The organism is Halopseudomonas pelagia CL-AP6 (assembly GCF_000410875.1).
GTDB classification, from domain to species: domain Bacteria; phylum Pseudomonadota; class Gammaproteobacteria; order Pseudomonadales; family Pseudomonadaceae; genus Halopseudomonas; species Halopseudomonas pelagia.
This window is the reverse complement of record NZ_AROI01000009.1, coordinates 1-57671: the sequence shown is the minus strand read 5'-3', so window position 1 is coordinate 57671 and position 57671 is coordinate 1. Positions and strand designations below refer to the sequence as shown.

The following is a 57671-nucleotide window of genomic DNA, read 5'->3' as shown; positions in this document are numbered from 1 at the left end:
GATCCCAACCCAACAACTGGCTGGCCAATGACAGCTCCACCCCGTTGATAACCGCTTTGTCGATATTCTGCGCACGCAAACCACCGCCCTGGTTGAAGTAGGCGATCAGGTCATCGATCTCATTTCGGTAGAGCGCCACCGCCCAACTACCCCAGCGCTGTTCACCATCCAGGCCCAGTTCCAGACTGCGCGAGGTTTCTTCGCTGATATCTGGGTTACCGAAGGTGGGGTGATACAACTGGTTGAAAGTTGGCGCCTTGAATGCAGTGCCGGCACTGGCACTGGCACGCAGACTATCGCTGATGCTGTAGCCATAACCGATACTGCCGGTGTTGTAGCTACCATGCTGCTCGTTGTCATCGTGCCGGGCACTGATTTGCAGCTCATGGCGGCCGAGCTGTGCAAGATATTGGGCGTAAGCGCCGTGGTTGTCGCGGCTGTCTTCGGCGAAGTGGGTAGTGCCGTTGACCGAGTCCTGCAACAGGTCGTAACCCAGTGTCAGAACCTGCCCGGGCTTGAGCTGTACGTCGTTCTGCCAACTGAAGCTGTCGCGGCGGGTATCGATACGGGTATTGAACACATTGCCATTGAAGGTATCGAGCTTGTCTTCGCTGCGCCCCGCCTGCAGGGTGACCAGCCAGGGGTCGGTCGGGGCGAAGCGCGCGCGCAGACCGTGGGTGCGTAGCAGATTGTCGGCGTTGGCTTTAAAGCCCGAGTCGTAATCATTGTGCGAGCGCACCTCGATAACGTGACCGTCCAGCTCCACACCATTGTCGAAGCGATACCCGGCCGTCATATTGGCTGACCATTCGCGATAACCGTCGTTATCCGACTCTGGCGAAGGCGCACCGGGACGCGCATCAATTCCGCGGGTGCCCATGCTGGTCACACCCAGGTTGTACCAGGCGTTGCCCAGCCCGCCAGAGACCCCGGCGCTGCCGGCGTGATAATTGCGGCTGCCGGCGGTCGCCGATGCCCAGGGCTTGGCGCCCTGACGCTCACCGCGCCGGGTGAATATCTGAATCACGCCGCCGATGGCTTCGGAGCCATACAGGCTTGAGCGCGGGCCGCGCACTACTTCGATGCGTTCGATCTGTTCGACCGGCAGATTCTGCAAGGCCACGTCGCCGGTGGTCGCCGAGCCCAGGCGTACACCGTCGATCAACACCAGCACATGATTACTGCTGGTACCGCGAATACCCAGCGCCTCGTTCTTGCCGTGACCGCCGCTATTGGTGATATTGATTCCCGGAACCCGGCGTAACAGTTGAGCCACGCTGGTCGCCTGCAGCCTTTCGATATCCGCCCGCTCAATCACACTGACCGAGGCAATACCCTGGCTAGCGGACAGCGACGAGCGCGTGGCGGTGACCACCTGTTCATTTAAGTTAACTGGATTGGCAAAGCAAAACGAGGACAGGCCCATGCAGGCCAGCGCCATAGAGGCGGGAAAAGAACTATTCATGCGGCTTCTGGCTCCGTCGTACCTACCCGTACGACACTGCTGACTGATAGCAGTCGGCGGAGCAAAAAAGGCAAACGGATCCAACGCAGCAGGAGACCGCACACCCACAAAGCCCGCCGCTCTGCTGTGAACTGCGTCAGGCCGGTCTCCGGGCTTGCGAGCGGATCCATTGATCCCGTCACCGCACCTTCCCATGCCGTTGGCACAGTGGTGTATGGCGGTGACGTGCCAGCCGATTCACATCGACTGACGCTCGCTTACCGTTGCGGGGGCAGCGCCGGAATTGTCTGCAATTGGCAGACGCACCGGCTTCCCAGTTTCACCCGCTGATTACGCATCAGCGGGCACCTGAAGCGGAGTGAAGATTAGTGATTTTGTAACAAAGCGTCAACGCAAACTTGCCCTGTACTTGCCATCTAGTCACCGCCCTAGGCCGATACAGCCACCTCTACCTTGCGTTGTTTTTCGTAGAGGAAACGCAGCACCGCCTGGCGATACTGGTTGTAACGGGGATCATCGGCCAGGGCGATACGGTCACGCGGTCGTTCCAATTCGATATCAAGAATCTCGCCAATCGTCGCCGAAGGGCCGTTGGTCATCATCACGATACGATCTGACAGCAGCACCGCCTCGTCCACATCGTGGGTGATCATGATCACGGTGTTCTTCAGATCATTCTGGATGCGCATCACCTCATCCTGCAGATGCGCCCGCGTCAACGCGTCCAACGCGCCAAAGGGCTCATCCAGCAGCAGTACCTTGGGCTCCATAGCCAGTGCCCGGGCGATGCCGACACGCTGCTTCATACCGCCCGAGATTTCACTCGGCAGTTTGTCCAGTGCGTGGCTCATGTGCACCATATTCAGATTGTGCCGCACCCATTCGTCCTTCTCCTTGGCATTCTTGCTGCGCCAGACCTTGTTCACCGCGATCGCGACATTCTGGTATACCGTCAGCCAGGGCAGCAGCGAATGATTCTGGAACACCATACTGCGGTCCGGGCCCGGATCACTGACTTCCTTGCCATCCAGAATCACCGCACCAGAGGTGGAATCCATCAAGCCAGCGACGATATTCAGCACCGTCGACTTGCCACAACCAGAATGACCGATGATGGAAATGTACTCACCCCGCGCCACGCTCAGGTTGATATCCACCAGCACCTCGCTGGACATCTTGCCAGTGGTGAAGGTCTTGGAGACTTTCTCGATATTCAGATAACGGCTCATATGCTGCTCCTTAACTGGCAGAGGTGCCACGAGTAACCAGACGACCGACCCAGGCCACCAGGCGATCGAGGAAAAAGCCCACCACACCGACGTAGATCAAAGCCAGGATGATGTCGCTGATCAGTGACGCATTCCACGCATCCCAGATAAAGAAACCAATGCCCACACCGCCAATCAGCATTTCTGCAGCGACGATGGCCAACCAGGACAGGCCGACGCCGATACGCAAACCAGAGAAAATATAAGGCGCGGCAGCGGGCAACATAATCTTGACGAAATACTCGACGCCGTTGAGCCGCAACACCCGCGCCACGTTGCGATAGTCCTCGGGAATATTGCGCACACCCACCGAGGTGTTGATGATGATCGGCCAGATAGCGGTGATGAAGATGACAAAGATCGCCGAGGGATTGCTGTCCTGAAAACCGGCTAGTGACAGCGGCAGCCAGGCCAGCGGCGGCACAGTACGCAGCACCTGGAATACCGGATCCAGCCCGCGCATGGCCCAGGTCGACTGCCCTACCAGCACGCCTAGGCTGATACCCACCACCACCGCGAGCAGATAGCCGTAAGCGACCCGTTCAAGGCTAGCGAGAATCTGCCAGGCCATGCCCACATCATTGCCGCCATTGTCATAGAACGGATTAATGATCAGCTCCCAGGTATCGGTCACCACCTGCGTGGGCGGCGGCAGCGCACTGCCTTCCATCGAGCAGAGCAGCTGCCAGATGATCAGCAGCACGGCAGTGAAGATCAGCGGCGGCAACACCTCCCGCACGAAGACTCCAGCGTACTGCTGCAGCCAGGCCGGTAGTTCAACGTTATGCCGCGGATCCGGTTTCAACTCCAGCGCGCTAGCGGCGTCGATCTTTACATTGGCATTCATGCGCATGTCCCTCATTGAATCTGACGTCATTTTCAGCTCATGGCCTTGATGGCCAGGCTATCCAGATAGGCTTTGGGGTTTTCCGGGTCAAAGGTCTTGCCGTCGAAGAAAGTTTCGATACCGCGGGAGGTCGAGGTCGGAATCTGCGCCGCCGGAACGCCCAGGCTGGTCGCCGCAGCGCGCCAGAGATCCTCACGGTTGACCTGGTCGACCAGGGCGTCCATGTCCAGATCCTGGGGCAGATAACCCCAGCGGATATCTTCGGTAATGAACCACTTGTCATGGCTCTTGTAGGGATAAGAGGCGTGGTCTTTCCAGTAGCGCATCTGCTGGTCGCTGTTCTCGACTACCTTGCCGTTACCGTAGTCGAAGTTACCTTTCATGCGTTCAACCACATCGTCGAAGGGCGCGTTGATCCAGCGACGCTTGGAACAGATTTTCGCCACCTCTTCACGGTTGGCCGGATCCTCGCAAAACATCTGCGCTTCCATGACCGCCTTGAGCAAGGCCTGAGCTGCATTGGGGTTGGCGTCAACCCAGTCAGCGCGCATGCCCAGCGCCTTCTCCGGATGGTTGTGCCATAGCTCACTGGTGGTCAGCGCGGTATAGCCAATTTTCTGGTTGATCAACTGCTCGTTCCAGGGCTCGCAGACGCAGAAGGTATCCATGCTGCCAACCTTCATATTGGCGACCATCTGCGCTGGCGGGACGACAATGGTGGAAATATCGCTGTTCGGATCGATGCCACCAGCCGCCAACCAATAACGCATCCACAGATCGTGCGTGCCACCTGGGAAAGTCATTGCCGCACTGACTGACTTGCCGGTGGCTTTCTTGGCCTCCAGAGCAGCCTTGAATGGGGTGCTGTCTACACCCAGTTTCAGCTCTGCATACTCCTGGCCTACCGATATGCACTGCCCGCCCAGATTTAGGCGCGCCAGAATATACATGGGTGTCGGGATATTGTTCGCGGTCATCGCCCCGGTAGTGATCAGGTACGGCATGGGCGTAAGGATGTGCGCACCGTCGATGCCGTTACGCGCCGAGCCCAGCACCAGATTGTCCCGCGTGGTGCCCCAGGACGACTGCTTGAGCACCTCGACATCGGTCATGCCGTGCTTGGCAAAGAAGCCCTTCTCGTCGGCAACGAACAGCGGCGCAGCGTCAGTCAACGCGATAAACCCGAGTTTTGCCTTGGTCGTTTCCAGGCTATCACTGCCAGCAGCCCAGGCCGCAGTGCGCAGGCCCGGCGGCAAGGAACTGAACAGCGCCGCACCACTGACAGCGGCTATGGAGTACTTGAGAAAGTCCCGACGCTTGATCATGCTCGGAGCGCCTTTGGCGTCCTTGGTGCTGTTGTCATCCATTGTTCAATTCCCCAAAAAAAAGCACAAAAAAAACGGCGTACACGCCGGTTTCGATAAGTAGCTCGAAACTCGGGTGGACGCCGTTGCCCATATTCATATGTAGAGGCCAGTCGATAACTCAGGCCTACGAGTACATAGCAGAATGCGTGCCAGAATGTTGAATGACAGCAAAAACAACGACTTCGGATTATCGGGGAAATTCAGGTCAGCCTTACCCGCTGCAAGTATCCAGCAGTTCGCACAGTAACAGGGCGAGCTACGGGCAGATGCGCCGAGCAGGTGCGTTAATCGATGGCGGCTTTGCTGCCAGGACTCAGACCTTCGCCTTACCTTGCAGCAGCTCGGCATAATTGAGCAGATGCTGCGCCACATCAGCCAGCCGCTGGCTGCGCTCCATCGCCGCATTCTGCAACATGCGATAGGCCGCGTCCTCGGTGAGCCCGTGCTGTTTCATCAGCAAGCCCTTGGCGCGATCAATCAGTTTGCGCTCGTTTAGCGAGCGGCGGGCCTCTTCGAGCTCGACACCCAGCGCCTGCAAGCGCTGGCTCTGGGCGTGCAGCACGTCCATCACCGAACGATTCAGCTGCCCCCCCAGGGAATCCACTGCAGCGGTGTCCAGGTCGCTAGCCTGCAGGTTGAACACCCGGGCTGCAGGCAGGGCTGCATCATCGTCAAGCTGGGTCAGGCGCTTCAGCAAAGCCCGATGATTATCGAGGTCGGCCTGGGCCTGAATGATCTTGCGTTGGCACTGGCTGTGTAGGTGCTCGGTCATCTGGTCTTCGAGTTGTTTCATTACATCGATGCGCCGGCTGGCCAGCTCGAACCAGATTTCCGCCAAGGGTGATGCGATAGGCGCCTCTTGCGAGGAGCGCAGGGCAATCTGCCTGAGCTTGGCCAGCTCGACCACCAACTGATCGGCACACAACCTGCTCCATAGTTTGCGCAAACCCGGCTCTGCGTAGTCGTTGAAAATCTCGAAACAGCGCTTCTGCGCATCCTCGAGAAAGCCCAGATAGGCTTGCGCAGCAGAGTCAAAGTAGCCCAGGGTAAAGCCGGCAACGCCCGCCGCGCGTTCTTGCCCAGCCAGCTCCTTGCCTTGCATAAAGTTGAATAGCGCTACCAGATGACGGGTAATCTGCGGATCGACTGCCGTATCCGCCGCCTCGAATACCACATTCAGCAACCCGCTGATCGGCCGACTAAAAGCGCGCGTTGCGTCCATAGGCAGGATTTGCTGACAGCGAATTCGCCGACGCAGCTCGGCAAAGCTTTCAAAATAATGCAGCACGTAAGCAATATGGTTGAACAGCCTGGCCTTGTCTGCCCCGCAGCCGGACTCCCGATCAATGCGGGCAAAGCAGTCAACCACCCGTTGCTGCATGCACTGGCTGTCTGCGGTCAGCTCGTCCAGGCCCGCACGGTAGCGTTCCTCATGGCTACCCAGATAGATATTGGAAAAGCCGCGCTCACGTTGCAGCGCATGGATCAGACGGCCGATACAGCCGACCAACTCACAGGTCAGCTCCAGGCTGCGCAAACCTTGCATCTCGCTACGCCGGGCGGCGAGCATAAAATCCAACGCACTCGCCATGACTGACCTCCTGATAAACGCGGTTAAGCGGGTAGCACCTCCTGGTAAACAAGGCAATTTTCATGCCTTAAGAAGAGAAAACAGAGCAGAAAAGGATCTGACACCGGTCGCTTAGCGACTTTCGGCAGGATTCGGCGGGTGACGCGCAAAGATATGGAAGCGCTGTTCTACCCCAGCTTGATCATAGCTGCGTGCCAGGCTGTGCTGGATCAACGCTTGTGAGACGCTGCCTGCCTCCTGCAATTGCACCCGTAGCTGTTCACGCAAGGCTATCTGACTGGCCAGCAGCTCATCGCTGATCTGCTGCTGTTTCTCATCGCGCAGTAATACCTCCTCGGCTTTCAGCAAGGCAAAATCGGTAATCACAATGGTGCCTGCGGCCGTGACAAAAGCCACTCCACCGGCGACCAGCGCACCGGGACCAGTGGGTGCGGTTACCGCTGCAGCACTGCCGCCAGCGCTAATCGCCAGCGCCATGCGCGGTGCCAGCCGCACGGCAAAGCCAGCCAATACGCGACGGGCGCCCTGCACCGATGACAAAGCCATCAATCTGGGCACCAGCGCGCGACGCGCCAGCAATACAAAAGCCCCAGTACCCGCCACTACGGAGGCCTGGGAACTGATCTGCCAGCGTTGCCGGTCAGCGTCGCTAGGGCTAAAGCCGCGCTCCAGCGCAGCATCAACATTCAGGCTGAAATCGATCGCGTGCTGGTTTACCGACGGCTCACGCTGCTGCTGTGCATAAATCCCCAGCAACTGTCGACGTACTACGCCTGCCTGCTCACCCAGCACCTTGGTCAATTCGGCATTGAGTTCGGACTCAAGCGCAGCCAGCCTGGCCTCTAACCCCGACTGTTCCAGCAAATGACTGCCCAGGCGCCGCTCCAGGTGCCCGTCCAGATCACCACTCAATGCATGATAAAGCCGGCTGTAAGACCCCGGCATAGAATAATACCAGTCCAGATAAGCCGGCAGCGCCTGATGCGCCAGGGCAAAGCTGTCATCCAGCCAGCGGTCTAGCCATTGCTGGATATAAACATCCGCATGGCGCCGTTGCTGGGCACTGAGTCGTGACAGGTCGGCGTTGAACTGGGTCAAGGTGGTGCCATCGAGAATCAACTGCTGATCGTTAATCAGCACCGAGAAAAGCCGGCTGTCATCGACGTGCTCCTGCAGCAAGCGCAAGCCCGCCGTCATGCCGGCGAACAGCAGCACCACCATCAGCAGCATGGCCAGCAATTTGTACCCAGGGCCTGAATCGGCGGCTTTCACTTGTGCTCCTGTGTTGCAGCGCCGTGCATCTGGATGGCCGGTGTAGCCACATCCGCTGCGCTGCCACGCTGGCCGCTGAACGCGGCGATGCCGGCAAGCAGGCGCATCCAGGCCCAGATAAAGGTGCTACCACTGATTAACAACAGGCACCAAGCCAGTAAACCCAAGATGCCGCTGCTATCGACATCACCCAAGGTATTCTGCATCGCCCATTGCACCGTCAGCTCGAGTAGCTGATGACCTCTTTCACTGACGGCCAACAACGGCAGACTACTGTGGCTTTCCTGCATATAGAGGCCCAGCGCACCGGTCCAGCTCATACCCTGCATATTCGGCTGTGACAGCGTAAGCGATACCGCCAGGTAACCGATCAGCAGCAGAGCAGCACCCAGCGGCACCAACAGGCGTCGACTCAAAGCCTTTATTAGCGTCGGCTTTACATGCCCATCCAGACGGCGCCGGATTTGACCACTCAGCCACCACATCACCGGCATCCACGCCAGCAGCATCAGCCATAACCACGGGCTTAGCCACAGCAGCTTGACCAGCATAAACAGCGCCAGTAATGCCGAAAGCAGCAAATGCCAGCTCATCATCAACCAACCGCCGCGCAGCCGCGCATGCCATACCGACCCCGCCAGCAGGTACTGATTTAGCCAGGCGCCGCGGCGCAGCCGTGCCGCCTCGATGCTCGAAGCAAAAATCAGGCAACCAGCGACGGCCCAGACAGGCAACAGCAACCATCCCAGGTAGGGCTCGGGCAAATGCCGCCAGCCAAACAGGAAGATAAGTACCATGAGCTGAAGAAGTTGGAACCTATGCAAAGCGTTACTCGCGCAGGGAAACGTCAAATGAGTTTACCCCTGCGCACCAGCGGATGCCTACCTGAGCTGATCTGAAGCACTAATCGCCAGACGAAAAAAAGCCCCAAGTATGGCTACTCAGGGCTTTTCCAATATGGCGCAGCGGACGGGACTCGAACCCGCGACCCCCGGCGTGACAGGCCGGTATTCTAACCAACTGAACTACCGCTGCGCATCGGTACAGCGGATAGTATTACCTGGCTGGCAAAAGCACCAATCGGGTCGCAGCAGTCCGTCTGAACAGGCGCGCATTGTAAACATTCTGTGAATGCAGTCAAGCAGTTAGCGGTGTTTTCTTTATCTTCCTGGCGCCGTTCTATAGCCATTAACCTTCCGGTATTTGCGCCGCGTCAGCGCTAACCGGCTTGTGTGGCGCGGGTGCCTTCAATGCCAGCCGGCAAACAGCTGGAATAACCAGCAGGGTCAGCACAGTAGAGGCCAGCAACCCGGAGATGATCGCCCAGGCCATCGGTGGCCAGAGTGTTGACCCCGAGAACGCCAGCGGCAAAAGACCGGCAATGGTGGTGGCGGTAGTCAACAGGATCGGGCGCGTGCGTCGTGCCACCGCTTCTGCCACGGCGGCCTTGATCTCCATGCCTGCGGCAAGCCGCTGATCCACCACATCGAGCAGCACGATTGCGTTATTCACCACAATGCCTACCAGCGCAATAATCCCCAGCACCGACTGGAAGCCGAACGGCGAACCGGATAGCACAAGACCAGGGAACACGCCGACACTGGCCAATGGCACGGTCAGCAGAATGATGCCCACCCGGCGAAAGGAGTTGAACTGCAGGAGCAAAAAGAACAGCAGCAGCAACATGCCCACGGGCGCCGTAGTGAAAATCGCACTATTGGCATCGCCGGAGCCCTCACTATCGCCGCCCAGCTCCAGGCGCACGCCGGCTGGCAACGGCGTTTCGGCCAGGCCCCGATTCAGTTGATCGAGTACCTGGCTGAAACTGTAGCCATCCTCCAGGCCCGCCGTCACGCTATACACCCGCACACCGTTGCGTTGGCGAATACCTGCTGGCTGCCAGCCCGGCTCGATACGCGCCAGGGCCGTCAGCGGAATCGACTCACCGTCATCATTGAACACGCTCGCCGACATCAATCGCTCCAGCGACTGCCGCGTGCCCTCCGGCGAGCGCAGCACCAGCGGCAACGGATCGCGCTCCTGGCGATACTGCTCCACAGTCAGGCCCAGGCTGCGGGTATTCAACGCCTGGGCCACGTCGGCGCGAGTCAGTCCATGCCGTGCTGCCAGCGCATCGTCGACATCAACCCGCAGCACCGGCACACCCAGGTCAATGTCGTGACGCACGTCCACCGCGCCCTTGCTGGCCTTGAGCAGTGCAAACACCTGTTCGGCCGCAGCGATGCGTACATTGTCATTATGGTGGTACAGCCGCACCTCCACCGGGGCCGCCCGCGGCGGACCCTGACCCAAGGTGCTGGCCACCACGTCCAGCTCAGGCATGCTGGTGGCAACATGCTCGCGTACCCAGTGGATGATGCCACTGGTCGCGGCCAGGTTCTCGGTATGAATAACAATACGCGCCCGGTTCGGCGCCTGGGGTGCACGCAGCAGGTTGTAATAGAAGCTCGGGCCGGCAGAGCCAGCAAATCGGTGCACCTGCAATATCTGCGGACGCTCGCGGATTCGGCCCTCAAGTTCGGCGGCCACTTCTTCGGTACGCTGCTGGTCGGTGCCTTCGGGCATATACAGTTCCACCACCACCAGCGGCCGATCGGCATTGGGAAAGAACTGCAGTTTCACCTGCGGCAGCAAAGCCAGGCTTATGCACACCATCACAGCGCCAAGCAAAATCATCCAGACTGGCGAGCCGATACTGAGCCTGGCCAGCCCGTTACCGATTTTTTCCATCACCCGGCTGGACCGGGACAGTGTTGGCTTGAGAAAACGGCCGGCGAGCAAGGGTGCTACACCAATCGCCAGAAGATAGCTGACCGTCAGCGTCAGCATGATCATTACCGGGATGCCCCGGGTAAAATCCGCCGTGCCGCCCTTGGCCAGCAGCAAAGGCGTGAAGGCTGCCAGGGTAGTGGCTGTCGAGGCCCCCAATGGCCCGGCCAACTCACCGATCGCATGGCGTACAGCCTCGGCTCGGGACTCACCACGATTGAGCCGATCCTGAACGTTTTCGACCATGACAATCGCGTTATCAATCAGAATACCCAGCGAAATGACCATCCCGATCACCGCTATCTGATGCAGTATGCCGCCACCCAAATCGTAAATACCCAGGCTAATAAGCGCTACCAACGGCAGCATGACCGCCACCAGAATACCCATGCGCCAACCCATCCCGGCGAACACCACCAACACGATAATCAACACACTCCCGAGCAAGCTCCATTCCAGACCGTCCAGACGCTCTTTAACCTGGTCCGGCTGAAAAAACATTTCGTCTATTTGCAGCGGTGCGAAATCGGCACGCAGCAGCTCCAGGCGCTCACGTACCTGCTGGCCAAAGCGAATCGCATCGAGCTGACCGCGCACGGCAGTGAGGCTGACGATGACCGCTTGCTCGCCGTCGAACCAGGCTTTCGGTTGGGCTGGTTCCAGGGGGCCACGCCAGATCTCGGCGATCGCCTCCAAGGGTATTTCGCCGCCTTCGGGCAGGGGGATCTGGGTCGCACGCAAGGCATCGATGCTGGCGAACTCGCTGTTAGGTAACAGGCCCATACGCTGGTCACCGGAGACGACAAAACCACCCGGAATCACCTGATTGCGTTGAGCCAGAATACCCGCCAGATAGGCAGGCGAAATCCCCAACCGGCCCATTTGCGCATCACGCAGGGCAATGGTCACCTGCTCGTCGGCCTTGCCCTCCAGCTCGATACGCGACAACCCTGGAATGTCTGCCATCGCGCGCTTGAGACGCTCCGCCTCCAGCCCCAAATGCACCAGCGAAGCATCACCACGCACGGCCAGAACCACGGCCGGAATATCGATCATGCGATCATCCAGCGACATCTGCGCGACGCCGTCCGGAAACTCCAGCTCAGCTCGCGCCATCGCCTGGCGCACACGATCCCAGGCGGAATCGGTGTCATAGATGGCATCTTCGAGACTGAGATTGATCAAGACCACGCCAGTGCGGGCGGTGGCGGTAAAGTATTCCAGCTCTTCGACCTGGGAAAGCTCATCGGACAAGGGCTCGAGCACCAGTCGCTCTACCGCTTCAGCCGTGGCGCCAGGGTAGACGACCGTGACCAGCCCGGCGCGATACGGAAAGCTCGGATCTTCCTGGCGGGCCATGGTCAGGTACGAGGCTATGCCGAGCAGGCACAGCATTACCACCACCAGACTGATCAGACGTGGGCGCAACAGCCCAAGCAAGTTCATGGCAGTAGCTCCACGGCATCGCCGTCAGCCAGGCGCGTCAGGCCCGCGTAGACCACGTGATCACCTTGCTTTAGCGGACTGTCACCCAGAATGGCCTGCTCGCCCTGCAAATCACTCACCGTGACCGCAACGCGTCGAACGGTGCCCTTCTCGGTCACCCGAAACACCGCCAGACCGTCAGCTGAACGCATCACTGCTGACAACGGCACACGTAACGCATCGCCCATATTGCGCTCAATTCCTACCTCCACCGCATCGCCAGAACGAAAATCAGCCGACTCCAGGCTGATCACCATCGGATACAGCACCCCCGCCTGTGAGGCACCCTGGCCCAGTTCCAGCAGCCGGCCCACTGCCTGGCGGCCAGTCAGGCTGGACCACACCGGCAGCGCCTGACCAACGGCAAGATCGCCAATCAGGTGGGCAGGTACCCTGACCTCTACCTCCAGCCCATCCGATGACGCCAGCCGCATAACGGCCTGACCAGGAGCAACAAATTCCCCAGGTTCGACCAGCAGGGCTTCAACCCGGCCACTGAAAGGCGCCCGTAGCTGGCTTTCCGCGCTCAATTGTTCGGTTTGCTTCAGCGCCGCCCTGGCGCTGCCGGCACTGGCATTCAAGGCCGCAAGACGGGCACTCTGTTGTTCCAGCTCCTGAGTCGAAAGCACCCCACGCTCAAACAGCTGCTCACCGCGTTGCTGCTCGCGGCGCGCCTGTTCCGCCTGGGCCTGCAATTCACGCAGTCGCGCCCGCGCCGCATCACGCGCCGGCACCAGCTCCGGATTGTAGAGTGCGGCTAGCACGTCGCCCGCCTGCACCTGCTGACCTATTTCCACCTGCCTGCTGCGCAATACCCCGCCAACCTGAAAGGTCAGGCTGGCTCGATCCCTGGCGCGCACTGAACCGGCGAAGCGCAGTGGCTCCGCGGGCGCGCTAGCAACGACCTCAGCCGCACGCACAGGCACTGCAAAGGGTTGATCGCCTACTGCGACCTCCGCGCTGCTGCCCGCGCCGCAGCCAGCTAACAGTAGGGCGAAAAAAGCCACAGCGACCGTTAGATAATGACCGTTAACTGTTGCCGTTGACATGACGTGCTCCGAGAATGGGTGTACTGGAAAATCAGCGTCCTTACATATTGTCATTAATTGACACTTTGTCAACAAGCGCGTAAAACACGTTATCGGTTGCCGCTCTGAAGCGGCCCCGAGGGGTACCGAACCGCATTGGAAAGAGAGCCCATGAGTCTTGATCAGCGTCGTGAACAGGAAAAACAAGAGCGTCGGGACAGCATTCTCGACGCTGCCGAGCAGGCCTTCTTCAGCAAGGGCTTCGACAAATGCTCCATGGACGAAATTGCCCGCACCGCGCAACTCAGCCGCGCGCTGCTCTATGTGTACTTCAAGGACAAGACCGCGATTATGCGCGGCATCATGTTGCGCTCGGTGGAATCACTGCGTAATCGCTTCGTTGAGGTGAGCCAATCCGAAGACGTGGGTATTCAGAAGGTCGGGGCGCTGGGACGCGCCTACTACACGTTCAGCCAGGAGAAACCTGATTACTTTGACGTACTGACCCAGTCCGGTACCTTTCCCCATTTGCTCGATGAAGACGAACAAAGCCAGGCGCTGCAGTGTTGCGGTAATGAGGTAATGCAGCTGATGGTGGAGGTGCTGACACAAGGCGTGGCCGACGGCAGCCTGAGCGCGGAGCGCGTAGCTGACCCGGTAAAAACCGCCTATTTCCTGCGCGGGGCATTGCATGGCGTCATTATGGAAGCGCGCCAGCCAGATCAAAAAGCCACAGACTTACCGGATGCCGAGACCCTGATCAGCTACACCATCGACATGCTCGGACATTCGATGCGGCCCTGAGCTTCTCATTATTAGCTCAACCACTGTTGAAACTCGGAATCCGGCACCAGGCTACCCCCGGTGCACCAAAGGACGTGCGTCGCTCTGGATGGGTCGATCTGATGCCGGGCACACCACTGTGCGCCTGCCTGCGAGCCACTGATCCAGCCCGGCCCGGCAAACGCGGCGGTCGCAGACGGCTCGACCCGCTCGCCCAGTTTCTCCCACGCCAGCTCAAGGTAATAACTCAACGACGCATCGGGAACCGTGAACACACCAGCCAGACGATCCTGCATACAGGCCGACGCAAGCATGGAGGCCTGGCCCACCGCCAAACCGTCAGCCAAAGTGCGGTTGCTGAGCCCGACATCGTGGACTGACACTGGATTAAGCAATCCAGACGCCAGTTGAACCAGCACGCTGGGCGATTCAACAGGCTCGGCGAAAAAGCAATGCACATGCCCGCCGAACATCTGCTTGAGCCCGTAAGTTATGCCGCCTGGCGCGCCCCCAACACCGCAGGGCAGATAGACCAGAAGCGGATTGCTCGCGCTCACACTAATACCCTGCTCTTTCAACTGAGCAGCCATGCGTCGACCCGCGACGGCATAACCGGCAAATAAAGAGAGCGAGCGCTCATCATCGACAAAATGCGCCTGCGGGTCAGCTTCGGCGACCGCACGCCCGGCAGCCACAGCTTTGGCATAGTCACCGGCGTGCTCAATGACACAGACGCCCTGCTCGCGCAGCAAGCGTTTCTTCCATTGCTTGGCATCATCGGACATATGCACTTGTGCACGAAACCCCAGCGCACGTGACAGCAGCCCGATACTGATACCCAGGTTACCGGTACTGCCCACCACCAACTGGTAAGTGGCAAAGCACTCGCGCCAGCACGGCTCAGCCAACGCGGCAAAATCATCTCCATCCCACCCGTGTCTAAGCGCCACCTGTTCTGCGAATTCCAACACCTCGTGAAAGCCGCCCCGCGCCTTGACCGAACCGGCCACAGGCAAACGATTATCAGCCTTGAGCAACCAGCGCGACTGGCCGCCCAGTGCATCACGCAGGGCCTGCGCGTCAATCAAGGGGGATTCGATCAAACCATCGCTGCCGGCCAATTCGGGCAACACTCTAGCCAGCAGTGGCCCGGCACGCAGCAGGCGGTGCTCGGCGGTGTCGACCAATTCGGGGGAGAACGGATCATCCCTACTACGGCTACCGGGATTAAGCCAAAGCATGGGCTTACGACCGCGCAAATTATCGACCAAATCAGGTGCAAGCATAATTTGCCTTGTTAACGGGTGTTGAGCATCATGAGGGTATAGACAATTGCCTTAAGGAAAATACTCATGTCTTTAATCGGCTGGATATTCGTGATACTCGCCGTTATAACCGTCGCGGGTGGACTTTATAAAGTCTACATAACCGCTTACAAAATGCCCATCGGCAAGGAGAAAATGAAACGAATCAAGGCGCGCCAAGCTGAGATGGAAGCACAGGAAGCGCGGGAAAAAGAACAGGATTGAGGCTAGAATGGCGCTTTCATTATTAACAGTTCGAGGCAGGTAGCTCCCCAGTATGGTCAATTCACTGCAAGCCCAATTACTCAAGGCCGGTCTGGTCGATGAGAAAAAGCTCAAACAGGCCCAGCGAGCAAAGAAAAAAGCGGCCAAAAACGAACCGGAAAAGATCCATAACCCTGCCGCAGCGGTCGAAAAGGCTCGCGCAGACAAGCTTGAGCGTGATCGCGCGCTAAACCAGCAGCGCAAAGACGATGCCACGCGCAAGGAACGGGAAGCTCAAGCCAAGCAATTAATCGAACAGAACAAACTGGACCGCACCGGCGGCGAGACCGCGTACCAGTTCGCCAGCAAAAACAAGATCAAGAAGATTTATGTCACCGAGGAACAATTTGGCAAGCTGAGCCGAGGCCAGCTGGGCGTCGTACGGATGTCAGGCAATTTTGAGCTGATCCCGGTCGAGATAGCCCACAAGGTCAGCGAGCGCGCGCCACAATGGCCAGTGCATATTGCCAAGATCGAACAGCAAGCGCCGGCGGAAGATGATCCGTACGCCGCGTTCCAGGTACCCGACGACCTCATGTGGTGACCAGATACGGGTCGGTGACGCGCGCCACCAACCAGTCTAGATCACGCAACGAGCATGTTGCCCCGGATTATTCCTCGTGCTCTTCTTCCACTTCCTCAGGGCCATCGGCTTCACTATCCAAAGCCTCTTGGTCCTTTAGGCGCGCCTGCTTGTCGCGTTCCTTGTCTTCCTCGAACTGGCTGCACTCCAGCGGCAGCATGAAGGTGCGCGACACATCAATCAGCCCGATATGCTCAATGGTCCGTCGACCGATCAACACCGGATAGGTCATGTCGCCCCGGTCACGCAGAGAAAACTGCTCTTCATAGACGCGCTCGCCCATGCAGATGGTCATTTTCACCACCGGACGACGGTCTTCTCCACCCGCACCCCGTACCAGGATACGACGGAAAACTGGGCGCTCAAATTGCAGCTTGATCCGCTCACCGGTATCAGCATCCTTCACCGGCACATCATAGCGGACCCATTGTTTGCCCTTACGCTTGAAGTCTTCAATATTGACAGCGTGCATGGAAGACGTCAGTGCGCCGGAATCGACCTTGATCTTTACCGCCGTATGCTCCGGTAGAATCCGGCCTTTTTCAATCCAGCCAACAATCACCTTGCTATCGACCACGGTGTCTTCAGTGGCCTCACTATCGCTTTGCTGCACTTCAGCTTCTGCATACAGAACGCTGGGGAAACCAATGCTGGCCGCCATAAGCGCGGCAAGGCAGGAAGCTTTAAAAACTGACGGCATGGGAAATCCTTTGAAGAGACTACTGGATAGACAACCCTAAGCAGCACAAGTGCCCATGGTCGGCCAGCCCAACTCACGCTAAGCGGACGCGGCATTTTAGCGTATTTATGCAGAAGGTACAGAATCAGTCGGTATCAACGATACCATGGCGGGCGAGCAGCCTAGTCAATTCACCGGTGCTTTCGAGTCGTGAGAACAGCTCACCCAGATAAGCAATTCCAGGTGCCGCGTCCTGGCGTACTATCAGCGCGTGACGGTACTCTTGATCAGGCTCTGCCCCCATCAGCAGTTGGCCCTCGTGCTCAGGGTGCACGGCAAGATACTGCTGCAAAAAAGCCGCGCTCACGACGCTCAATTCTGCCCGCCCACGCAGCACCATCTGAATCTTGCTCTCATGGGACAGGGTCATTACCGCATTGTGCTGCGTGCGCAGGTAGTCCCGGTCAGCATTAAACTGGGCAAAGGCATAGTGGTATCCGCTAAATAGCGCGATTCTTTTACCCTCGCGATCGTTGAAATAATCCTGCCCTCGCCCCTCGATAGCTTTGGCTATGAACACTTCGCTACCCACCAAAGGGCTGCGCAAGCCAACCACCGGCGATTGCTGCCAGCCCCAGTGCGGGCTTTCAAACAGCATCAGGTGGTAACGACCTTTATCGAAATCATGAAAACGACGGCGGGCTGAAGTAGGAAAAAATACGAACTCATATTCATCCTGCAAGCTATTCAGGGCGTCGATCACCTCCAGGCTCAACCCCGACCACCGGCCGCCCGCAGGGTTATTCACAAAAGGTGGAAAAACATAGCCGCCCACGCTGACCGGCACAGGATGCGCCTGGACGCTGGGAGCAACCAACATCAGCAGCGCCAGCAGGGATAGAACAGGATGAGCAATTTTCAAGGGAGTAGTTTACTGGACGCATTAATAGCGTCGCTTAAATAGTGGTCGTTTAAACGGCATCGCTGAGACAGCACCACAGAAGAATGCTACATGGCCATCAACTAGCCCATACGATACCTTAAATCATTGGTTAGTTCGCGGAATGGACCAGCATTTCAAGCGCCTTTTCGGACAAATCGTCCAGACTGATCGCCCCTCGGGGATTGAACCAGGTGATAGTCCAGGACAGCGCCCCGGTCAGTAAACGACGCAAAATAAACGGCTCCAGACTGACCAGCCCTGCCTCGTAAGCCTGCTGCAATACCTCCAGCCATACGCTCTCGTAAACATCACGCAAGTCGAGAATCAACTGCTGCCCTTCCTCAGACAAGGATCGCCACTCATACACCAGCACCGACATCGCCTCTCCGGTGCCACCCAGGATGGATTGCAGCTCACAACGAATCAGCGCCAGCAGCCGCTGCTTGGGATCGCCCAAGCCCTCAAGCGCAGAACGCATCAACGCTGTGTTGCAGTGGATGGTTTCCTCCATCACCGCGCGCAGAATATCGTCCTTGCTCCTGAAATGATGAAAGATGCTGCCAGACTGGATACCCACCGCCGCCGCCAGATCCCGTACCGTGGTGCGCTCGAAACCCTTGCTGCTGAACAGATGTGCTGCGGCCTGCAGCAACCTGCCGCGAGCGGTAGCAGGATCAGTCAACAGCCCCGCCGCAATAAGATCGGCAAACATTTTCTGGTTTTTCTCAGGTGCGTTGGGATGCATCAGGCTCTCTGGACAACGGTAGGAAGAAAGAAGGCATTTACGCCAAAGGTCAGTGCTGGCATTAAACGCTATTCACCAGCACTTTTCAAACCAAGCGCTTGCTTGGTAAGGTGAGCCAGATGCAACGGAGAAGCACATGAAAAACAGTGTCCGTATCGGCTGCGCCAGTGCTTTCTGGGGTGATACATCCAGTGCCGCAGCCCAACTGGTGAATGGCGCAGAGCTGGATTACCTGGTGTTTGACTACCTCGCAGAGGTCACGCTGTCGATCATGGCCGGCGCGCGCATGAAAAAGCCCGACGCCGGTTACGCCACCGACTTTGTCGAGGTGCTCGAACCGCTCTTACCACGACTGGCCGCACGAGGCATCAAGGTCATCAGCAACGCTGGCGGCGTCAATCCGCAGGCCTGTGCCGCCGCGCTGCAAGCCGCCTGCCAGCGCGCTGGGGTGAATCTGAAGGTCGCCGTGCTGCTGGGCGACGACCTGCGCCCGCAACTGCCCGCACTCAAGGAGCGCGGCCTGCAGGATATGTTCAGTGGTGAGCCACTACCCGCGCTGTGCCTGTCTGCCAACGCCTATCTGGGCGCACCCGGCATTGTCGCCGCGCTGCGACAGGGCGCGGATATTGTGATTACCGGGCGGATTGTCGACAGCGCGCTGGTCAGCGCGCCGCTGATACATGAATTCGGCTGGGCCTGGGACGACTATGATCACCTTGCCCAAGCAGCCTTGGCTGGTCACTTGGTTGAGTGCGGCGCGCAATGCACTGGCGGCAACTTTACCGACTGGCGGCAAGTACCCGACTACGAACATATCGGCTTCCCCATCGCCGAGATAGACGAGACCGGGCGCATACTGATCAGCAAGCCCGATGCCAGTGGCGGCCTGATCAGCCCTCTGAGCGTGGGCGAACAACTGCTGTATGAAATCGGCGACCCAGGCAACTATCTGCTGCCGGATGTCATCTGCGACTTCTCGCAGGTCAGGCTCAGCCAGCATGCCGCCAATGTGGTCGCAATCACCGGAGCCACAGGCCGCGCACCCAGTAACCAGTACAAGGTCAGCGCGACCTGGCCGGATGGTTTCAAATGTACCGCCAGTTGTCTGATGGCCGGCGTGGATGCAGTAGCCAAAGCCGAGCGCGTCAGCCAGGCCATCGTTACCCGAACCCGGGGCATGTTCGCCCAACGCGGCTGGGAGGATTATCGCCGGGTGGATGTCGAATTGCTCGGCAGCGAAGCCACCTACGGCCCCCACGCGCGGCGCGCTGACAGCCGCGAAGTGGTGATCAAGATCGGCGTCAGCCATACCGACAAACAGGCTCTAGTGCTGTTCTCCAGAGAGATCGCTCAGGCTGCCACCGGTATGGCACCGGGCCTGACCGGCATCGTTGGCGGTCGGCCGACGGTATACCCGATGATCCGGCTGTTCTCCTTTCTGATCGACAAGGCCGATTGCCGGCTCAGCGTCCAGCTGGATGGGCAAACCTACCCGGTGACGCTGCCTGAACTCATTGCCGCACCGCCCACCCCAGAATCAGTACCCATTGCACCAGAGCCGCCAACGACCGGGACCAGCGGCTGCATTCAAGTGCCCTTGCTGCACCTGGCCGTGGCCCGTTCCGGCGACAAGGGCAACCATAGCAATATTGGCGTTATGGCCCGGCGGGCTGACTATCTGCCGTGGATCGCCGCCGCCCTGAGCGAGCAACGAGTCGCTGAGTGGATGGCGCATGTACTCGACCCCCAGCGCGGCCGGGTAACCCGCTGGTATTTGCCTGGCAGTCACAGCCTGAATTTCTTGCTGGAGAACAGCCTGGGTGGCGGCGGCGTGGCCAGCCTGCGGATCGATCCGCAGGGCAAGGCGTTTGCCCAACAGCTGCTGGAAATCCCCATCAGCATTCCTCCCACACTGCTTGATTAAAATAACAATTGGATGCAAATCAATGCGCTATAACAGCATCTTTAAACCAGACTTATTCAAACAGCAGACCATCATGGTTACCGGAGGCGGTAGCGGAATTGGCCGCTGCACGGCCCATGAGCTGGCCGCGCTCGGTGCGCATGTGGTGCTGGTCGGCCGCCAGCCGCAGAAGCTGGAAAACACCTGCGCCGAGATTATCCAGGACGGCGGGCAAGCCAGCTGGCAACGTTGTGACATTCGCGAAGAAGAGTCAGTACGCCAGTTGGTCGCCACTATCGTGCAGGACCACGGCTGCATTCACGGCCTGGTGAATAACGCGGGCGGTCAATACCCGGCGCCCCTGGCCGCGATCAGCCAGAAGGGCTTTGAGACCGTCATGCGCACCAACCTGGTAGGCGGCTTTCTGGTAGCCCGCGAGGTGTTTAATCAGAGCATGGGCAAAACCGGCGGGCGTATCGTCAATATGCTCGCCGATATGTGGGGCGGCATGCCCGGGATGGGCCACTCTGGCGCCGCGCGCGCCGGCATGGACAACTTCACCAAGACCGCCGCCTTTGAATGGGCGCATGCCGGGGTCGCGGTTAACGCCGTAGCGCCGGGCTGGATCGCCTCTAGCGGCATGGATACCTATGACGGCGCCATGCAGGCAATCATCCCGCGCCTGAAAGACGGCGTGCCGCTCAAGCGCCTGGGTACCGAAGCAGAAGTGGCCGCCGCGATCGTCTTTCTGCTCTCCCCGGCTGCGGCCTTTATCAATGGTGCCAGCCTGCGCATCGACGGCGGTGCCAGCCTGGGCAATGCGGTATGGCCACTGCCTGCGGCGAAAAACACTGCGCCTTTCGATGGCTTCCATCGGGCCGTCACGCCCGACGTACTCAAAGAAGGCAACTGATATGCCCACCCTGGAATCGCAGATCAATCCAGCTGACAGCCATTTTGCTGGCAATCGCGAGGCCATGCTGACGGCGATCGACAGCTTTCGCACGATTGAGCAGCAGGTACTGGACAAGGCCCAGCAGGCCAAAGCGCGCTTTAAACAACGCGGTCAATTGCTGCCGCGTGAGCGCCTGGGTTTGCTGCTGGATCCCGGCGCACCCTTTATCGAGCTTTGTGCCCTGGCCGGCTACAAACTGCATGATGACAAGGACGGCACCCTGGCTGGCGGTGGGCTGATTGCCGGCATCGGTTATGTATCAGCGGTGCGCTGCCTAGTAATCGCCAATAACAGTGCCATCAAGGGCGGCACTATCTCGCCCAGCGGGCTGAAAAAATCCCTGCGCCTGCAGCAGATCGCCGCTGAAAACAAACTGCCGGTGGTCACTCTGGCCGAAAGCGGTGGCGCCAATCTGAGTTACGCAGCGGAGATCTTCGTCGAAGGCGCCCGCGCCTTTGCCAATCAGGCGCGGCTGTCCGCTGCCGGCATTCCGCAGATTACCGTGGTGCATGGCTCCAGCACCGCCGGCGGCGCTTATCAGCCGGGGCTGTCGGATTACGTGGTGGTGGTGCGCGGCAAGGCGCGCATGTTCCTCGCCGGCCCGCCGCTACTCAAGGCCGCCACCGGCGAAATCGCCACCGAGGAACAGCTCGGCGGCGCGCAGATGCACGCTGAAGTGGCCGGCACCGCCGAATACCTGGCCGAAGATGACGCCGATGGCGTGCGTCTGGCCCGCGATATTCTGGCTAGCCTACCCTGGAACGAGCGTCTACCGGTAGCGCCTGAAAAAACCTGGCAAGAGCCTTTGTATGATGCCGAAGAGCTGCTTGGCGTGGTCCCCGCCGAGCCGAAAACACCCTATGACGTGCGCGAAATTATCGCCCGTATCGCCGACGGCTCGGACTTTCTGGCATTCAAGAACGACTTCGACAGCCAGACCGTGTGCGGCCATTTAAGTATCCACGGCCACCGCTGTGGGCTGATCGGCAATAACGGCCCGATCACGCCCCAGGGCGCTGCCAAGGCCGCGCAATTTATTCAGCTGTGTGACCAGAGCAATACCCCGCTGCTGTTTCTGCACAATACCACCGGCTTTATGGTCGGCACCGAAGCCGAGCGCCAGGGCGTGATCAAGCACGGCTCGAAAATGATCCAGGCAGTGGCCAACGCGCGGGTGCCCAAGCTCACCCTGGTGGTCGGCGGCTCCTATGGCGCCGGCAACTATGCGATGTGCGGCCGCGGCCTGGACCCACGCTTTATTTTTGCCTGGCCCAACAGCCGCACCGCCGTCATGGGTGGCGCCCAGGCCGGCAAGGTGCTACGCATCGTTACCGAGGGCAAGTACGCACGGGACGGCAAGACCGCCGACCCGGCGATGCTGGAGTTGCTCGAGCAGGCCACGGCGCAAAAGCTCGACAGCCAGTCCACTGCGCTCTACGGCACCGCCAGCCTCTGGGACGACGGTCTGATCGACCCACGCGATACGCGCACACTGTTCGGCCTGCTGCTGGCAATCTGCGCAGAAGCAGCGGTTCGCCCGCTGCACCCTAACACCTTTGGCGTTGCCCGCCTGTAACCGGAGATCACCCCATGCTGTTTACTCAGGAACATGACGCACTGCGCCGCACGGTAAGACAATTTATCGACAAGGAGATCAATCCCTATGTCGATGACTGGGAAGCGGCCGGTAGTTTCCCCATGCATGCGGTTTTCCGCAAAGCCGGCGAACTCGGTTTGCTGGGTATCTCCAAGCCCGAAGCCTATGGCGGCATGGGCCTGGATTACAGCTATTCCATTGTTGCCGCAGAAGAGTTCGGCACCATCCACTGCGGCGGCGTGCCCATGGCCATTGGCGTGCAGACCGACATGTGCACGCCGGCGCTGGCGCGTTTTGGCTCCGATGCGCTGCGCGATGAATTCCTGCGCCCGGCCATCAGCGGTGAATGGGTCGGCTGCATAGGCGTCTCGGAGACCGGCGGCGGCTCGGATGTCGCCAGCATCCGCACCACGGCGCGCAAGGATGGCGATGACTATGTGATCAACGGTAGCAAAATGTGGATCACCAATTCGCCCTCGGCGGACTTCATGTGCTTGCTGGCCAACACCTCAGACGGCAAACCGCACAGCAACAAGTCGTTGATCATGCTGCCGATGAACACCCCCGGCATCAGTCTCAGCCAGCCACTGGACAAGCTCGGCATGCGTAGCTCGGAAACCGCACAGGTATTCTTCGACAGCGTGCGCGTGCCGCAGCGCTACCTGCTCGGCCAGGAAGGCGCCGGCTTTATGATGCAGATGGTGCAATTCCAGGAAGAGCGGCTGTTCGGCGCGGCGAATATCCTCAAGGGTTTAGAGCATTGCGTCAGCAGCACCATCGCCTATTGCAAGGAACGCCAGACCTTCGGCCAGCCGCTGATCAACAACCAGGTGATTCACTTTCGCCTGGCCGAACTGCAGACCGAAATCGAATGCCTGCGCGCGCTGGTTTACCAGGCCACAGAGCTGTATGTCGCCGGCAAGGATGTCACCCAACTGGCCTCTATGGCCAAACTCAAGGCTGGTCGGCTGGGTCGGGAAGTGACCGATGCCTGCCTGCAATATTGGGGCGGCATGGGCTATATGTGGGATAACCCGGTGGCCCGCGCCTATCGCGATGTACGCCTGGTATCCATCGGCGGCGGCGCGGATGAAATCATGCTCGGCATTATCTGCAAGCTGATGGGCACCCTGCCCGGCAAAGGTTCGGGCACCTCCAGCGCCAACCCGCCGACCCAATCCGATGGAGTCAGATAATGACCTACCCTGCCTGCCAGACGTTGCTACTGGATCAGCAAGCCGGCGTGCTGCACATCACCCTGAACCGTCCGGACAGCCGCAACGCGATGAACCTGAGCATGCTCGAGGAGCTGATTGAAGTACTGACCACCGCCGCCGCTGATGCGCAATTGCGCGCCATCGTTATGCGCGGCGCAGGTGGTCACTTCTGTGCCGGCGGCGACATCAAGGACATGGCCAATGCCCGAGCCACCGGCACCGATGCCTACCGCGAACTTAACCGGCATTTCGGCCGTTTGCTGGAGCTGGCGGAGCAGCAACCCCAGGTCGTGCTGGCCGTGCTCGAGGGCACGGTGTTGGGTGGCGGTTTGGGCCTGGCCTGCATAGCGGATATTGCCTTGTGCCTGGATGACGCCCGTTTCGGTTTGCCAGAAACCAGTCTTGGCGTTATCCCCGCGCAGATCGCCCCCTTCGTGGTTAAACGCATCGGCCTGACCCAGGCACGCCGCCTGGCGCTGACCGCCGCACGTTTTAATGGCGTCGAGGCGCTACGCCTGGGACTGGTGCACCAGAGTGTGAAAACCGCCGAGGATCTTCAGATTCAACTGGATAGCTATCTCCAACAGATTCGGCAATGTGCACCTCAGGCCAATGCGCGCACCAAAGCCTTGTTGCTGGCCTGCGGCAAGCAGTCGATGCACAGCTTGCTCGACCAGGCGGCAGAGACCTTTGCGCAGTCCGTTACCGGCGCCGAGGGTGCCGAAGGCACGCAGGCATTTGTGCAAAAAAGACCGCCCAGCTGGGCTGACTAACCGCTTGCCCAAGGAATTCGCATGAGCGCCTTTAATTGCATACTGGTCGCCAACCGTGGCGAAATCGCCTGCCGCATTCTGCGCACCGTGCGCGATCTTGGCTATCGCAGCGTAGCGGTTTATTCCGCAGCCGACGGCGACAGCCGCCACCTGCAGTTGGCCGATGAATCGCTGTGCATTGGTCCGGCGCAGGTCAACCAGTCCTATCTGAATATCCCGGCGATCATCGACGCCGCCAAGCGCACTGGCGCCGATGCCATTCATCCAGGCTACGGCTTTCTCTCGGAAAACGCCGAGTTCGCCGAGGCCTGCGCCCAGGCCAACATCTGCTTTATCGGCCCCTCAGTAAACGCTATCCGTTTGATGGGCAGCAAACGCCTGTCGAAGATTGCCATGCTCGCTGCGGGCGTACCCTGCATACCCGGTTATGAAGGTGCCGCTCAGGACGACGATACTCTGAGCAGCCAAGCGCAAGCTATTGGTTACCCGGTGATGATCAAGGCCAGTGCTGGCGGCGGCGGCCGTGGTATGCGCCTGGTCAGCGAACCGAGCGAGCTGCTACCGCAACTGCGCAGCGCCCGCTCCGAAGCCTTGGCGGCGTTCGGCAGTGACGAGCTGATTCTGGAGAAGGCCCTGCTGCGCCCGCGCCATGTTGAGGTGCAGGTTTTTGGTGATCAGCAGGGCAACCTCGTGCATCTGGGCGAGCGCGATTGTTCGGTGCAGCGCCGCCACCAAAAAGTGATCGAAGAGGCGCCCTGCCCGGTCATGACCACTGAACTGCGCCAACGCATGTGCGAGGCAGCCCTGAAAGCCGCCGCCAGTGTTGACTACTGCGGTGCCGGCACAGTGGAATTTATGCTCGACGAGCGGGGTAGTTTCTATTTTCTGGAGATGAATACCCGCCTGCAGGTTGAGCACCCGGTGACGGAAATGCTCACCGGTGTAGATCTGGTCGCCTGGCAGATCCGCGTCGCGCAAGGGCAAACGCTGCCGCTGCAACAGGCGCAAATAGCACTGCAAGGTCACGCCATCGAAGTGCGTTTGTACGCCGAAGACGCTACTCGCGGTTTCCTGCCCCAGACCGGACAAATCCGTTGCTGGCAGCCCGCCGACCTCCCCGGCGTACGCATAGATCACGGCCTGCAGCAAGGCCAGACCATCAGTCCCTTCTATGATCCACTGCTGGCCAAACTCATCGCCCACGGCAACTGCCGCGAAGCAGCCCGCCTGAAACTGATCCGCGCCCTGGAACAGTCGGTTTTGCTCGGCGTTGTCGCCAATCAACGCTTTCTGATCAACCTGTTGCACAGCACCGCCTTTACATCGGGTGAGGCCACAACCGCGCTGGTGACCGAGCTGTTCGCCGCAGACCCGAGTCTGTTACCACAACGGCCCTCTAGCAACGAACTGGCGATAGCCGCAGCCTTGCTTTACCAGCACTCCGCCCAGCGCTTCACGATGGCTGGCTGGAGCAACAGCGCAAGTTTGCCCAGCCGCTATCTGCTTGAACATGCTGGTGAAGTGTATGCGGTGTACATCTCGCAGAAAGCCCCCGCTACTCCCGGCTTACTGCAGGCTTGCGTGGACGATCAACGGCTGGAACTCAAGCTGCCTGACCTCGACCAACCTCAATGCTGGATCGAACTGGAGGCTGTGCGTTATCCCCTGGCGTATCGAGTCGATGGCGACCAGCTCTGGCTCAAGGGCGATAACGGCAGCCTGGCATTGCGTAATGTCAGCCAACGGCCAGCCAACACCGCGCAGTCGTCCGATAGCGGGAACCTGTACGCGCCCATGGATGGCGCCATCGTCAGCATACTGGCCAGCGAAGGCGAGCAGGTCTGCCGCGGGCAACTGTTGATGGTCATGGAAGCGATGAAAATGGAGCATCAGCTCAAGGCCGGCTGCGATGGCGTGATTGCCAGCGTGGCGGTCAGCGCCGGCCAGCAGGTCCGCCACCGCCAACGGTTAGTGGAAATCAGCCCATAGCGCTTTCACCAATAGTGCTCGATAGATGCTGGCTATACAGGCGAATCCCGCTTGAATTGCCAAGCCAATGCAGTCAAATTGATATCATTCTTGGCGCCAAGAAAATACCACTCAGGTTTTTCCTCCGGCTGCCGACATAGTTTGCAGGATGTGTCAGGGCGCTAGACCCTTAATAAAAACAGCAGTTGGCCGCCGTATACTGGGAGGTTGTAAATGAATTTGTTGCGCCGGATAAAGATCAGTCAAAGGATCTGGTTGATTCTCATCGTTGCGCTGGCCAGCATGACATTGCTTGCCGTGGTCTCACTACTCAGTATGCGCGGGGAGTTTCGCCAAGCCGAGATTACCAAAGCGACGCATCTGGTGGAGAGTGCCCATGACATGATGGCGTATTTCCACAGCCTGGAAGTCAGTGGCGAATTGACCGGGGAACAGGCCCGCAAGCAGGCGCTCGCTGCATTGCGCGGGCTGCGCTATGACGATAAGGAATATTTCTGGGTCAACGACATGAACAACGTCATGATCATGCACCCCATGGCGCCGCAAACCGAAGGCATGGATCTGACCAACATCAACAGTGCCAACGGTGGTAGCAACGTTATTGTCGACATGGTCAATCTGGCGCGCACGCAAAGCACTGCATTTATTGAGTACACCTGGACCCGCCCCGGCCAGGAGCCGGGTGAAGATGTAGGCCAAGACAAGATCGCTGCTTTCAAGCACTTCAAGCCCTGGGATTACATGGTTGGCACCGGCATCTTTATCGAAGATATGGAAGCCAAATTCCGCGATGAAGTGATCCGCCTGCTGTTGATTATCACCTTCATTACCGTGCTCATGGTCGCTATTCTGTTCGTCATTGGCCGCAGCATTTCCCAGCCGCTGAATCGCGTGGTTGAAGCCATGCGCGACATTGCCAGCGGCGAAGCCGACCTGACGCGCAAACTTGACGATGACGCCAGGGACGAGTTGTCCCTGCTGGCGCTGCACTTCAACAACTTCACCGCCAACCTGCGCGGCATCGTGCAGCAGTTGGGCGACAGTGCCCGGCAATTGATCAGCGCCGGCCAACAGCTGGACCAGATCAGCGACAATAGCCTGCGCGGCATGACCAGCCAATCCGAGCGCATGGAGCTGATGGCCACCGCCATCAACGAGATTACCTACGGCGTGCAGGACGTGGCGCAGAACGCCAACGCCGCCGCCCAGGAAGTGGAAAACGCCAATGAAGGGGCCAACAACGGACGCGTTCAGGTAGAAAAAACCATCGAGCAGATCCAGCACCTGTCAGGCAGCGTGAAGACTGCCGTGCAGCACATGCAAACCCTGTCCAGTGACGCCAACGAGATTACTTCGGTACTGGACGTGATCCGCAATATCGCCGAGCAAACCAATCTGTTGGCCTTGAATGCGGCTATCGAGGCAGCCCGTGCTGGGGAAATGGGTCGTGGCTTTGCCGTGGTCGCGGACGAAGTGCGCAATCTGGCCCAGCGCACGCAAAAATCCACCGAAGAAATTCATAACATGATCAACAAACTGCAGACCAACACCCAGGTGGTAGTCGACGTGATCAATCAGAGCGACAAGTATTCCGAGCAAAGCGTGGAGCAGGTCAATGCCGCCGGTGCTGCGCTGGAACAGATAGCCCAATCCATGCAGCAAATGGTCGCGCTGAACGCCTCCATCGCCAGCGCCACGACCCAGCAATCGACCGTAGTCGAAGACGTTAACCGCAACGTCACCGAAGCCGCCGAACTGGCCCGCGAAACCACCGAAGGCGCGCAACAAACCGCCGAAGCCAGCCAGCATCTGGCGCAACTGGGCAAGCAGATTGATGGGCTGGTCAGTCGCTTCCGGATTTAGATCCGGAAGCGTGAAGCTGGCTTTACAGCACCATCACTGCCAACCAGCCAAAAGCGATCAGCGGCAAGTTATAGTGCAGGAAGGTCGGCACCACGGTATCCCAGATGTGATTATGCTGGCCGTCCACATTCAGACCCGCGGTCGGGCCCAGAGTGGAATCCGAGGCCGGCGAGCCGGCATCGCCCAGGGCGGCGGCCGTGCCTACCAGCGCGACAATCGCCAGCGGGCTGAAGCCTAGCTGCATGGCCAGCGGCACATAGATCGCGGCGATGATCGGGATGGTCGAGAACGACGAGCCGATGCCCATGGTGATCAGCAAACCGACCAGCAGCATCAGCAGCGCGGCCAGGGCGCGGTTATCCCCGATGATGCCGGCGGAGCTGTCGACCAGCGTCTGAATTGACCCGGTGGCGCGCATCACCTCGGCAAAACCGGCGGCGGCAATCATGATAAAGCCGATCATCGCCATCATTTTCATGCCTTCGGTAAACACGTCATCCGCTTCACGCCAGCGCACCACCCCGGAGATGGAAAAAATCACAAAGCCGGCCAACGCGCCGATAATCATCGAATCCAGCCACAGTTGCACGGCAAAGGCGACCACCACTGCCACCAGGGCTACTGCCAGCGAGCGCGGGTTGTAACTTTTCTCCAGGCGTTCGACTTCTGCGATCGGCGTCACCGCATAGTCGCGCGGCCGGCGATAGCTGATAAACACCGCGACACCCAACCCCAGCAACATCCCCAGCGCGGGCAAGGCCATGGCCTGCATCACGTTGACGCCCTCTATCTCGCTGCCACTCTCGGCCACATTGGCGAGCAGAATGTCATTCAGAAAAATCCCGCCAAAGCCGACCGGCAAAAACATATAGGGGGTAATCAGTCCGAACGTCAGTACGCAGGCGACCAACCGACGATCCAGCTTGAGGCGCGCCATAACGAACAGCAGTGGCGGCACCAGCAGCGGAATAAAGGCGATATGGATCGGCAGAATATTCTGTGACGAGATCGCCACCGCCAGCACCACCAGCAGCAACAAAACCCGCAGCGTGCCCTGCCCTCCAGCCTGCTGGCGATTGACCAGGATCAGCGCCTTGTCAGCCAACGCATGTGCCAGACCGGACTTGGCAATGGCCACCGCGAAGGCGCCCAGGAGCGCATAGCTCAGCGCTACATTCGCGCCCTTGCCCAGGCCGCCCTGAAAGGCCTCCAAAGTGGCCTCAAGCCCCAAGCCACCCATCAACCCGCCAACCACCGCGCCGATGATCAACGCAACTACCACATGCACCCGGCACAGACTCAGGGCCAGCATCACCGCTACAGCGGCTATCACAGCGTTCATGATCCAGTTCTCGTATTAATGAAGGGAACGGCAATTGCCGAAGGGCGCGTACTCTGCCGCAACCCGGCCGAGCTGTCAAAAGAGCTCAATCAAAAGAGACCGGCCAAAAGACCTCGGTGAGAGTCATTCGATATATTCGATCACCATTTTGCGCTATTGCCGAGCCATGCAGAGCGCTAGCATGACGCGCATCATTCATATAGAGGACAGCCCATGCTCAACATCGCCATCGTTGCCGGTAGCAGCCGTAGTAACAGCCAAACCGCAAAAGTTGCGCGCTTTATGCGCCAGTCGTTGATTTCCCAGCATCAGCTCGACGCCGATCAGGTCTCGGTAATCGATTTGGGCAACTACCCGTTGCCACTGTGGCCCGCAGAAGACACCGGCCCCTGGAGCATGTTTGAAAAACAACTGGCCAAGGCCGATGCGTTGGTGATTCTTGCGCCGGAGTGGCACGGCATGGCCTGCCCGGCGATCAAGAACTTCTTCCTTTATGCAACCAAGGCACAGCTGGCCCATAAGCCGGCGATGCTGGGCGGTATTTCCTCCGGCATTGGCGGCGCCTATCCGATCAGCGAGCTGCGTGCCTCCAGCTATAAGAATTGCCGGCTTTGCTACATCCCTGAGCACCTGATCGTGCGCAACGTGGAGAACGTCCTGAACATGCCCGAGCCGGTCGCCGAAGATGACCGCCGGATCCGCGCGCGCATGGACTACAACCTGGACATTCTGCTGCGCTACGCCCAGGCGCTCAAACCCCTGCGCGACGAAATAGATATGAGCAACCCGGACTTCGCCAACGGCATGTGATCCGATTCCAGCCCGTTCCGCTCGCGGACGGGCTGATCCCTACTAAAGTCTAACCCCTCTATATCGGTCGCTATTGATCCCGCTGCGCGCAACACCGAGCTGTCAAAAACAACCCTTTCGCCGCCAAGCCAATCAGGCGCTTGCGCCGAAGAACATCCCGAAATATGACAGTTCGACGAATGTCTTAGAGAGCATCTCCTGCTTAAGTGCTTTATTAGTTCCCGCGCCCGGGGAGCACCGGCCGGCACTTGATCACACCAGGAGAACAATAATGAAACATGTGAAAACTAGCACCCTGGCCGCAGCTGTGGCCCTTACTCTAGCAGCCCCCCTTGCCACCACAGCCAGTGCGGCTGGCTTTATCGAAGACACCAAGGCGACACTGCAACTGCGCAATTTCTACTTCAACCGTGACTTTCGCTCCACGCCACCTGGCGGTCGGTCAAAGGCAGAAGAATGGGCTCAGGGCTTTATCTTCCGCGGCGAATCAGGCTACTCCCAAGGACCAGTTGGCCTCGGCTTGGATGTGTACGCCGCCGCTGGCTTGAAACTCTACTCCGAGGACGACACCGCAGGCACCGGGCTGCTACCCAACGCCTTTGGTGACGAAGGCCCGGACGGTTACAGCCACATAACCGGCACGGCCAAAGCCAAAGTCTCCAACACCGTGCTAAAAGTCGGCAATCTGTTCCCGGCGATTCCGATTGCCCAAGCCAGTGATATTCGTCTGCTGCCGCAAACCTATACCGGCGGCGCCCTGAGCATGGGCGAGATAGAGAACCTCGATGTACAAGCCGGTCAGTTGCGTCAGGTTAATTACCGCGCCAGCACCGACCGTGAAGACATCGGCTCAACAGTAGGTGGCACCTCCGACCGATTCAACTACCTGGGCGGTACTTACAAGTTCACCCAGAGCAACACCACGCTGGGCTTATGGCGTGGCGAGCTGGATGACGTCTATGAGCAGAATCTGCTCAACCTGATCCAGGGTTTCGATCTGGGCGCCTGGAAGCTGGGCGCCAACCTGGCCTACTTCGATACCAGCGACAACGGTAACCAGCCACTGAATATCGACCACAAAATGAAATCGGTAATGCTCTCAGCCGGCACCGGAGCACACATGTTCCGCCTGGGGTACCAGCACAGCGATGGCGACACGTCCTTCCCTTATCTGGCCGAGAACAACCCCTATATTGCCAACTATATCCAGATTCTGGACTTTGCCCGCGCGGATGAAAAATCCTGGCAGGCTCGCTACGACCTGGACTTCGCACGATATGGCATCCCTGGCCTGAAAGGTCTGGTGCGTTATGTCAGTGGCGACAATATCGATATGGGTGCGGCAGGCAATGGCAAGGAATGGGAGCGGGATATCGATTTCACCTACACCGTCCAGTCCGGGCCCCTGAAGAATGTGGCCCTGCAATGGCGTAACGCGATGGTGCGTTCCGACGTGGCTGGCAACATTGATGAAAACCGTTTGATCGTCAATTACACCATTCCTTTGATGTAAGACTGAGATCGGCTGTACTTCCGCTGCACTAAAGCCCGAGCATTTTGCTCGGGCTTTAGTGCACATGGGGTATGTAATAGCGCGACTGGCTCGGGCTGGCGTGCTGTGGCAATCCTTGTCGTGTGTGCCGACCCTGACTAGGCCTCCTCCAGGACCGAGTTGCTGCGAAGAAACCCTTTGTTTAGCTGAGCTGGTTTATTTCTTCCAGCCAGCTCGGCAATATACGGGCGTCGGTAGCTGTTGCACGGACTACAACAAAACGTTAGACACAACAGCCGTGCACCATATAACAGCACAAACACAGATGCATGCACCAACATGGCAACACCAAGCGCACCAACACAGAACATGCACCGCGTTGCTACAATGAAAAGCCCCGCTTTGAGCCTGCCCGATCGGCATCTTCAAGGCGCTTGGCTATAATATTGCATACGCCTACCCGCCCGCAGTTTCTTTCATCTGGAGTACGTTGTGTTAAATGGTCAACCCCTGCCTTTTTTTCAACCACTGATCGATACTGCCACCGGCCGCATTGCCGGTTATGAAGCCCTGGCCAGGCTGCGCGACGATGCAGGCAACATCACCAGCGCAGGCCCGTTATTTACCGACCCCAACGTCGACCCCCAAGACCTGCTCGAGCTTGACCGGACTATCAGGCGCATGGCGCTCGAAGCCTTCAGAGACAATCCCGACGGTTTTATCAGCATCAATATTTCACCCCTGTGGGTCAGCCAGCTGGAGCCAGGCGAACCACTACCCAGCCTGCAACTACTTGAGGAGATAGGCCTGCCACCCGAACAGGTCGTATTTGAAATAACCGAACTGCAAGGCGACATTCAGGATCTCAAGGATGCCGTTCGGCGTTACCGGGAAGCCGGTATTCGCATTGCCATAGACGATTTTGGCGCAGGCTACTCCATGCTTGATCGGGTTCTGGCGTTGGAGCCCGACATCCTTAAACTCGATATCCAGCTGTTTCGGCAGGCCGCCAGTGGCAATGGCAATAGCGGTGATTTCGTCAAGGCACTCGCATTGATGGCGGAGAAAAGTGGCTGCTGGATTATCGCCGAGGGGGTCGAGACCGAGCAGGAACTGCATTTTGCCTTGGAATGCGGCGCCCGCTACGTGCAGGGTTATCTGTTTGCCCGCCCCGCCGAGAACTTTCTGCCCGCAGACACAGTAAAAGCAGAATTCTCGCGAATGCGCGATGAATATGCCCTGGCCAAACTGGCAGAGCGTGCCAAACTAATGGAACTGCGCAAGACCCTGTCGCTGCTCTTTACCGAACTGAGACACTGGCTGGCCAAAGGTGGTAAACCCACCGATCTGCCTTCACCCAACGCCTATCCCTGGCTCCTGCGCTGCTTTCTCTGTGACGCACATGGCACGCAGATCTCGCCCAATTACGAGTGGAGCAACAATAGCTGGCGGGCCGATCCGCGCTATCTGGACCATAACTGGTCCTGGCGCCCCTACTTCTACCAGATCCTCGCCGAAGCCGGGCAGGACAGCCGAGTGATTCTATCCAATCGCTATCGCGACGCCACCACCAACCAGTATTGCATGACCTCCGGGCTCTTTATTGACAACAGCCGGCACCTGCTGCTGGTCGACATCGACACCGCCTTAATCTGATATCAGCTCTGCCAGGGCAGCACCACTGTCACTTTCAGGCCACCCAGAGTGGCCTTCCCCAACACCAGCTGGCCCCGGTAGACCTCGACCAGATCGCCAACAATGGCCAGCCCCAAACCCTGGCCATTAACGGTTTGATCCAGCCGCTGGCCGCGGCGCAGGATCCGCTCATGCTCGTCTTCCGAGACCCCAGGACCGTCGTCACTGACGCTCAGCGTCAACGCTTGCTGATCCAGGCTGCATTCAAAGTGCACCTCAGAACCGGCCCATTTGCAGGCGTTATCAAGCAGGTTGCCCAGCAGCTCAAGCATGTCTTCGCGCTCAAAAGGCCAATCCGTAGCGGCCCTGGGGTGCAGGGTGGTCTGCACATGAACCGCTTCGCCGTGAATGCGCTGAAGTGATTCAAGCAGCCAAGGCAGGTCTTCCTTCGCGTTGAAACGCCGCCCGGCCTGGCTTTCCGGCGCCAGCCTGGCGCGCTGCAGGGCGCGTTCCATCTGGGCTCGGATAGCGCCTAGCTGGGTCTCCAGCGCGCGTAACTTTTCATTGGACAAATCCCCTGCCGATTCGCGTAGCAGAGTTTCCAACACCGCCAACGGCGTCTTGAGCGCATGCCCCAGGTCCGCCTGCCCACTACGCGAGCGCTTGATGATCTGTTCGACCTGACGGCCCAGGTGATTGATCTCAGTCACCAGCGGCTGCAGCTCCTCAGGCACCTCTTCACTGAGCTGCAAGCGCTTGCCCACGTGCCACTCGGCCAGTTCCCTGCGGGCGCGCCGTAGAGGGCTTAGAGCGCGCCGCAACAACCACTGCTGCACCAATAGGCTGATCAGAATCGCCAGCACGCCCAACCCCCAGATCAACCAGCGGGTACGATCGAAGGCTTTGAGCAAGGGTAAATAATCGATCGCAACGCTGATCTGTACCGGTTGCTGAAGTAGCTCGTACTGGCCAGACCAGACCAGCAACTGCTGATTATCCGGGCCCGCCACCAGAGTGTTATGCAAGCCTTCAGCATCAAGCGGTAGGCGCGTATCCCACAGTGACCGCGACCGCCAGCGCTCCCCGGCGTCAATCACAAAATAGCGCCCTGAATAGAGCCTTTGATAGTCTGGATCGACGCGGGCGGCATCCAGATACGGGCCGTCAGGGCCCGGCCGCACTGCGCTCAACAGGCTATCGGTCTCGCGCTGCAACACCGTCGTAAGATAACCACGCAGTGCCTGATCGAATAGCCATACACTGCCCTGACCCACCAGCACCACCGTGACCAGCAAGATGGCAATCAAACCCAGGCCCAGTTGTCGGCCAATACTTCTCACTGGCCGACACCACAGAATATATAGCCCTGCCCGCGTCGGGTTTCTATGCTTTGCCTGCCGACCTTGCGCCGTAGGTGGTTGATCTGGACTTCAATCACATTGGAGTCGCGCTCACTTTCGTATTCATACAGGTGTTCGGCCAATCGTGTTTTGGACAGCAGCTGACCGGTGTGCAGCATGAAATAGCGCAACAACTTGAACTCAGTGGCAGACAGCTGCACGCTCGCTAGCCCGGCAGCCGAAACCTGCTGCCGGCTCTCATCCAGGGCCAACCCGCCAGCCCGCAGCAACGTCTGTGGCTCACGCCCATGGCTGCGCCGCAGCAGCGCCTGCACGCGCAGAAGCAGCTCTTCTGGATGGAAGGGTTTAACCAGATAATCATCAGCCCCGGCCCGCAGACCATCCACGCGCTCACTCCAATTGCTGCGTGCAGTGAGTATCAAGACCGGCAGCGCCACCGCCCCGGCCCGCCAGCGGGTCAGTATTTCCAACCCATCCATGCCCGGCAGCCCCAGATCCAGAATGCACAGATCATAAGGCTCCTGCTCGCCGAGAATCAGCGCATCACGGCCATCCGTGCGCCAGTCCACCGCATAACCCGCGTCCTTGAGCACAGCACACAGACTGTCCGCCAGCTCGACGCTGTCTTCCACCAATAACAGACGCATCAATCGTCCTCGTCAACATCCAGCAGTTTGCCTGTCACCGCATCGTATTCCAGCTCCAGCACGCGACGCGTCTCTGTCACGATCTCCAGCTCATACACGTAGCGTCCGTCATCCCACTCCAACTCCGCCTCGAGAAAGCGCCCAGGGAAACGCTCGAGCGCATCGTCGATAAATGTCTGTAACGGCTGAATCACCCCCTGCTCAACCAGATACAGGGCTTCATCCTGGTCAATATCTCGACCTGCATAGGAAGAAGCACTCCAGCCAATCAGTAGCGCTATCAGCGGCCAACACAAAAAGCCGCACGAGGCGGCTTTCTGGTAGGGCACATGAAGATCAGCTGTCTTTTTCATTCTTGAGAATTTCAGCATTGGTCGCATCCATATCAATATCCCATTCAGCACCTTGCGCGTCGCGGATTTCAATCTTGTAAATATAGCGGCCATACTCCTGTTCCAACTCAGTATCAGTAATGGTGCCAGCGCGCGCTTCCAGCGCCTTCTCATTGAGCTTTTCGAAGGACTGAATGGTACCAGCCTGAATCAGCGCTTGAGCCTCGTCGATACGTACATCGTCAGCCAGAACAGCGGCGCTACCCAGGGTCAGAACAGCAGCGCAGGACATTGCGATAAGATTTTTCATACTATAGATCTCCGTTGTTTGAGTACGCTTGTATCCTATAGCGCCAAGCTGAAGCCAAACTTAAAAACGGAAACCGCTATAGCAACCGGTTGCATCAAGGATAACGTATGACTGCCATACACATTGCATCGCCCGCACTGGAACTGCGCGCTGGTCATCAGGCACTGGTGCATATCCGTGAACACGGGTTGCTGCCCGCCGACGTACATATGATACCCGGGGCGGCCGGGGGGCCCAAAGCGTTAGGTATCCAAGGCCTGGATCTGGCCCTGTTCGGTGATTGGCTGCCGCGCACGCCACAACCACGCAGCTTGATTGGAGCATCAATAGGGAGTTGGCGCTTCGCCAGTGCCTGCTTGCCTGACCCGGTTGCCGGCCTGCGTAAACTAGGTGAGCTCTATACCGCCATGCAGTTTGCCAAGGGCGTTAACATGGCGCAGATCAGTCAGCGTTGCGGCGCCATGCTCGATGAGCTGTTGGGCGACCAGACGCAAAGCATCCTCGGCAACCCTCAGTATCATCTGAATGTGATGGTGGTCAAAAGCCTGGGTCTATTGCAACACGATACGCGCTCACGATTGAGTATGGGTCTTGGTGGCGTCATAGGGGCCAACTTGCTGGGCCGTCGTCATCTGAAACGCTATTTCGAGCGTGTCATCCTGCACGACCCGCGCCTGCGCCCGCCATTGGCCGAACTACTGGATTTCCCCAGTGCCCACGTGACGCTCAATGCCAGCAACCTGCGCGCGGCATTGATGGCCTCTGGCGCCATCCCCTGGGTAATGCAAGGGGTCCGTGACATACCTGGCGCGAGCACAGGTATGTACCGTGATGGCGGGCTGCTGGACTACCACCTTGACCTGCCCTACCAGGCGCCCGGCGTAGTCCTCTACCCGCATTTTCTCAACCGGGTCGTACCTGGCTGGTTTGACAAGGGCCTGCCCTGGCGGCGCGGCAATCTCGAACAGCTGAAAAACGTATTGCTGTTGTCCCCGTCGCGCGATTATCTGGCAAAATTGCCCTTTGGCAAGCTACCCGATCGGCGGGATTACTCGCGTTTTGTTGGCGATGATGCCAGCAGGCAGCGCTACTGGCGCACCGCCATGGCCGAAAGCCAACGCTTGGGTGATGAGTTTCTTCAACTGGCAGACTCGGGACGGCTCCATGAACACATCAAACCGCTCTAATCCGTCAGGCCGTCCCCTCGCAGACCCAGTTGCCAGCGCCGTTAGCATTAACCACGCCGACCTGACTGCATGATCCGCCACCTCGCGCTACCCAGAGATAGCCGGCATGCATTGGATGATGCGCTGATCCTCGCGCGTCTGGCGATTGCCTATGCGCTGCTGGCGCTATTCAGCCATCATGCCGCCGCACAACTGATGCACTGGAGCGGCATTCGCTGGCATATCGATACCCAATTCCTGTTGCTGGATGCCCTGTTTGCCGGTCTGGTCATCCTTGGCAGCCTGGTGATTGGCTGGTTGCTGACACCCCGCGAGCCTTGGCCTTGGCTGTTCGGTCGGGGGCTATCCGGGCCGGGCCTGGTGTTGGCCGGATTGGCCGCGTCAGGCCTGGTTCTGGGCGCCGACCCACTGGCCGGGTGGCTGGACATTCGGCTGCCCAGCGCGCTGGAAGCCGAATCGCCTCGCCTGCCACAAGCTATTACCCCGCTATTGGATCTGCCCAGGCCACGGCTGCTCGCCGGCTTGTTTATCGCCATTCTCTGGGTACCACTGGCCGAAGAGATCGTCTTTCGTGGTTGGCTATTCAAGGCGCTGCAACGCACCCGCCCGGGCGTATGGCTGGCACTGCCAGTCACAACTTTTATCTTCGCCATGATGCACAGCTTTTACAGCCCCGGCGGCGTGCTGATCATCGCGTTGCTCGGTGCGCTACTTGGCTGGTTGCGTTGGCGCTATGACCAGCTCGCCCTGTGCGTAATTACCCACGCCCTGTATAACGGCCTAACCCTGTTGCTTGTTGCCCTGGATTACTGATGACTGATCTCACCGCTAGCTCACAACATGACTGCCCACTGTGTGCTACCCCCTCAGCCGGGTTCCATGACGACGGCAAACGGCCTTATTTCCAGTGCCCTTGCTGTGATCTGGTGCATGTTCCGCGCGCTTGGCAACTGGACAGTAAAGAGGAAAAGGCCGTCTATGACCAACATGAAAATCATGTTCAGGACCCAGGCTACCGAGCCTTTCTGGCGCGCCTGGCCGAGCCGCTGCTTGAACGCTTAGCCGCCCGCAGTCACGGCCTTGATTTTGGTTGTGGCCCAGGCCCTGCTCTGGCCGCGATGCTGCGCGAACAGGGCCATCAGGTTGCCCTATACGATCTGTATTACGCCCCGCACGAAGAAGTATTCAAGCAACAGTGGGATTTCATAACCGCGACCGAAGTGGTCGAGCACCTGGGCCAGCCCAGGGTAGAGCTTGAGCGCCTGTGGCAGTGCCTGAAGATCGGCGGCTGGCTAGCCATAATGACCAAACGGGTAACCAGCCCACAGGCCTTTACCACTTGGCATTACAAGAATGACCCAACGCACATCAGCTTTTTCAGCGCAAGCACCTTCCATTGGCTAGCCGCGCATTGGCAGGCCGAGCTGAACATAGTCGCCAATGACGTAGTGATATTCCGCAAACAGGTCTAGGTAGGCAAAGAATGGCTGCTTGTGGCAGTTGGGGCTGGATTACTTGAGTACGCGGCGGGCGCCGGTGTAAGTACGTTGCCAGAAATTACTCTGCATATCGTCGACCCGGACTTTGCCGCCGCTGCTGGGCGCATGCAGAAAGCGACCGTCACCGACATAAATACCCGCATGATCGACCCGCTTGCCGCCGTTCATCGCAAACAGCACCAGATCCCCCGGCTGCAGTGAGCCCACCGGCGGATTTTTCGCTGCCAGCGCATTCAGGCCTGCAGTGGTCCGCGGTAAAGACATGCCCACCGCCTGCTGATACACATATTTGATCAGACCGCTGCAATCAAACCCGGTCTCCGGGCTGCTGCCACCATAGCGGTATGGCGTACCGACCAGACCAATGGCGTGGAACACAATATCCTCATTCACCGGCGGCAGCGTGCGTACCGAGGGGGCATGGGTGGAATAGGTTTTGGAGGGTGAAACTGTGCGGGAAACGGAAGTGGATGCGGATCTCGCTGCCGGGGCGTGCATGCCCTCTGAGCCCTGCCTGGGCGCGCTGGAGCAACCTGCCAGCAAGGCAAGCAACACCACAGAAATGAGCACGCGAACCTGCATAGGAGTTACCAGCCAGTGTGACAATGCTTGAACCTTGCCGTGCAAGCCCATGATAGTCAAGTTATTTACACCAACAACCGGCATATTCAATGATTGCTGGTGCTGGCTAACATGACTGACAACTGGCACATCGGCCGGCCGCTTTGCTCATGCAGAACATTGAAATAGGCCTGGGTCGCGGCCAGATCGCGCTGGCTGGTTGGTGTTTTTTCGACAATTTTCTGCGCCTTCAGCGCCGCTGCCACGTCATCGGTGACCACAAATGTATCTTTGCCGATCATGCGTAAAAAACGCGGCGCAGAGAGTCCGCCAAGCTGATTGCCGTGTTTGCTCAGGCGCCGCCAAAGTCCAGTGATCTCGGTTACCGGCCAGTCTGCAATCAGGTTGCCGACACTGCCGTGCTCGGCCCGGATATCCAATAACATCTGCGCGTTGCGCGGCACACTGCGCAGTTTGCCCAAATGTCGAATCAAGCGCGCGTCCTGCATCAACCGTTCAATATGCTCGCCCCCCATCAGCACTACTTTATCGGGATCAAAACCAAAGAAGGCTTCCTCGAAAGCAGGCCACTTGGCATCCACCAGGCTATGCTTCAAACCGGCGCGAAAAACCCGCAGAGCCAGGGTGGAAAGGTAGCGGTCGTCCGTGATGTTGCGCAGTTCTTCCGAGCTGCGCGGCTGCGGCAACCGGGCTTCCAAAGCCGCAGCAGAGCCAAAGCGATTCAGGCAGAACTCGTGTAACCAGCGATAGTCGCGCATCTTGGCTCCTGGCCGGGTCAGTTCTGGGTCAATCAAGGGTCATCCCAGGTTCATTAACGAAAACAGCCGGGGCGTCGCCGAGTCATCAACCCGCAAACCGGCGAAATCAAACAGCTGAGTATCCGCCAGCTGGGACGGGTGCACATGGCGTAAGGAGCGGAAGATACTCTCGATCCGCCCCGGGTTTTCCTGCTCCCAGCCCTGCAGCATTTGTTTGATCACCTTGCGCTGGAGATTTTCCTGCGAGCCGCACAGATTGCAAGGAATGATCGGGAATGCCTGCATCCGGGCATAGGCGGCGATGTCTTTCTCATTGCAATAGGCCAACGGCCTGATTACCACGTTACGGCCATCATCGGAGCGCAATTTAGGCGGCATGGCTTTGAGACTGCCACCGTGGAACATATTGAGGAAAAAGGTTTCGACGATGTCATCGCGATGGTGCCCGAGCGCCAATCGATTTGCGCCGATCTCGTCGGCATAGGTATATAAATTACCCCGGCGCAGGCGTGAGCACAGCGAGCAAGTGGTCTTGCCTTCAGGCACTTTCTCCATGACGATCGAGTAAGTGTCACGTTCCAGGATGTGGTATTCCACCCCCAACGCCTGCAGATAGGCGGGCAGCACCTCCTCGGGAAAACCCGGCTGCTTTTGATCAAGGTTAACCGCCACCAGGTCAAAACGGATGGGCGCGACTTTCTGCAGGTGCAGCAGCATGTCCAGCATGGTGTAACTGTCTTTGCCGCCGGACAGGCAGACCATCACCTTGTCGCCGTCTTCGATCATGTTGTAATCGGTTACCGCTTCAGCCGTCTGGCGGCGCAGGCGCTTTTGCAGCTTGTTCTGGTTAACACTCATGCTGGCCATAGCAACTCCGGCGAGAAAAACCGCTATTTTAGCCGGAAATGGCTGCGCTAAAAAACAAAACCCCCTGCCGATCTTTCAACCGGCAAGGGGCTTTGACACACCAAAGGGTTAGCGGGCGTCGCTAGCGGACGTAAATAGGACCAACGCCCATCCCCCAGAAAATAACCGACGTAGCGATCATCGCGACCAGGACCACCAGGCCCACAGCAAGGATCGAACTGGAGAACATAAAGCCCTCCTCAGGGGGAATATCCATAAAAATGGGAATGCCCTGGTACAGCAGGTAAACGGTGTAGCAGATCGCCGCAGTACCCACCAGCATACCCAGCCATAGGCTTGGATACAGTGCAGCGATGCCAGCAATAAACAGCGGTGTAGCCGTGTACGCGGCGAAAACAATGCAATCACTTAGCGAGGGGCTGGAGTCGTAGGTGCGGGCCATCCAGTGAATGAAGGCCCCCATCACCGCCACGCCTGCCAGCATGGCCAGATAAGACAGCACCGTCATGGACAGGGCGCTGGCTGTGGTCAGCTTGACCGCCTCGGTAGTGCCGATTGCCCAACCGATTTGCGTGGTGCCGATATAAGCAGACACTGCCGGAATAGCAGCAAGGAACAGCACATGAGTGAGATACATGTGGCCTATGGTTTCTTCTTCACCCTTGATCTCTTTCCATTCCTGATCAGGATGGGTGAACAGCCCCACTACGTGATGAATCATGGTCATTTCTCCGGAATTATTATTCATTCCCGCTATCCTGGCATTGCTCAACACCCATAAAGGCGTGACGATAAAAGAGCGACGCCGGCAGCGGGTGTCTGGGTGCGACGTTTTGCCACATTCCCTTGGCTTCGACTATAGACAAGTTTGCAGGCCAAGTGCGCCAATCTCTTAGAGCAATTGGCGACTTCAATACCTTCCGTAATAGCGTTGGAGTATTAATAAAGCCGCGTTTATCGATTGCACCTGCCCAGTATCACCCCCGCGGTCAGGGTGATGCTCACTGACCAGAGCCCGGTAGCGTTGCTTTATCTGCCGCGCAGTCACCGGCTCGGCAACGCCAAACAGCGCAAGCGCCTCGTCCACCTCATCACGAGCCACGGCAAAGGGGCCCTGACGGTAGCCCTGGAGCAAGCGCTCGACGTCTTCGCTATGCGTGCTGGCCCACTGCGCCCAATCCAGATAATAGCTGCGCAACGGATCAGGCAACCGTACACCCTCTGGCCCGCTTTGACGCCGCAGCAAGCGAATACGCATGGCATGCACCTCAAGCTCCTGCTGCTGTGCAAGCAGCCGATCAGATAACCGATAGAGCGCATGGAACAGCAGAAAATGCGTCTGGAATAACTGTAGCGGGTCACGCAGGGCGTCTGGTGCGGCAAACAGCGAATCGGGAAAGGCCTGCGCCAGCGCCCGAATCAGCGAAAACTCATCAAGGCCTGCGGGATGCTCCGCCAGGGTGGCCTGCACAAATAGCTCGAAGCCATCCGGCAGCAAATCGTCAGGTAATAATCGGCTCATGCCGACAGTGTAATCCATCATGGCAGTCCACCCCAGCCGTCGCCGCGCACAACCGGGCATCACAAAAACGACATCAAAACGCCATCAACCTGTCATGACAAGCCCCTATCAATGTCACCACCTGAAATAAAATCAAGGACTTTGATATGAACAAATGGGTACTTACCGCCACAGCAGCGGCACTACTGGCCGCCATGGCCGGCTGTAACTCGGGCAGCAGCAGCGACGATGCCGACGAGCCGACCCCCCCCTCCCCACCCCCGGTAGCCACCCCGCAAAGCCTTTCACTGAGTCTGCTGGGTCGCCACAGCGCCGGCGAGTTTGGCGTCAGCGCCGCAGAAATCCCGGCCTTTGACCCGGTCAACCAGCAGATTTTCGTGGTTAACGCCCTCAGCGGCGCGGTGGATATCATCGACGCCCGCGACCTGGCGAACCCTGTGCTCATCGACACGCTAACCGCTGACGACATCGCCCCAGGCGCCGTAGTCAACAGCATCGCCTACCGCGACGGGCTGTTGGCCGTGGCCATCGAGGCCAGCCCCAAGACCAGCCCCGGCTTTGCGGCGATCTATGACGCCACCAGCCTTGAGCGTCTGAGCCTGACCCAGGTCGGCGCCCAGCCAGACATGCTCACCTTTACCCCCGACGGTCGCTATCTGCTGGTTGCCAACGAAGGCGAGCCTAGTGACAACTATGCCGTCGACCCCGAAGGCTCGGTCACGGTGATTCAACTTGATGGCAGCAACATTACCCGTATCGATACCGCCCGCTTCAGCGCCTTTAACAGCCAGAAGCAGGCGCTGATCGACAGCGGCGTGCGCATTTTTGGCCCCAACGCCACTGTTGCCCAGGATATGGAGCCGGAATACATCACCGTTTCCGCCGACAACACCACCGCCTGGGTCGCCCTGCAGGAAAACAACGCCCTGGCCAAGCTGGATATCGCCAGCGCAAGCTTTACCGACATTATGCCCCTGGGCTACAAGGATCATGGTGTAGCGGGCAACGGCATCGACGCCAGTGACACCGATGGCGTGATCGATATCCGCACCTGGCAGGGCGTCGTCGGCATGTACCATCCTGACAGCATTAGCAGCTACAGCGTTGCTGGCGAGACCTACATCGTCACCGCCAACGAGGGTGATGCACGCGCCTGGGGTGAGGACAATCAGGCCTACTGGGACGGTGATGCCAGCCAGGGTTTTGTCGAGGAAATCCGCCTTAAGCATCTGGTGCACCGCAACGGCTTCAACCGCCGCGTCGGCGATGACATGCCGCCGCAGCTCAATGCTCTGGCCGCTGGCGCCCTGCTCAACCCGGACGTATTCGGCTACTGCGGCGCCCTTGCGGGTGAACCCGGTGACTGCCGTGCAGACGACGTGCTCGGACGCCTGACCGTCAGTTGGGTGGATGGCTATCGCAAGGACGAGGACGGCAACCCAGTCATGTTCGACACCAACGGCAACCCTAATCCTGCCGGAGATCGTCTGATGTATGACCAGATCTTCGCCTTTGGTGCCCGCTCCTTTGCCATCTGGGACGAGGACGGCAATCTGGTCTGGGACTCCGCCGACCAGATCGAACAGTTCATCGCCAGCGACGCCTGCATGGCCGGCGCCGAGCGCGACATTCCCTGCAAGGATTTCTTTAACTCCAACCATTCTGACGGAAATGGCTTCGACAACCGCAGCGACAACAAAGGCCCCGAGCCAGAAGGTGTTGCCCTAGGTCAGCTCGGCGACAAGACCTTTGCCTTTATTGGTCTGGAGCGCATGGGCGGCATCATGACCTATGACATCAGCAACCCCGCGGCACCGGTATTCGTCGACTACATCAACACCCGCGAGGACTTCATGCTCGACCCGGAAACCAACCTGGTAGCGGTAGGTGACCTGGGGCCGGAGGGCATTGTCTTCGTTCCCGCCGCTCAGTCACCCAACGGTGAGGCGCTGGTGATCGTTGGCAACGAAGTCAGCGGTACTACCGTCATTTATCAGATAGACCAGCAACTGTAAGACATTCGCGTGCACTGCCCCCTGCGCTGCCGCCTTGGCAGCGCAGGACTTGCCGCCCCCTCACCTTATCCCCTGTCAGGCGTTCTGCGCCAAAAACGCCTCACCCTCCTGCCGGCTATCCCTGACCGCCTGCAAGAACTCATCACCCCAACGCTTGATATCGTTGTATTGCACAACACCAAACATCTCACGCACCCGCGCTTCGCGTTCGGCCTTGCCCAGGGTCAACCCCAGGTACAGCGTATCGCGCAAATCATGCGGATCATGCGGATTGGTCAGCAGTGCACCGTGTAGCTCCGCAGCCGCGCCAGCAAACTCGGACAGCACCAGCACTCCGCGGCCCTTACATAACCCCTGGGTGGCCACATACTCCTTGGCGACCAGATTCAGACCGTCACGCAGCGGGGTAATCCACATCACGTCGGCCATCAGGTAATAAGCAATCAGGTCTCGGAATGGAAAGGCCCGGTAAAAGAACTGTATCGGTGACCAGCCAACCCGCGAGAAGCGCCCGTTAATGCGGCCAACCGCCTGCTCGATCTGGCTGAGCAGGGTCTCGTAGATGGTCATTTCCCGCGCCGCCGGCACACAGATGGTCAACAGCGACACCTTGCCGATCAACTCGGGGTGCGCGTCCAGCAACGCCTCAAACGCCAGCAGCTTGGCCAGAATGCCCTTGGTGTAATCCAAGCGTTCAACCGAGAGCACCACCCGCAGACCTTTCAGTTGTTCGCGTAATTCCTGCATCTGCGCCTGGCACTCCGGCTCGTCGATCACGTGTTCGACACGGCCTACGTCAAGCCCTACCGGATGCGCTCCCAGGCCGATATGCCGGCCGTGTACTGCCATGGTCCGGGTCATGTTATCCAACCCCACCGCGCAACCGTAGGTGAGAAAGCGTGGCGCGCAGTCCTGGGTCTCCAGCACCTGCACTGGCGCCACCCCACGCACCACATCAACGAAGTTCTCCGACTGTCGGGGTATATGAAAACCGATGTAATCACACTGCAACAGGCTGCCGATGATCTGCCGGCGCCAGGGCAACACGTTGAACACGTCGGCAGAGGGGAAATAGGTATGGTGGAAAAACGCGATAGTCAGATCCGGCCGCAATGGTCGCAGGAACCCCGGCACCATCCACAGATTGTAATCGTGTAGCCAGACCACCGCCCCCTCCGCAGCCTCGGCCGCAGTGCGCTCAGCGAACAGGCGGTTAACCTTGATAAACACCTCCCAATCCTCCTCACGAAAGATCGCCCGTTCCCAGAAGGTATGCAAAGTAGGCCAGAACGCCTCCTTGGAGAAACGCTTGTAGAACACATCGACTTGCTCCTTGGTCAGCGCCACGCGGGCCGCCACCAGGTTCGGATAACGCACCTCATCAACCTTGGTATGCACTTCGAATACCCGGCCCTGACGCGGATCGTGAATCGACCAAGCGACCCAGGAGCCCTTTTGCTCACCGGCAAAAAAACTCATCAGTGTCGGCAGAATGCCGTTCGGCGAGGTATGTGGCCGGCGCACCAGCTGCCCGTTCTCTAGCGCTTCTTCGTAGGGCAGGCGGTGATAGACCATCACCAGATCAGCCTTGCCCTTGATACTCAGCTCAGGCAGTTCGGATGACACCCCGCGCGGCCCAAGAAAACCAAAATGCCCAAAGGCTTCAAGAATGCCGCCACAGCCGCTCAGCCGCGCGTGCAGCACCTTGGCGCGGTCTGCCGTGGCATCAAGCAGGGCCGTTTCGGACTCGCCAACACACACACCCTTGAAACCCTGCTCGTACATCGACAGATCATTCAAGGTATCGCCGGCGACCAGTACTTCCTCTTCGCACACCTGCAGATGCTCGATCAAGCGGCGCAGGGTGGTGCCCTTGTTGACCCCGGCAGGCAGGCAATCCAGATACATATCGGCGGAATACAGCAGGTCACAACCCAGCGACTCAACTGCGTGGCGGACCGCATCGGTCACCGCCCCCGCCGCACAAAAATACGAGCAGCGGCGCTGTTGCGGCACCGTTTGCCGCTCCAGCCCCTCGAATTCAGCCATGCGCGCCGCCACCACCTGTTCACCCGGCCAGGTGGATTCGATCTCGCTCTGCAGCGGATACACCGCCTGCAGGCTATGCCCATCGACCAGCGTCGCTCCGACGTCGCAGATAATATAATCCGGGCGCGGTATTGCAGGGTCGGAGAGCAGCGGCACCACCACCTCCAGCCCGCGCCCGGTAACGAACACCAGGCGAATATCCGGATGCGCATCGATCAGTTGGTACAAGCGCTGCCGGTTATCGGGGTCACCCCCGAGAAAGGTTCCGTCAAGGTCAGTGGCCAGAATCATCGGCGTTACTCCTGTTGACTGTCGAGTGGGTAGTGGCATCGCTGTCATTGGGTGGCGGCGATACATCGTTTGCGGCATTGATTGGTTCATCGGTAGATAAACCGGTTTCCGCATCCTCAAGCATCATTTCCAGCACTGCCGGCGAGGTGCGGACCATCGGAATAAAGTGTGCAGCGCCATCGACGATGCGGTCTTTGCCCAGCCGCGACTGCTGCAGAGCGTAAAGCCCGCACAGCCCGAACATCAGCATAAAGAACAGCGGCAAGGCCATGGGCGCCGTCATGCCCATCAACCAACCCGCCAGCGCCGGACCTACTGCAGCGCCAATGCCGTGCAGCATCAGCAACGAGGCATTGCCGGAGAGAATGTCCTCGTGATGCAGGTGGTCAATCAAGTGGGCGACCGCCGCCGGGTAGACCGCGAAAGCGCCACCGCCGAATACCGCAGCGGCCACCAACAGCCACTGACCCAAAGGGCCGAACAGTGCCATCAGTAGCCCGCCTGCTGCCGCTATACCGGCAATAATGGCCAGGGCCAGGCGGCGATCAACCCGGTCAGAGAGCATGCCCATCGGCCATTGAAACAGCGCGCCAGCGACAATCACCAAAGAGACAAACCCGGCAATCTGGCCAGTATCCATGCCCATACGCCCGGCATACACGGCGCCAAGCCCCCAAAAACCGCCCATCGCCAGACCTGACAGCGTAGACGCTGCGCAGGCTACCGGAGCGGCCCGCCATAGGCGCTTGAGTGACAATCCGGGGGTATCGCTAATCACCGGCTGATTTAGCCGCGTAGCGGCGACCGGCATCAAGGCGACAATAATCAGAATAGCGGCCAACGCAAACAAGCTGAAGCCCATGGGGCTATCCAGCCGCAGCAACTGCTGCGCCAGCGCCAGCGCGCCCAGGTTGACCGCCATATAGACCGCAAAGACCTGACCGCGACGGTCCGGAGGCGCCTGGGTATTCAGCCAACTTTCAATGACCGTATAAATGCCCACCAATGCGGTACCGGTCAGCACCCGCAGCAGCAGCCACACCCCGGCATCCACGAACAGTACATGAACCAGCACCGAGGCCGCCGCGGCCGCCGCAAAAAAAGCGAACGCGCGCACATGGCCCATGCGCCGGATCAGCTTGGGGCATAGCCAGGTGCCGAGGATAAACCCAACAAAATACGCCGAGCCCAAAAGGCCCAGAGTCTGGTCAGCAAAGCCCTCGCCACTACCGCGCAGGGCAAGCAAGGTATTCAGTAAACCGGTACCCAGCAAGAGCAAGCCGATACCGGTTAACAGCGCTGCTATAGGCAGCAAAATGATCATCATGGAGCCGAATCCTTATGGGTTGCTATCGGTTCCAGACAGGGCGGGTGCAAAGTAGAACTGATGGTCGAAGCCGACCAAAAAAGCAGGTATTTCTGACTGTTATAGAAAAACCATACCCCATCGAGCCGGCAGCTACCAGCCACAATCGGTTTAACAACACTTCAACGCGGCCGCTTTCAGGCGTTACACTGGCCGCAACCTCAACCGCCCCATCTGCATTACGGACCCCGCCATGCCCAGCCCGAAAAATGTCGCTCGCCGCCTGTTTTCACCCTTGCTAAGCCCGCTTGAAGGCGGCGACCAGGCCTACACCTATACACCCCGAGCGCGACTTATTCTCTGGGTCGTCGGCCTGCTATTTCTCGGGCTGGCCAGCGCTCTGGCGATCTTCATGCCGAAAGATATCGATATCGCGGTGTTCATTCCTATCTGCATCTTTGGTCTGGTCGGGCTTTTCGCCATCATCGTTGCCTGGCTCGGCAGCGAGCGCGCTATCGCTAAGGTCTGGGGCAATCGCAAATAGCAATCACGAGCAGCACATCCAGCAGCGTCAGGGAGAACAACATGCCCAACAAGCAACTACTGATCGTGGCCCACGCCCCTTCGGACAATACCCGCCGCCTGGTTAACGCCGTGATCGAAGGTGCCAGCCACCCGGATATTCAGGGCGTGACTGTAACGTGGAAGCCGCCGCTGGAGGCGCAGCCCGAAGATGTACTGCAAGCCGACGCGATTATTCTCGGCACCACCGAGAATCTGGGCTACATGAGCGGCGCGCTGAAGGATTTTTTTGACCGCTGCTACTATCCGGTACTTGAGGAAAAGCAGGGCCTGCCCTGCGCCTTGTATATCCGCGCTGGCCTGGACGGCACCGGCACCCGCCGCGCCGTGCAATCCATCGTGACCGGTTTGCGTTGGCAATGGGCGCAGGAGCCGGTGGTCTTCAAAGGCGATTGGCAGGATCTGTTTATCGATCAGGCGCAGGAACTGGGGCTGACCATGGCGGCAGGGCTTGAGGCCGGCATTTTCTGACCAACAATAGGCGTTACAGCCCCTTACCCGGTTTCTCCCTCAGCCTGTCGCGCTTTATACTGCGCTGATGGATAAACTCATGGCGCGCCTCGAATATTGCTACCAACTGGCGGAAACCCGCTTCAATCGCCGGTTTCCGCGCCCGCGTGTGGATCTTGATCTGCGCGGCCAGCGTGCCGGGGTGGCCTACCTTGGGCGTAATCTGTTGCGCTTCAATGGGCAAATGTACCGTGATCATAGCGATGACTTTCTACTGCAGACCGTACCCCACGAAGCCGCCCATCTGATCGCCGATCAGCTATTCGGCGCGCGTATTCGCCCCCACGGCGTGGAATGGCAAAGCATCATGACCGAGCTGTTTGAACTGCCGGCGCAGCGCTGCCACGACTACCCGGTTAAACGCCGCGGCACCCGCTATTACTACCGCTGCGGCTGTCCGGCGGAGGTGCACTTCACACCGCAACGGCATGCCTGGGTGCAGCGCGGCCGGCAGTATCAATGCCGGCGTTGCGGCAACCTGCTGCATTTTACCGGCCAGCAGGCCTTTCATAGCTGAGTTGCCGGATCTCTGACGCCGGATATTGAAGGATTACTCGCTGGTTTTTGCCTGCTCTGCAGGTTGTTCAACCTGCCCCTTAAGCCCTTCGAGCAATAAGTCATTCAGACTCATGGCCTTATCCAGACGGCCTTGATCAAAGCGCTCATCCATGGCAAAACCACCTTTGAGCAGATCACGCAGCAGATCGCTGGGTGATGAGGTCAATTCATTCGACTGCCGCATTGCCTCCAGCAAACCCGCAGCGTAATCGCGTAAGTCACTGTTGACGGCACTCGACGGTGTATCCTGGCCAGCGACCCGCCCGTAGGTTTCGCTCACCTGGCGCATGCTGGTCTGGGTCAGGTTCAACGACATGGAGGCCAACTGACTGCCATCCAGATTGAGTTCCAGAGCACGGTCAAAGGCGCCCGCATAATCGCCTGAATAAAACGCGTCTGCGAGTTCCTGAACCTGGCCGAGCAATGCGTTCAGCGCCTCGCGCTCCTGATCATTCAGATCGCCCTCGATATCGACCTGCCAACCCCCCACCTGAATACGCTCACCCTGCACTCGGTTGCCGCCAGTATCCACCTGGCTGTTGCTCATGCTCGCAGAGGCCTGAGCAACGCTGATCCGCAGCTTGTCGCCCTCACGGGTAGTCACAGACAGATCAAAGGTCTGGGACTGGGCCTCAAGGCGGCTGGCATTAGCCGACAGCGCCGGTGTTTGCTCTGCGGGCTGGGGCAGCAGGCGCTCGGCTATATCCGCCAGACCGGACTGAATCAGATCGTAAGTCTGGTCGATATCCGCAGCGATATTGCCCGCCAGCACGCCCATACCGTCGAGAATCTTGCGCGCCTCTTTGAAACCCTGCTCCACGCCCTTGGCGGCCTGGTCATACATTTTCTGTAACTGAGTAGTGTCGGCACCTGACGCTTTCTGCGACTCGAGCCGCCCACCAATAAAACCGAGGATGCGTTCCGCCACCTTGGCCGGCGCAAAGTCATCGGCCTTACCGTTCAAGCTGCCCTTGTCCAGCCCCAGCCGTTCTGCCAACCGGTTGGCCAGCGTTTGCTGGGGATCAAGACGCGGCATGCCATTGGCCGCTGATGCGTTCTGCCGCACCATGCCTGGCGTGATGGAATTGAATTGAGTCATGGCCATAGCTCTCCCGTTAATGGTTACCCACTGCAAGGATCTACGGGTAATGAGTGGTTATCGGCCAGCTGCAGAAAAACCGCAGGGCCGCTGGTCGGATGCTGCGCCGGCGCAGCATCCGCCAAGGCTCAGTAGTTGATTAGATCCACAACCAGCCAGTGGCTCCGGCAGCCACCGCCAGCAGCAGAATGCTGCTGGCCCAGCGCGCCAGCGACCAGCCACCAACGAATAGCACAATGCCCGCCTTGACCAGGGTATTGGTCAGCGAGGCCAGCAAAATCCCGCGCGCAGCCACCGTATCGGCAAGGCCATCGTTCGCCTGGTTCGCCAGGGCCAGGGTGATGGCGTCTACATCGGCAATACCCGAGAGGATCGCCAGCCCGTAGACGCCCTTGTCTCCGAACCAGTCCTGCGCCGCATTCGACATCACGAATACCGCCGCCAGGGCTGCCGCGATAAGCAACGCCGACTTCAACTCCAGCGGATTACTCATGACCGGCTGGTGTTCAACCTCACCGCCCTTGAAGCGCCACAGAATCACACCCATCGCGACCAGCGGAATAGCTCCCAGCAACAGCATGCCGGGCAACAGCGGCATGAACAGATCACGATTGACTATCGCCACCTCGGCCAGCACGCGTGGCGCCATGGTTCCGCAGGCCAGCGCGATCCCGGCGCCCAGCAATGCCTGGCGCCGCCTATCCCTGGCCGACATCCGCGAGAAACTCAGCGTCAGTGCCGTGCTCGATGCCAGCCCACCCAGAAAAGCGGTCAGCGTCAGGCCCACCCGATCACCGAGAATACGCACCGCGAAATAGCCAATAAAACCGATTCCTGCCACCAACAGGACCAGCCAGCCGATCACCCGTGGATTAAGGCTGTCCCATGGGCCCATCGCCTCGTTCGGCAACAACGGCAGCACCACCAGCATGATTACCAGTAGCTGTAGCGAGGCGGTCAATTCATGCCGGGACAGCTTGCGCAATGCCCCGTGAATCTCCTGTTTGAAACCCAGCAACACCGCTACCGCCACCGCCGCGATCACCGCCTCAAGCGGCATGCCCAGTACCGCCATCGCACCCAGGGCACAGGCCAGTAGCGCGGCCACCTCGGTGGTCGCACCTATATCACCGGTAGCGCGAACCGTTTGCAGATAACCCACCACCAGCATCACCGCAACGCCAAGCAACACAGCCGGCAGTACCCAGACCGAGCCAGCAGTACTCAACCTGGCAGCAACACCACCAAGCAAGCCGAGCAACGCAAAGGTGCGAATGCCGGTGACAGCCATCCCTTCCTCAACCTTGCTGCCAGCCGCTCTTTCGCGCCCGTTATTCTGATTCTGCCAGCCGCGCTCAAAACCAATGATCAGGCCAACCGCCATAGCCACCAGCAGTCCCGGGATCTCGCCAGCGTATTCCGTCATCAATGCCTTTCCTTGCTACCATGCGTTTGCCAGAACATAGCACAGGCCGGCCGCCTGACTCCCGCCGCTACAGCTATAAACTGATCGCGCCAGCCGCGCGCAGCCCTTCTATCTGCGCCTCACTCAACCCCAGGCCGCGCAGTACCTGTAGAGTGTCTTCCCCCACTTGTTTGCCTATATGCCTGGGCGCGGCCAGGCCACTGCCAAACATAATCGGGCAGGCCATCTGCTGCTGGCTGCGGTCAGTACCCGGCAAGGGTACCGGCTGTACCAGGCCACGCGCGCGCAATTGCGGATGTTCAACCGCTTCGGACAGGTTCAACACCGGCTCCACGCAGGCGTCTATGCCGGAAAACCGCTCCTGCCAATGGGCAAAATCTTCGCCGGCGAAAGCCTGCGTCAGCGTCTCTTTTACCAGCGCGCGATCAGCCATTAACGGCGACAAACCCTTTGCTGCCAGCTCCGGGCAGCCCAACAGGGCGCAAAGCTGCTGCATAAACTGGGGTTCCAGACTGCCCACCGCCATCCAGCGGCCGTCCCGCGTCTGGTAGTAATCGTAAAAGCTTCCACCGTTCAGCAGCGTCGACTCCAGCGCCGGCTCCTCGCCAGCCGCCAGGCAGGCCGCACCCGCCATCGCATTCAGGCTGAACACGCAGTCAGTCATGCTGATGTCCACATGCTGCCCCTCGCCGGTCTGCTGCCGGTGAATCACTGCTGCCAGCAAACCGGCCACCGCATGCAGCGAGCCTCCCGCCACATCCGCCACTTGCACGCCTGGTGGCACCGGCCCGCTGGCGCGCCGGCCGGTATAGCTGGCCAACCCGGACAACGCCAGATAATTGATGTCGTGACCGGCTCTATCCCGGTAGGGGCCGGTCTGACCATACCCGCTGATAGAGACATAAATCAGCTGCGGATTCACCGCCTTGAGCGCCTCGTAACCCACGCCCAACTTGTCCATCACGCCGGGGCGAAACTGCTCGATAACAATATCGTACTCAGCGATCAGTCCCCGCACGATGGCCTGCGCCTCCGGCGTCTTGAGATTCAGGCCGATGGAATCCTTGTTGCGGTTCAGATAAGCATGGCTAGTCGACACCCCATCCACATGCGGTGGCAGCATACGCACCATGTCCGCCCGCCCAGGCGACTCGACCCGTAGCACCTCGGCGCCCATATCGGCGAGCATCAATGAGGCAAAGGGGCCGGGCAGCAGCGTGGAAAAATCCAGCACCTTCAGTGAGTTCAGCGGGCCAGACATAATCGCTCCCTGTTGTTGGTAGAGTGTTGTCGGTAGAGTGCTGCCAGCATAGCCAGCCTGGCCGGATACGCCAGAGGACAGGTCCGCCAGAGTCGGGACCAACTCGCTTTTCCCCGGCATGCTGGGTCGCTACACTGCAAGATCACCTGCCTTCGGGAGACAGACCATGTCCCAGCTTATCGATGTTCACACCTTGGCTGGTTTGCTTGATACGCCACAGCTGTGCCTGCTCGACACCCGCTTCTCTCTCGACCATCCGCAACAGGGCCGCTTCGACTTCGCCGCCGGGCATATTCCCGGTGCGCGCTACCTGCACCTGGACGACGATCTGTCTGCCAGAGTCGTCCCCGGCACCACCGGGCGCCACCCACTGCCCGCACCAGGGGTACTCCAAGCCCGCCTGCAGCGTGCAGGGCTGAACAACGCCGATCAGGTGGTAGTCTATGACGACGGCGCAGGGCTGTTCGCTGCCCGCCTATGGTGGTTACTGCGCTGGCTAGGCCATACCCAGGTCAAGGTGCTAGACGGTGGTTTGCAAGCCTGGATCCAGGCGGGCCTGCCCATCAGCCAGGAAACGCCGCGCCCGATCGCCGAGGGCAACTTTAGCGGCCAACCGGACAACAGCAAGCTGATAGAGGCCGCAGAAATCATGCAGCGCCTTGACGACCCTGCAATGCAATTGCTTGACGCCCGTGGCCCGGCGCGCTTTCGCGGTGAAGTAGAACCCCTGGACCCAGTCGCCGGGCATATCCCTGGCGCGGTCAACCTGCCCTGCGCAGACAACGTCGGCGCCGACGGGCATTGGTTGAGTCCGCAACAACTGGCAGAGCGCTTCGCGCCCTTGAGCCGCAGCGAACAAGAACGGGTGGTGTATTGCGGCTCAGGCGTGACCGCCTGCCACACCATTCTTGCCGCAATCGAGGCCGGGCTGCCAGAACCCAGGTTGTACGCCGGTTCCTGGAGCGAATGGATTACCGACCCGCAGCGGCCCGTCGCCCGCGGCTGAGCCTATCCCAGGTTCTCGTGATCAGGACTCAATAGCAGGCGCTTCGCTCGCCCGGCGTAGCGCCTCGATGTAGGGCCGCAGTGAATAGCCCAAGCGCGGTTCCAGATCATCAGCCCAATTGCGCAACGCCAGTTTTTCCAGAAACAACTGCCCGCTGGCCGGTATGAACAGCAGAATATTGCCCTCTTCCACCGGCACCTGCAGATACTTGTCGCCAAACAACTGCTCCAACATGCGCCCCGCATAAGGGTTGCCCGTGGTACCCAACTGCCATTGATTAATCACCAGCAGCCCGCCGGGCCGCAGCGCCCGGTGGCAACGCTGGAAGAACTCGGCCTGCAGTTGTAATCGCGAAATACCGCCTTCCATATACAAGTCAACAAACAGCAAATCACAACTGGCCGGCGCGTCCTTAATATACTGCTCGGCACAGCCTATCTTGATCTCCAGCCGCGGATCTTCGCTCAACCCCAGCCATTTGCGCCCCGCATCCACGACTGCCGGGCGCAACTCCACAGCGGTCAAGCGCTGCGGCTCGAAATGCTTCAGCAGGCAGTTGGTCAGGCTGCCGCCGCCCAGACCTAGCAAGGTCACCTGTCGCGGCTTGCTCTGCCAATACAGCGCCAGCAACATAGCCCGCGTGTAGTCGTACTCCAACCACGCCGGGTCCGCCTCAAAGCAGCAACTTTGCTCGGTTTGCTCGCCAAAATACAAAAAGCGATAACCCTCCGTCTCGGTCACACGTAGTACGCCATAGTCGTCGCGGATAGCTTCGAGCAGGCTCTCTTCTTTACTCATCGAAAAAGGCCTCAAAGCGCTTAAAACACGCTTGAAAAAAGGGATGGGCTGTCTGAATGTCATGACTCAGAGTACCATTGGAGCACTTCAACACCCAATTCAAGAGATCCCATGACCGCACCTTGGACCCCCGATAGCTGGCGCAGCAAGCCCGTCATTCAACAGCCTGCATATGCTGATGCCAACGCTCTGGCACAAGTAGAGCGCACGCTGGCCAGCTATCCGCCACTGGTATTTGCCGGCGAAGCGCGCGAATTGCGCCGCCAGTTTGCCGAAGTCACCCAGGGCCGCGCCTTCCTGCTACAAGGCGGCGATTGCGCCGAAAGCTTCGCCGAGTTCTCTGCACCCAAAATTCGCGACACCTTCAAGGTACTGCTGCAAATGGCCGTGGTCATGACCTTTGCCGCCAGTTGCCCGGTGGTCAAAGTCGGGCGCATGGCCGGGCAGTTCGCCAAGCCCCGCTCCGCCGATGATGAAACCCAGGGTGACCTGACCCTGCCCGCCTACCGCGGCGACATCATCAACAATATCGCTTTCGAAGCCGCTGGCCGTACGCCCGATCCACAACGCCTGCTGATGGCCTACCATCAGGCCACCGCCACCCTCAACCTGCTGCGCGCCTTTGCCTCCGGCGGCTTCGCTAGCCTGGACAAGGTCCACCAGTGGAACCTGGACTTCATCGCCAACTCCGCCACCAGCCACCGCTTTGAGCATCTAGCCAGCCGCATCGACGAAAGCCTGGCCTTTATGCGCGCCTGCGGCGTCGACCTGGAACACAGCGCGCAACTGCGTGAAACGGCCTTCTTCACCGCCCATGAAGCGCTGCTGCTGAACTACGAACAGGCCTTCACGCGCCAGGACAGCCTCACCGGCGAATGGTACGACTGCTCCGCGCACATGCTCTGGATCGGCGACCGTACCCGCCAGCCCGGCGGCGCCCACGTAGAATTCATGCGCGGCATCAACAACCCCATCGGCGTCAAAACCGGCCCCACCACCGATCCAGACGAATTACTGCGGCTGATCGACGTACTCAACCCAGAGAACGACCCCGGCCGCCTGAACCTGATCGTGCGCATGGGCGCTGACAAAGTCGAAGCGCATATGCCGCAGCTGGTGCGCGCCATCGAGCGCGAAGGCAAACAGGTGCTCTGGAGCTCCGACCCCATGCACGGCAACACCATCAAAGCCTCCAGCGGCTACAAAACCCGCGACTTCGCCAGCATTCTCAAGGAAGTGGAACAGTTCTTCGCCGTGCACCAGGCAGAAGGCACCTGGGCCGGCGGCATCCATATCGAAATGACCGGCCAGAACGTCACCGAATGCATCGGCGGCGCCACCCCAGTAACCGAAGCCGGATTGTCCGACCGCTACCACACCCACTGTGATCCGCGGCTGAATGCGGACCAGTCGCTGGAGTTAGCGTTTATGATTGCTGAGACGTTGAAGAAGGCGCGACGGTAGGTAATTGAGGACGGGCTAGGTACATCTAACCAGAGTCCGCTTGGATTCCCGCCTGCGCGGGAATGACGAGAGTGTGTATATGGCCAGATGCGTTTCTACCAAGGCTGTGTAGATACATCGCAACCCCAACCTCCCAAACCACTTCCCACTTAACTCGTCATTCCCGCGCAGGCGGGAATGACGGGAGGTATGGGCCAGCGATTGTTTGAACTGGGGGCGTGGGAATAGGCGAAGGACACCCCACCCCAAAA

The 57671-nt window shown here is 59.2% G+C and carries 51 protein-coding genes, 1 tRNA gene and 1 riboswitch (1 of these 53 running past the window's edge); of the genes, 22 read left to right on the top strand and 30 right to left on the bottom strand.

The features are described 5' to 3' along the window. From btuB to K787_RS22545, 10 genes are all read right to left on the bottom strand, one after another. Positions 1-1465: the 5' portion of a TonB-dependent vitamin B12 receptor gene (gene btuB, locus K787_RS0107795; RefSeq protein WP_022962234.1), read on the bottom strand. It extends 356 nt beyond the left edge of the window; the window shows 1465 of its 1821 coding nt (coding positions 1-1465); its start codon is at positions 1463-1465; its stop codon lies off the left edge, out of view. A 122-nt stretch (positions 1466-1587) separates the two neighbouring features. Next, a riboswitch (cobalamin riboswitch) is annotated at positions 1588-1832 on the bottom strand. 61 nt (positions 1833-1893) lie between these two features. Continuing rightward, positions 1894-2694, bottom strand: coding sequence for an ABC transporter ATP-binding protein (locus K787_RS0107790; RefSeq protein ID WP_022962233.1), 801 nt, complete (start codon positions 2692-2694; stop codon positions 1894-1896). Positions 2695-2704: 10 nt separating this feature from the next. Next, on the bottom strand, positions 2705-3580 hold the full coding sequence (gene ntrB / locus K787_RS0107785) for a nitrate ABC transporter permease (RefSeq protein ID WP_028614728.1): 876 nt from the start codon (positions 3578-3580) through the stop codon (positions 2705-2707). A gap of 32 nt (positions 3581-3612) precedes the next feature. Further along, positions 3613-4947, bottom strand: a complete 1335-nt coding sequence (locus tag K787_RS0107780; RefSeq protein WP_022962231.1) for a CmpA/NrtA family ABC transporter substrate-binding protein — start codon at positions 4945-4947, stop codon at positions 3613-3615. A 313-nt stretch (positions 4948-5260) separates the two neighbouring features. Beyond that, positions 5261-6538, bottom strand: a complete 1278-nt coding sequence (locus K787_RS0107775) for a nitrate regulatory protein (protein ID WP_022962230.1) — start codon at positions 6536-6538, stop codon at positions 5261-5263. A gap of 111 nt (positions 6539-6649) precedes the next feature. After that, on the bottom strand, positions 6650-7810 hold the full coding sequence (locus K787_RS0107770) for a hypothetical protein (RefSeq protein WP_022962229.1): 1161 nt from the start codon (positions 7808-7810) through the stop codon (positions 6650-6652). Next, complete coding sequence (locus K787_RS24270) at positions 7807-8607, bottom strand: hypothetical protein (RefSeq protein ID WP_022962228.1); 801 nt, start codon at positions 8605-8607, stop codon at positions 7807-7809. Before K787_RS24270 ends, K787_RS0107770 begins: the two co-directional genes overlap by 4 nt. Positions 8608-8768: 161 nt before the next feature. Further along, positions 8769-8845, bottom strand: a tRNA-Asp gene (locus K787_RS0107760). 153 nt (positions 8846-8998) lie between these two features. Next, positions 8999-12046 (bottom strand): efflux RND transporter permease subunit, encoded by a 3048-nt coding sequence (locus tag K787_RS0107755; protein ID WP_022962227.1) that lies wholly within the window; start codon positions 12044-12046, stop codon positions 8999-9001. Beyond that, complete coding sequence (locus tag K787_RS22545) at positions 12043-13134, bottom strand: efflux RND transporter periplasmic adaptor subunit (protein WP_022962226.1); 1092 nt, start codon at positions 13132-13134, stop codon at positions 12043-12045. Before K787_RS22545 ends, K787_RS0107755 begins: the two co-directional genes overlap by 4 nt. A 150-nt stretch (positions 13135-13284) precedes the next feature. On the opposite strand from K787_RS22545, the gene K787_RS0107745 reads away from it, so the two are divergent. Next, complete coding sequence (locus K787_RS0107745) at positions 13285-13917, top strand: TetR/AcrR family transcriptional regulator (RefSeq protein ID WP_022962225.1); 633 nt, start codon at positions 13285-13287, stop codon at positions 13915-13917. A gap of 11 nt (positions 13918-13928) precedes the next feature. Here the strand turns inward: K787_RS0107745 and dsdA are convergent, their stop codons facing one another. Further along, the gene (gene dsdA / locus K787_RS22540; RefSeq protein ID WP_022962224.1) at positions 13929-15182 is read right to left on the bottom strand and encodes a D-serine ammonia-lyase; all 1254 of its coding nucleotides are present in this window, start codon (positions 15180-15182) and stop codon (positions 13929-13931) included. 66 nt (positions 15183-15248) lie between these two features. On the opposite strand from dsdA, the gene K787_RS24655 reads away from it, so the two are divergent. Both K787_RS24655 and K787_RS0107730 read left to right on the top strand, forming a co-directional pair. Next, entirely contained in the window at positions 15249-15425 is a 177-nt protein-coding gene (locus K787_RS24655; protein ID WP_022962223.1) for a DUF2897 family protein, read from the top strand. Between the two features lie 52 nt (positions 15426-15477). Next, positions 15478-16008, top strand: a complete 531-nt coding sequence (locus K787_RS0107730) for a DUF2058 domain-containing protein (RefSeq protein WP_022962222.1) — start codon at positions 15478-15480, stop codon at positions 16006-16008. Positions 16009-16075: 67 nt separating this feature from the next. Here the strand turns inward: K787_RS0107730 and rloA3 are convergent, their stop codons facing one another. The 3 genes from rloA3 to K787_RS0107715 all read right to left on the bottom strand — a co-directional run bounded on the left by rloA3 (position 16076) and on the right by K787_RS0107715 (position 18414). Beyond that, a complete protein-coding gene (gene rloA3 / locus K787_RS22535) occupies positions 16076-16747 on the bottom strand; it encodes a retropepsin-like aspartic peptidase RloA3 (protein WP_022962221.1) in 672 nt (223 codons plus the stop codon). A gap of 124 nt (positions 16748-16871) precedes the next feature. Further along, positions 16872-17606, bottom strand: a complete 735-nt coding sequence (locus K787_RS0107720; RefSeq protein ID WP_052185337.1) for a transporter substrate-binding domain-containing protein — start codon at positions 17604-17606, stop codon at positions 16872-16874. A gap of 172 nt (positions 17607-17778) precedes the next feature. Continuing rightward, entirely contained in the window at positions 17779-18414 is a 636-nt protein-coding gene (locus K787_RS0107715; RefSeq protein WP_022962219.1) for a TetR/AcrR family transcriptional regulator, read from the bottom strand. 136 nt (positions 18415-18550) lie between these two features. Here K787_RS0107715 and K787_RS0107710 point away from each other — a divergent pair, with 136 nt between their 5' ends. The 7 genes from K787_RS0107710 to K787_RS0107680 all read left to right on the top strand — a co-directional run bounded on the left by K787_RS0107710 (position 18551) and on the right by K787_RS0107680 (position 28711). Beyond that, the gene (locus tag K787_RS0107710) at positions 18551-20338 is read left to right on the top strand and encodes an acyclic terpene utilization AtuA family protein (RefSeq protein ID WP_022962218.1); all 1788 of its coding nucleotides are present in this window, start codon (positions 18551-18553) and stop codon (positions 20336-20338) included. A 22-nt stretch (positions 20339-20360) separates the two neighbouring features. After that, on the top strand, positions 20361-21230 hold the full coding sequence (locus K787_RS0107705) for an SDR family oxidoreductase (protein ID WP_022962217.1): 870 nt from the start codon (positions 20361-20363) through the stop codon (positions 21228-21230). A 1-nt stretch (position 21231) separates the two neighbouring features. Next, positions 21232-22848, top strand: a complete 1617-nt coding sequence (gene atuC / locus K787_RS0107700) for a geranyl-CoA carboxylase subunit beta (protein WP_022962216.1) — start codon at positions 21232-21234, stop codon at positions 22846-22848. Positions 22849-22862: 14 nt separating this feature from the next. Next, positions 22863-24065, top strand: coding sequence for a citronellyl-CoA dehydrogenase (atuD, locus tag K787_RS22530; RefSeq protein WP_022962215.1), 1203 nt, complete (start codon positions 22863-22865; stop codon positions 24063-24065). Beyond that, complete coding sequence (locus K787_RS0107690) at positions 24062-24859, top strand: enoyl-CoA hydratase/isomerase family protein (RefSeq protein ID WP_152486800.1); 798 nt, start codon at positions 24062-24064, stop codon at positions 24857-24859. Before atuD ends, K787_RS0107690 begins: the two co-directional genes overlap by 4 nt. A 21-nt stretch (positions 24860-24880) precedes the next feature. After that, on the top strand, positions 24881-26848 hold the full coding sequence (locus tag K787_RS0107685; RefSeq protein WP_022962213.1) for an acetyl/propionyl/methylcrotonyl-CoA carboxylase subunit alpha: 1968 nt from the start codon (positions 24881-24883) through the stop codon (positions 26846-26848). 213 nt (positions 26849-27061) lie between these two features. Continuing rightward, positions 27062-28711 (top strand): methyl-accepting chemotaxis protein, encoded by a 1650-nt coding sequence (locus K787_RS0107680; RefSeq protein ID WP_022962212.1) that lies wholly within the window; start codon positions 27062-27064, stop codon positions 28709-28711. Between the two features lie 22 nt (positions 28712-28733). Here the strand turns inward: K787_RS0107680 and K787_RS0107675 are convergent, their stop codons facing one another. Then, positions 28734-30053 (bottom strand): Na+/H+ antiporter family protein, encoded by a 1320-nt coding sequence (locus K787_RS0107675; protein WP_022962211.1) that lies wholly within the window; start codon positions 30051-30053, stop codon positions 28734-28736. Positions 30054-30266: 213 nt separating this feature from the next. On the opposite strand from K787_RS0107675, the gene K787_RS0107670 reads away from it, so the two are divergent. The 3 genes from K787_RS0107670 (at position 30267) to K787_RS0107660 (ending at position 34011) form a co-directional block, all read left to right on the top strand. Beyond that, positions 30267-30863 carry an NADPH-dependent FMN reductase gene (locus K787_RS0107670; RefSeq protein ID WP_022962210.1) on the top strand — a complete coding sequence of 199 codons (597 nt, stop codon included), beginning with the start codon at positions 30267-30269 and terminating at the stop codon, positions 30861-30863. Positions 30864-31143: 280 nt separating this feature from the next. Then, positions 31144-32376 carry an OprD family porin gene (locus tag K787_RS0107665; RefSeq protein ID WP_152486815.1) on the top strand — a complete coding sequence of 411 codons (1233 nt, stop codon included), beginning with the start codon at positions 31144-31146 and terminating at the stop codon, positions 32374-32376. A gap of 471 nt (positions 32377-32847) precedes the next feature. Next, entirely contained in the window at positions 32848-34011 is a 1164-nt protein-coding gene (locus tag K787_RS0107660; protein ID WP_022962208.1) for an EAL domain-containing protein, read from the top strand. A gap of 2 nt (positions 34012-34013) precedes the next feature. Here K787_RS0107660 and K787_RS0107655 read toward each other — a convergent pair whose 3' ends face one another. From K787_RS0107655 to K787_RS0107640, 4 genes are read right to left on the bottom strand one after another with little or no spacing between them, the layout of a single operon-like run. Continuing rightward, positions 34014-35330 (bottom strand): ATP-binding protein, encoded by a 1317-nt coding sequence (locus K787_RS0107655; protein WP_022962207.1) that lies wholly within the window; start codon positions 35328-35330, stop codon positions 34014-34016. Beyond that, positions 35327-35998 carry a response regulator transcription factor gene (locus tag K787_RS0107650; RefSeq protein ID WP_022962206.1) on the bottom strand — a complete coding sequence of 224 codons (672 nt, stop codon included), beginning with the start codon at positions 35996-35998 and terminating at the stop codon, positions 35327-35329. Before K787_RS0107650 ends, K787_RS0107655 begins: the two co-directional genes overlap by 4 nt. Further along, positions 35998-36351 carry a PepSY domain-containing protein gene (locus K787_RS0107645; RefSeq protein ID WP_022962205.1) on the bottom strand — a complete coding sequence of 118 codons (354 nt, stop codon included), beginning with the start codon at positions 36349-36351 and terminating at the stop codon, positions 35998-36000. The genes K787_RS0107650 and K787_RS0107645 overlap by 1 nt, the downstream gene beginning before the upstream one ends. After that, positions 36335-36640, bottom strand: coding sequence for a PepSY domain-containing protein (locus K787_RS0107640; protein ID WP_022962204.1), 306 nt, complete (start codon positions 36638-36640; stop codon positions 36335-36337). Before K787_RS0107640 ends, K787_RS0107645 begins: the two co-directional genes overlap by 17 nt. A gap of 107 nt (positions 36641-36747) precedes the next feature. Here K787_RS0107640 and K787_RS0107635 point away from each other — a divergent pair, with 107 nt between their 5' ends. From K787_RS0107635 to K787_RS0107625, 3 genes are all read left to right on the top strand, one after another. After that, complete coding sequence (locus K787_RS0107635) at positions 36748-37827, top strand: patatin-like phospholipase family protein (RefSeq protein ID WP_022962203.1); 1080 nt, start codon at positions 36748-36750, stop codon at positions 37825-37827. Between the two features lie 69 nt (positions 37828-37896). Further along, positions 37897-38640, top strand: coding sequence for a CPBP family intramembrane glutamic endopeptidase (locus K787_RS0107630; protein ID WP_028614724.1), 744 nt, complete (start codon positions 37897-37899; stop codon positions 38638-38640). Then, a complete protein-coding gene (locus K787_RS0107625; RefSeq protein WP_022962201.1) occupies positions 38640-39299 on the top strand; it encodes a class I SAM-dependent methyltransferase in 660 nt (219 codons plus the stop codon). Before K787_RS0107630 ends, K787_RS0107625 begins: the two co-directional genes overlap by 1 nt. Positions 39300-39338: 39 nt before the next feature. Here K787_RS0107625 and K787_RS0107620 read toward each other — a convergent pair whose 3' ends face one another. The 5 genes from K787_RS0107620 to K787_RS0107600 all read right to left on the bottom strand — a co-directional run bounded on the left by K787_RS0107620 (position 39339) and on the right by K787_RS0107600 (position 43076). Then, positions 39339-39908 (bottom strand): C40 family peptidase, encoded by a 570-nt coding sequence (locus K787_RS0107620; protein WP_028614723.1) that lies wholly within the window; start codon positions 39906-39908, stop codon positions 39339-39341. An 86-nt stretch (positions 39909-39994) separates the two neighbouring features. Then, positions 39995-40666 (bottom strand): DNA-3-methyladenine glycosylase I, encoded by a 672-nt coding sequence (locus K787_RS0107615; protein WP_022962199.1) that lies wholly within the window; start codon positions 40664-40666, stop codon positions 39995-39997. Positions 40667-40705: 39 nt separating this feature from the next. Then, a complete protein-coding gene (ttcA, locus tag K787_RS0107610) occupies positions 40706-41533 on the bottom strand; it encodes a tRNA 2-thiocytidine(32) synthetase TtcA (RefSeq protein WP_022962198.1) in 828 nt (275 codons plus the stop codon). A gap of 121 nt (positions 41534-41654) precedes the next feature. Continuing rightward, on the bottom strand, positions 41655-42254 hold the full coding sequence (locus K787_RS0107605; protein ID WP_028614722.1) for a Yip1 family protein: 600 nt from the start codon (positions 42252-42254) through the stop codon (positions 41655-41657). Between the two features lie 189 nt (positions 42255-42443). Next, positions 42444-43076 carry a DNA-J related domain-containing protein gene (locus K787_RS0107600; RefSeq protein ID WP_022962196.1) on the bottom strand — a complete coding sequence of 211 codons (633 nt, stop codon included), beginning with the start codon at positions 43074-43076 and terminating at the stop codon, positions 42444-42446. A 125-nt stretch (positions 43077-43201) separates the two neighbouring features. Here K787_RS0107600 and K787_RS0107595 point away from each other — a divergent pair, with 125 nt between their 5' ends. Continuing rightward, positions 43202-45070: a choice-of-anchor I family protein gene (locus tag K787_RS0107595; RefSeq protein WP_022962195.1), complete on the top strand. Its 1869-nt coding sequence runs from the start codon at positions 43202-43204 to the stop codon at positions 45068-45070. Positions 45071-45145: 75 nt separating this feature from the next. Here the strand turns inward: K787_RS0107595 and ggpS are convergent, their stop codons facing one another. Together ggpS and K787_RS22525 are read right to left on the bottom strand one after the other, a co-directional pair. Continuing rightward, positions 45146-47410, bottom strand: a complete 2265-nt coding sequence (gene ggpS, locus K787_RS0107590) for a glucosylglycerol-phosphate synthase (protein WP_022962194.1) — start codon at positions 47408-47410, stop codon at positions 45146-45148. Further along, positions 47394-48737, bottom strand: coding sequence for an MFS transporter (locus K787_RS22525; protein ID WP_022962193.1), 1344 nt, complete (start codon positions 48735-48737; stop codon positions 47394-47396). Before K787_RS22525 ends, ggpS begins: the two co-directional genes overlap by 17 nt. A 232-nt stretch (positions 48738-48969) precedes the next feature. On the opposite strand from K787_RS22525, the gene K787_RS0107580 reads away from it, so the two are divergent. The 3 genes from K787_RS0107580 (at position 48970) to K787_RS0107570 (ending at position 50325) form a co-directional block, all read left to right on the top strand. Then, positions 48970-49260: a hypothetical protein gene (locus tag K787_RS0107580; protein ID WP_022962192.1), complete on the top strand. Its 291-nt coding sequence runs from the start codon at positions 48970-48972 to the stop codon at positions 49258-49260. A gap of 41 nt (positions 49261-49301) precedes the next feature. Then, the gene (locus tag K787_RS0107575) at positions 49302-49769 is read left to right on the top strand and encodes a flavodoxin family protein (RefSeq protein ID WP_022962191.1); all 468 of its coding nucleotides are present in this window, start codon (positions 49302-49304) and stop codon (positions 49767-49769) included. Positions 49770-49833: 64 nt separating this feature from the next. Next, the gene (locus K787_RS0107570) at positions 49834-50325 is read left to right on the top strand and encodes a SprT family zinc-dependent metalloprotease (RefSeq protein ID WP_028614720.1); all 492 of its coding nucleotides are present in this window, start codon (positions 49834-49836) and stop codon (positions 50323-50325) included. Between the two features lie 33 nt (positions 50326-50358). Here K787_RS0107570 and K787_RS0107565 read toward each other — a convergent pair whose 3' ends face one another. The 3 genes from K787_RS0107565 to K787_RS0107555 all read right to left on the bottom strand — a co-directional run bounded on the left by K787_RS0107565 (position 50359) and on the right by K787_RS0107555 (position 54152). Further along, complete coding sequence (locus tag K787_RS0107565; RefSeq protein WP_040640888.1) at positions 50359-51465, bottom strand: DUF5610 domain-containing protein; 1107 nt, start codon at positions 51463-51465, stop codon at positions 50359-50361. Between the two features lie 139 nt (positions 51466-51604). Beyond that, positions 51605-52891, bottom strand: a complete 1287-nt coding sequence (locus tag K787_RS0107560) for an MgtC/SapB family protein (RefSeq protein ID WP_022962188.1) — start codon at positions 52889-52891, stop codon at positions 51605-51607. 73 nt (positions 52892-52964) lie between these two features. Then, the gene (locus K787_RS0107555) at positions 52965-54152 is read right to left on the bottom strand and encodes a CaiB/BaiF CoA transferase family protein (protein WP_028614718.1); all 1188 of its coding nucleotides are present in this window, start codon (positions 54150-54152) and stop codon (positions 52965-52967) included. Positions 54153-54318: 166 nt separating this feature from the next. Here K787_RS0107555 and K787_RS0107550 point away from each other — a divergent pair, with 166 nt between their 5' ends. Then, positions 54319-55158, top strand: coding sequence for a sulfurtransferase (locus tag K787_RS0107550; protein WP_028614717.1), 840 nt, complete (start codon positions 54319-54321; stop codon positions 55156-55158). Positions 55159-55179: 21 nt separating this feature from the next. Here K787_RS0107550 and K787_RS0107545 read toward each other — a convergent pair whose 3' ends face one another. Then, positions 55180-55956 (bottom strand): spermine/spermidine synthase domain-containing protein, encoded by a 777-nt coding sequence (locus K787_RS0107545; protein ID WP_022962185.1) that lies wholly within the window; start codon positions 55954-55956, stop codon positions 55180-55182. Positions 55957-56067: 111 nt separating this feature from the next. Here K787_RS0107545 and K787_RS0107540 point away from each other — a divergent pair, with 111 nt between their 5' ends. Then, positions 56068-57420 (top strand): class II 3-deoxy-7-phosphoheptulonate synthase, encoded by a 1353-nt coding sequence (locus tag K787_RS0107540; protein ID WP_022962184.1) that lies wholly within the window; start codon positions 56068-56070, stop codon positions 57418-57420. Positions 57421-57671 lie beyond the last annotated feature (251 nt).

Bases quoted from the DNA above. Each gene is read 5' to 3' on its own strand.
- K787_RS0107730 (WP_022962222.1), top strand. From the start codon at position 15,478: ATGGTCAATTCACTGCAAGCCCAATTACTCAAGGCCGGTCTGGTCGAT.
- K787_RS0107790 (WP_022962233.1), bottom strand. From the start codon at position 2,694: ATGAGCCGTTATCTGAATATCGAGAAAGTCTCCAAGACCTTCACCACT.
- rloA3 (WP_022962221.1), bottom strand. From the start codon at position 16,747: ATGCCGTCAGTTTTTAAAGCTTCCTGCCTTGCCGCGCTTATGGCGGCC.
- K787_RS24270 (WP_022962228.1), bottom strand. From the start codon at position 8,607: ATGGTACTTATCTTCCTGTTTGGCTGGCGGCATTTGCCCGAGCCCTAC.
- K787_RS0107640 (WP_022962204.1), bottom strand. From the start codon at position 36,640: ATGAAAAATCTTATCGCAATGTCCTGCGCTGCTGTTCTGACCCTGGGT.
- K787_RS24655 (WP_022962223.1), top strand. From the start codon at position 15,249: ATGTCTTTAATCGGCTGGATATTCGTGATACTCGCCGTTATAACCGTC.
- atuC (WP_022962216.1), top strand. From the start codon at position 21,232: ATGCCCACCCTGGAATCGCAGATCAATCCAGCTGACAGCCATTTTGCT.
- K787_RS0107710 (WP_022962218.1), top strand. From the start codon at position 18,551: ATGAAAAACAGTGTCCGTATCGGCTGCGCCAGTGCTTTCTGGGGTGAT.
- K787_RS0107575 (WP_022962191.1), top strand. From the start codon at position 49,302: ATGCCCAACAAGCAACTACTGATCGTGGCCCACGCCCCTTCGGACAAT.
- K787_RS0107650 (WP_022962206.1), bottom strand. From the start codon at position 35,998: ATGCGTCTGTTATTGGTGGAAGACAGCGTCGAGCTGGCGGACAGTCTG.
- K787_RS0107555 (WP_028614718.1), bottom strand. From the start codon at position 54,152: ATGTCTGGCCCGCTGAACTCACTGAAGGTGCTGGATTTTTCCACGCTG.
- K787_RS0107775 (WP_022962230.1), bottom strand. From the start codon at position 6,538: ATGGCGAGTGCGTTGGATTTTATGCTCGCCGCCCGGCGTAGCGAGATG.
- K787_RS0107625 (WP_022962201.1), top strand. From the start codon at position 38,640: ATGACTGATCTCACCGCTAGCTCACAACATGACTGCCCACTGTGTGCT.
- K787_RS0107620 (WP_028614723.1), bottom strand. From the start codon at position 39,908: ATGCAGGTTCGCGTGCTCATTTCTGTGGTGTTGCTTGCCTTGCTGGCA.
- K787_RS22525 (WP_022962193.1), bottom strand. From the start codon at position 48,737: ATGATGATCATTTTGCTGCCTATAGCAGCGCTGTTAACCGGTATCGGC.
- K787_RS0107745 (WP_022962225.1), top strand. From the start codon at position 13,285: ATGAGTCTTGATCAGCGTCGTGAACAGGAAAAACAAGAGCGTCGGGAC.
- K787_RS0107755 (WP_022962227.1), bottom strand. From the start codon at position 12,046: ATGAACTTGCTTGGGCTGTTGCGCCCACGTCTGATCAGTCTGGTGGTG.
- dsdA (WP_022962224.1), bottom strand. From the start codon at position 15,182: ATGCTTGCACCTGATTTGGTCGATAATTTGCGCGGTCGTAAGCCCATG.
- K787_RS0107615 (WP_022962199.1), bottom strand. From the start codon at position 40,666: ATGCGCGACTATCGCTGGTTACACGAGTTCTGCCTGAATCGCTTTGGC.
- K787_RS0107630 (WP_028614724.1), top strand. From the start codon at position 37,897: ATGATCCGCCACCTCGCGCTACCCAGAGATAGCCGGCATGCATTGGAT.
- K787_RS0107550 (WP_028614717.1), top strand. From the start codon at position 54,319: ATGTCCCAGCTTATCGATGTTCACACCTTGGCTGGTTTGCTTGATACG.
- K787_RS0107720 (WP_052185337.1), bottom strand. From the start codon at position 17,606: ATGTTGGTTGCTCCCAGCGTCCAGGCGCATCCTGTGCCGGTCAGCGTG.
- ggpS (WP_022962194.1), bottom strand. From the start codon at position 47,410: ATGATTCTGGCCACTGACCTTGACGGAACCTTTCTCGGGGGTGACCCC.
- ttcA (WP_022962198.1), bottom strand. From the start codon at position 41,533: ATGGCCAGCATGAGTGTTAACCAGAACAAGCTGCAAAAGCGCCTGCGC.
- K787_RS0107715 (WP_022962219.1), bottom strand. From the start codon at position 18,414: ATGCATCCCAACGCACCTGAGAAAAACCAGAAAATGTTTGCCGATCTT.
- K787_RS22545 (WP_022962226.1), bottom strand. From the start codon at position 13,134: ATGTCAACGGCAACAGTTAACGGTCATTATCTAACGGTCGCTGTGGCT.
- K787_RS0107560 (WP_022962188.1), bottom strand. From the start codon at position 52,891: ATGACGGAATACGCTGGCGAGATCCCGGGACTGCTGGTGGCTATGGCG.
- K787_RS0107600 (WP_022962196.1), bottom strand. From the start codon at position 43,076: ATGATGGATTACACTGTCGGCATGAGCCGATTATTACCTGACGATTTG.
- K787_RS0107580 (WP_022962192.1), top strand. From the start codon at position 48,970: ATGCCCAGCCCGAAAAATGTCGCTCGCCGCCTGTTTTCACCCTTGCTA.
- K787_RS0107545 (WP_022962185.1), bottom strand. From the start codon at position 55,956: ATGAGTAAAGAAGAGAGCCTGCTCGAAGCTATCCGCGACGACTATGGC.
- K787_RS0107645 (WP_022962205.1), bottom strand. From the start codon at position 36,351: ATGAAAAAGACAGCTGATCTTCATGTGCCCTACCAGAAAGCCGCCTCG.
- ntrB (WP_028614728.1), bottom strand. From the start codon at position 3,580: ATGAATGCCAATGTAAAGATCGACGCCGCTAGCGCGCTGGAGTTGAAA.
- K787_RS0107540 (WP_022962184.1), top strand. From the start codon at position 56,068: ATGACCGCACCTTGGACCCCCGATAGCTGGCGCAGCAAGCCCGTCATT.
- K787_RS0107605 (WP_028614722.1), bottom strand. From the start codon at position 42,254: ATGATTCATCACGTAGTGGGGCTGTTCACCCATCCTGATCAGGAATGG.
- K787_RS0107680 (WP_022962212.1), top strand. From the start codon at position 27,062: ATGAATTTGTTGCGCCGGATAAAGATCAGTCAAAGGATCTGGTTGATT.
- K787_RS0107565 (WP_040640888.1), bottom strand. From the start codon at position 51,465: ATGACTCAATTCAATTCCATCACGCCAGGCATGGTGCGGCAGAACGCA.
- K787_RS0107595 (WP_022962195.1), top strand. From the start codon at position 43,202: ATGAACAAATGGGTACTTACCGCCACAGCAGCGGCACTACTGGCCGCC.
- atuD (WP_022962215.1), top strand. From the start codon at position 22,863: ATGCTGTTTACTCAGGAACATGACGCACTGCGCCGCACGGTAAGACAA.
- K787_RS0107705 (WP_022962217.1), top strand. From the start codon at position 20,361: ATGCGCTATAACAGCATCTTTAAACCAGACTTATTCAAACAGCAGACC.
- K787_RS0107670 (WP_022962210.1), top strand. From the start codon at position 30,267: ATGCTCAACATCGCCATCGTTGCCGGTAGCAGCCGTAGTAACAGCCAA.
- K787_RS0107675 (WP_022962211.1), bottom strand. From the start codon at position 30,053: ATGAACGCTGTGATAGCCGCTGTAGCGGTGATGCTGGCCCTGAGTCTG.
- K787_RS0107685 (WP_022962213.1), top strand. From the start codon at position 24,881: ATGAGCGCCTTTAATTGCATACTGGTCGCCAACCGTGGCGAAATCGCC.
- K787_RS0107780 (WP_022962231.1), bottom strand. From the start codon at position 4,947: ATGGATGACAACAGCACCAAGGACGCCAAAGGCGCTCCGAGCATGATC.
- K787_RS0107635 (WP_022962203.1), top strand. From the start codon at position 36,748: ATGACTGCCATACACATTGCATCGCCCGCACTGGAACTGCGCGCTGGT.